Source organism: Asanoa ishikariensis (genome assembly GCF_900107455.1).
Lineage (GTDB): Bacteria > Actinomycetota > Actinomycetes > Mycobacteriales > Micromonosporaceae > Asanoa > Asanoa ishikariensis.
On the sequence record NZ_FNQB01000002.1, the window covers coordinates 1299295 to 1353946 of the forward strand.

Annotated in this window: 57 protein-coding genes (2 of these 57 running past the window's edge); 36 read left to right on the top strand and 21 right to left on the bottom strand. The window is 71.5% G+C overall.

The features are described from left to right. The 3 genes from BLV39_RS43065 to BLV39_RS43070 all read left to right on the top strand — a co-directional run. Positions 1-31: the 3' portion of a VOC family protein gene (locus BLV39_RS43065; protein ID WP_090794872.1), read on the top strand. Its footprint begins 350 nt before the window's first position; the window shows 31 of its 381 coding nt (coding positions 351-381); its start codon lies off the left edge, out of view; it ends in the stop codon at positions 29-31. Positions 32-143: 112 nt separating this feature from the next. Further along, complete coding sequence (locus BLV39_RS20405) at positions 144-701, top strand: hypothetical protein (protein WP_143049821.1); 558 nt, start codon at positions 144-146, stop codon at positions 699-701. A gap of 113 nt (positions 702-814) precedes the next feature. Then, positions 815-1870 carry a hypothetical protein gene (locus BLV39_RS43070; RefSeq protein ID WP_176984994.1) on the top strand — a complete coding sequence of 352 codons (1056 nt, stop codon included), beginning with the start codon at positions 815-817 and terminating at the stop codon, positions 1868-1870. A gap of 53 nt (positions 1871-1923) precedes the next feature. On the opposite strand, the gene BLV39_RS20415 is transcribed toward BLV39_RS43070, so the two are convergent. Both BLV39_RS20415 and BLV39_RS20420 read right to left on the bottom strand, forming a co-directional pair. Then, positions 1924-3918, bottom strand: coding sequence for a 3-hydroxyacyl-CoA dehydrogenase NAD-binding domain-containing protein (locus tag BLV39_RS20415; protein WP_090794879.1), 1995 nt, complete (start codon positions 3916-3918; stop codon positions 1924-1926). A gap of 73 nt (positions 3919-3991) precedes the next feature. After that, positions 3992-5185, bottom strand: coding sequence for a thiolase family protein (locus BLV39_RS20420; protein WP_090794883.1), 1194 nt, complete (start codon positions 5183-5185; stop codon positions 3992-3994). Positions 5186-5289: 104 nt separating this feature from the next. On the opposite strand from BLV39_RS20420, the gene galE reads away from it, so the two are divergent. Beyond that, the gene (gene galE, locus BLV39_RS20425) at positions 5290-6291 is read left to right on the top strand and encodes a UDP-glucose 4-epimerase GalE (protein ID WP_090794886.1); all 1002 of its coding nucleotides are present in this window, start codon (positions 5290-5292) and stop codon (positions 6289-6291) included. A gap of 50 nt (positions 6292-6341) precedes the next feature. Here the strand turns inward: galE and BLV39_RS20430 are convergent, their stop codons facing one another. Further along, positions 6342-7733, bottom strand: a complete 1392-nt coding sequence (locus tag BLV39_RS20430; RefSeq protein ID WP_090794889.1) for a ribonuclease D — start codon at positions 7731-7733, stop codon at positions 6342-6344. Positions 7734-7845: 112 nt separating this feature from the next. On the opposite strand from BLV39_RS20430, the gene BLV39_RS20435 reads away from it, so the two are divergent. The 5 genes from BLV39_RS20435 (at position 7846) to hemQ (ending at position 13040) form a co-directional block, all read left to right on the top strand. Next, positions 7846-9009 carry a trypsin-like peptidase domain-containing protein gene (locus BLV39_RS20435; RefSeq protein WP_239083816.1) on the top strand — a complete coding sequence of 388 codons (1164 nt, stop codon included), beginning with the start codon at positions 7846-7848 and terminating at the stop codon, positions 9007-9009. A gap of 173 nt (positions 9010-9182) precedes the next feature. Continuing rightward, positions 9183-10232, top strand: a complete 1050-nt coding sequence (gene hemE / locus BLV39_RS20440; RefSeq protein WP_090794892.1) for a uroporphyrinogen decarboxylase — start codon at positions 9183-9185, stop codon at positions 10230-10232. A gap of 92 nt (positions 10233-10324) precedes the next feature. Beyond that, positions 10325-10888 carry a DUF3000 domain-containing protein gene (locus BLV39_RS20445; RefSeq protein ID WP_090794896.1) on the top strand — a complete coding sequence of 188 codons (564 nt, stop codon included), beginning with the start codon at positions 10325-10327 and terminating at the stop codon, positions 10886-10888. Positions 10889-10913: 25 nt separating this feature from the next. Next, positions 10914-12323, top strand: coding sequence for a protoporphyrinogen oxidase (hemG, locus tag BLV39_RS20450; RefSeq protein ID WP_090794900.1), 1410 nt, complete (start codon positions 10914-10916; stop codon positions 12321-12323). 15 nt (positions 12324-12338) lie between these two features. Beyond that, a complete protein-coding gene (gene hemQ, locus BLV39_RS20455; protein ID WP_090794903.1) occupies positions 12339-13040 on the top strand; it encodes a hydrogen peroxide-dependent heme synthase in 702 nt (233 codons plus the stop codon). On the opposite strand, the gene BLV39_RS20460 is transcribed toward hemQ, so the two are convergent. From BLV39_RS20460 to BLV39_RS20470, 3 genes are read right to left on the bottom strand one after another with little or no spacing between them, the layout of a single operon-like run. Beyond that, positions 13037-13498 (bottom strand): group II truncated hemoglobin, encoded by a 462-nt coding sequence (locus BLV39_RS20460; protein WP_090794906.1) that lies wholly within the window; start codon positions 13496-13498, stop codon positions 13037-13039. The two genes, hemQ and BLV39_RS20460, sit on opposite strands and share 4 nt — an antisense overlap. 10 nt (positions 13499-13508) lie before the next feature. Continuing rightward, positions 13509-13952 carry a GNAT family N-acetyltransferase gene (locus tag BLV39_RS20465; protein ID WP_090797602.1) on the bottom strand — a complete coding sequence of 148 codons (444 nt, stop codon included), beginning with the start codon at positions 13950-13952 and terminating at the stop codon, positions 13509-13511. A gap of 15 nt (positions 13953-13967) precedes the next feature. Continuing rightward, the gene (locus BLV39_RS20470) at positions 13968-14228 is read right to left on the bottom strand and encodes a Prokaryotic metallothionein (protein WP_090794911.1); all 261 of its coding nucleotides are present in this window, start codon (positions 14226-14228) and stop codon (positions 13968-13970) included. A gap of 186 nt (positions 14229-14414) precedes the next feature. On the opposite strand from BLV39_RS20470, the gene BLV39_RS20475 reads away from it, so the two are divergent. Together BLV39_RS20475 and BLV39_RS20480 are read left to right on the top strand one after the other, a co-directional pair. Then, the gene (locus BLV39_RS20475; RefSeq protein ID WP_090794915.1) at positions 14415-14723 is read left to right on the top strand and encodes an isoamylase early set domain-containing protein; all 309 of its coding nucleotides are present in this window, start codon (positions 14415-14417) and stop codon (positions 14721-14723) included. Positions 14724-14744: 21 nt separating this feature from the next. Continuing rightward, positions 14745-15653, top strand: a complete 909-nt coding sequence (locus tag BLV39_RS20480; protein ID WP_090794918.1) for an aminoglycoside phosphotransferase family protein — start codon at positions 14745-14747, stop codon at positions 15651-15653. Here the strand turns inward: BLV39_RS20480 and msrB are convergent. Beyond that, positions 15640-16071 carry a peptide-methionine (R)-S-oxide reductase MsrB gene (gene msrB, locus BLV39_RS20485; protein WP_090794922.1) on the bottom strand — a complete coding sequence of 144 codons (432 nt, stop codon included), beginning with the start codon at positions 16069-16071 and terminating at the stop codon, positions 15640-15642. The two genes, BLV39_RS20480 and msrB, sit on opposite strands and share 14 nt — an antisense overlap. A 68-nt stretch (positions 16072-16139) precedes the next feature. On the opposite strand from msrB, the gene BLV39_RS20490 reads away from it, so the two are divergent. Next, positions 16140-16679 carry a hypothetical protein gene (locus BLV39_RS20490; RefSeq protein ID WP_143049822.1) on the top strand — a complete coding sequence of 180 codons (540 nt, stop codon included), beginning with the start codon at positions 16140-16142 and terminating at the stop codon, positions 16677-16679. Positions 16680-16789: 110 nt separating this feature from the next. Next, positions 16790-17500, top strand: coding sequence for a chaplin family protein (locus BLV39_RS20495; RefSeq protein WP_090794930.1), 711 nt, complete (start codon positions 16790-16792; stop codon positions 17498-17500). Between the two features lie 81 nt (positions 17501-17581). On the opposite strand, the gene BLV39_RS20500 is transcribed toward BLV39_RS20495, so the two are convergent. Continuing rightward, positions 17582-18385 (bottom strand): hypothetical protein, encoded by an 804-nt coding sequence (locus BLV39_RS20500; RefSeq protein WP_090794933.1) that lies wholly within the window; start codon positions 18383-18385, stop codon positions 17582-17584. A gap of 196 nt (positions 18386-18581) precedes the next feature. Here BLV39_RS20500 and BLV39_RS20505 point away from each other — a divergent pair, with 196 nt between their 5' ends. Genes BLV39_RS20505 through BLV39_RS20525 form a run of 5 tightly spaced genes read left to right on the top strand, consistent with a single transcriptional unit; the run spans position 18582 to position 23776 of the window. After that, positions 18582-19052, top strand: a complete 471-nt coding sequence (locus tag BLV39_RS20505) for a GNAT family N-acetyltransferase (protein ID WP_090794937.1) — start codon at positions 18582-18584, stop codon at positions 19050-19052. 9 nt (positions 19053-19061) lie between these two features. After that, complete coding sequence (locus BLV39_RS20510; protein ID WP_090794940.1) at positions 19062-20573, top strand: deoxyguanosinetriphosphate triphosphohydrolase family protein; 1512 nt, start codon at positions 19062-19064, stop codon at positions 20571-20573. Positions 20574-20589: 16 nt separating this feature from the next. Next, on the top strand, positions 20590-21090 hold the full coding sequence (locus BLV39_RS20515) for a DUF456 domain-containing protein (RefSeq protein WP_090794943.1): 501 nt from the start codon (positions 20590-20592) through the stop codon (positions 21088-21090). 20 nt (positions 21091-21110) lie between these two features. Then, the gene (locus BLV39_RS20520) at positions 21111-22229 is read left to right on the top strand and encodes an ATP-dependent DNA ligase (protein WP_090794946.1); all 1119 of its coding nucleotides are present in this window, start codon (positions 21111-21113) and stop codon (positions 22227-22229) included. Between the two features lie 2 nt (positions 22230-22231). Beyond that, complete coding sequence (locus BLV39_RS20525; protein ID WP_090794949.1) at positions 22232-23776, top strand: alpha/beta hydrolase; 1545 nt, start codon at positions 22232-22234, stop codon at positions 23774-23776. Here the strand turns inward: BLV39_RS20525 and BLV39_RS20530 are convergent. Continuing rightward, positions 23730-24179, bottom strand: a complete 450-nt coding sequence (locus BLV39_RS20530; protein WP_090794952.1) for a potassium channel family protein — start codon at positions 24177-24179, stop codon at positions 23730-23732. The two genes, BLV39_RS20525 and BLV39_RS20530, sit on opposite strands and share 47 nt — an antisense overlap. 46 nt (positions 24180-24225) lie before the next feature. Between BLV39_RS20530 and BLV39_RS20535 the strand changes: the two genes are divergently transcribed. Continuing rightward, positions 24226-24684 carry a GNAT family N-acetyltransferase gene (locus BLV39_RS20535; RefSeq protein WP_090794954.1) on the top strand — a complete coding sequence of 153 codons (459 nt, stop codon included), beginning with the start codon at positions 24226-24228 and terminating at the stop codon, positions 24682-24684. Here the strand turns inward: BLV39_RS20535 and ligD are convergent. Continuing rightward, positions 24681-25715, bottom strand: a complete 1035-nt coding sequence (gene ligD, locus BLV39_RS20540; RefSeq protein WP_090794957.1) for a non-homologous end-joining DNA ligase — start codon at positions 25713-25715, stop codon at positions 24681-24683. The genes BLV39_RS20535 and ligD overlap by 4 nt on opposite strands. Positions 25716-25858: 143 nt before the next feature. Between ligD and BLV39_RS20545 the strand changes: the two genes are divergently transcribed. After that, positions 25859-26491 (top strand): fasciclin domain-containing protein, encoded by a 633-nt coding sequence (locus BLV39_RS20545; protein WP_090794960.1) that lies wholly within the window; start codon positions 25859-25861, stop codon positions 26489-26491. Positions 26492-26494: 3 nt separating this feature from the next. Then, positions 26495-28003 carry a molybdopterin-dependent oxidoreductase gene (locus BLV39_RS20550; RefSeq protein WP_090794964.1) on the top strand — a complete coding sequence of 503 codons (1509 nt, stop codon included), beginning with the start codon at positions 26495-26497 and terminating at the stop codon, positions 28001-28003. On the opposite strand, the gene BLV39_RS20555 is transcribed toward BLV39_RS20550, so the two are convergent. Beyond that, positions 27893-29197 (bottom strand): AI-2E family transporter, encoded by a 1305-nt coding sequence (locus tag BLV39_RS20555; protein ID WP_239083814.1) that lies wholly within the window; start codon positions 29195-29197, stop codon positions 27893-27895. The genes BLV39_RS20550 and BLV39_RS20555 overlap by 111 nt on opposite strands. 272 nt (positions 29198-29469) lie before the next feature. Between BLV39_RS20555 and BLV39_RS20560 the strand changes: the two genes are divergently transcribed. Further along, on the top strand, positions 29470-30726 hold the full coding sequence (locus BLV39_RS20560; RefSeq protein ID WP_244895844.1) for a GAF domain-containing protein: 1257 nt from the start codon (positions 29470-29472) through the stop codon (positions 30724-30726). On the opposite strand, the gene BLV39_RS20565 is transcribed toward BLV39_RS20560, so the two are convergent. Continuing rightward, positions 30711-31151 (bottom strand): ATP-binding protein, encoded by a 441-nt coding sequence (locus BLV39_RS20565; protein ID WP_143049823.1) that lies wholly within the window; start codon positions 31149-31151, stop codon positions 30711-30713. The two genes, BLV39_RS20560 and BLV39_RS20565, sit on opposite strands and share 16 nt — an antisense overlap. 46 nt (positions 31152-31197) lie before the next feature. Next, the gene (locus BLV39_RS20570; RefSeq protein ID WP_090794975.1) at positions 31198-32493 is read right to left on the bottom strand and encodes a PP2C family protein-serine/threonine phosphatase; all 1296 of its coding nucleotides are present in this window, start codon (positions 32491-32493) and stop codon (positions 31198-31200) included. A gap of 77 nt (positions 32494-32570) precedes the next feature. Here BLV39_RS20570 and BLV39_RS43075 point away from each other — a divergent pair, with 77 nt between their 5' ends. Continuing rightward, positions 32571-32732: a hypothetical protein gene (locus BLV39_RS43075; protein ID WP_176984996.1), complete on the top strand. Its 162-nt coding sequence runs from the start codon at positions 32571-32573 to the stop codon at positions 32730-32732. Positions 32733-32828: 96 nt separating this feature from the next. On the opposite strand, the gene BLV39_RS20580 is transcribed toward BLV39_RS43075, so the two are convergent. Then, entirely contained in the window at positions 32829-33866 is a 1038-nt protein-coding gene (locus BLV39_RS20580) for an aldo/keto reductase (RefSeq protein WP_090794983.1), read from the bottom strand. Between the two features lie 147 nt (positions 33867-34013). Between BLV39_RS20580 and BLV39_RS20585 the strand changes: the two genes are divergently transcribed. Continuing rightward, on the top strand, positions 34014-34886 hold the full coding sequence (locus tag BLV39_RS20585) for a helix-turn-helix transcriptional regulator (protein ID WP_090797604.1): 873 nt from the start codon (positions 34014-34016) through the stop codon (positions 34884-34886). Here BLV39_RS20585 and BLV39_RS20590 read toward each other — a convergent pair. Continuing rightward, on the bottom strand, positions 34845-35318 hold the full coding sequence (locus tag BLV39_RS20590; RefSeq protein ID WP_090794988.1) for a MarR family winged helix-turn-helix transcriptional regulator: 474 nt from the start codon (positions 35316-35318) through the stop codon (positions 34845-34847). The two genes, BLV39_RS20585 and BLV39_RS20590, sit on opposite strands and share 42 nt — an antisense overlap. A gap of 83 nt (positions 35319-35401) precedes the next feature. Here BLV39_RS20590 and BLV39_RS20595 point away from each other — a divergent pair, with 83 nt between their 5' ends. Continuing rightward, positions 35402-36844, top strand: a complete 1443-nt coding sequence (locus tag BLV39_RS20595; RefSeq protein WP_090794990.1) for an MFS transporter — start codon at positions 35402-35404, stop codon at positions 36842-36844. A 9-nt stretch (positions 36845-36853) separates the two neighbouring features. Here the strand turns inward: BLV39_RS20595 and BLV39_RS20600 are convergent, their stop codons facing one another. Beyond that, positions 36854-37609: an MIP/aquaporin family protein gene (locus tag BLV39_RS20600; protein ID WP_204082842.1), complete on the bottom strand. Its 756-nt coding sequence runs from the start codon at positions 37607-37609 to the stop codon at positions 36854-36856. A gap of 139 nt (positions 37610-37748) precedes the next feature. On the opposite strand from BLV39_RS20600, the gene BLV39_RS20605 reads away from it, so the two are divergent. Both BLV39_RS20605 and BLV39_RS20610 read left to right on the top strand, forming a co-directional pair. Next, on the top strand, positions 37749-38540 hold the full coding sequence (locus BLV39_RS20605; protein WP_090794997.1) for a YndJ family transporter: 792 nt from the start codon (positions 37749-37751) through the stop codon (positions 38538-38540). Further along, positions 38537-39025, top strand: a complete 489-nt coding sequence (locus BLV39_RS20610; protein WP_090795000.1) for a DUF1990 domain-containing protein — start codon at positions 38537-38539, stop codon at positions 39023-39025. The genes BLV39_RS20605 and BLV39_RS20610 overlap by 4 nt, the downstream gene beginning before the upstream one ends. Here the strand turns inward: BLV39_RS20610 and BLV39_RS20615 are convergent. Continuing rightward, the gene (locus BLV39_RS20615; RefSeq protein ID WP_090797606.1) at positions 39022-39909 is read right to left on the bottom strand and encodes a DNA-3-methyladenine glycosylase family protein; all 888 of its coding nucleotides are present in this window, start codon (positions 39907-39909) and stop codon (positions 39022-39024) included. The genes BLV39_RS20610 and BLV39_RS20615 overlap by 4 nt on opposite strands. 25 nt (positions 39910-39934) lie before the next feature. After that, positions 39935-40807 carry a spermidine synthase gene (locus BLV39_RS20620; protein WP_090795004.1) on the bottom strand — a complete coding sequence of 291 codons (873 nt, stop codon included), beginning with the start codon at positions 40805-40807 and terminating at the stop codon, positions 39935-39937. Between the two features lie 61 nt (positions 40808-40868). Between BLV39_RS20620 and BLV39_RS20625 the strand changes: the two genes are divergently transcribed. Both BLV39_RS20625 and BLV39_RS20630 read left to right on the top strand, forming a co-directional pair. After that, a complete protein-coding gene (locus BLV39_RS20625; RefSeq protein WP_090795007.1) occupies positions 40869-41372 on the top strand; it encodes a SigE family RNA polymerase sigma factor in 504 nt (167 codons plus the stop codon). Next, a complete protein-coding gene (locus BLV39_RS20630) occupies positions 41369-42679 on the top strand; it encodes a TolB family protein (RefSeq protein ID WP_090795010.1) in 1311 nt (436 codons plus the stop codon). The genes BLV39_RS20625 and BLV39_RS20630 overlap by 4 nt, the downstream gene beginning before the upstream one ends. Here BLV39_RS20630 and BLV39_RS20635 read toward each other — a convergent pair. After that, on the bottom strand, positions 42664-43422 hold the full coding sequence (locus tag BLV39_RS20635) for a pyrimidine reductase family protein (RefSeq protein ID WP_090795013.1): 759 nt from the start codon (positions 43420-43422) through the stop codon (positions 42664-42666). The two genes, BLV39_RS20630 and BLV39_RS20635, sit on opposite strands and share 16 nt — an antisense overlap. 92 nt (positions 43423-43514) lie before the next feature. Between BLV39_RS20635 and BLV39_RS20640 the strand changes: the two genes are divergently transcribed. The 6 genes from BLV39_RS20640 to BLV39_RS20665 all read left to right on the top strand — a co-directional run bounded on the left by BLV39_RS20640 (position 43515) and on the right by BLV39_RS20665 (position 51089). Then, positions 43515-44060, top strand: a complete 546-nt coding sequence (locus tag BLV39_RS20640) for a plasmid pRiA4b ORF-3 family protein (protein WP_090795016.1) — start codon at positions 43515-43517, stop codon at positions 44058-44060. A gap of 95 nt (positions 44061-44155) precedes the next feature. Continuing rightward, positions 44156-45910, top strand: coding sequence for an ATP-binding protein (locus tag BLV39_RS20645; RefSeq protein WP_373315382.1), 1755 nt, complete (start codon positions 44156-44158; stop codon positions 45908-45910). 13 nt (positions 45911-45923) lie between these two features. After that, entirely contained in the window at positions 45924-47069 is a 1146-nt protein-coding gene (locus BLV39_RS20650) for an exonuclease SbcCD subunit D (RefSeq protein WP_090795021.1), read from the top strand. Next, a complete protein-coding gene (locus tag BLV39_RS20655; protein ID WP_090795025.1) occupies positions 47066-49543 on the top strand; it encodes an AAA family ATPase in 2478 nt (825 codons plus the stop codon). The genes BLV39_RS20650 and BLV39_RS20655 overlap by 4 nt, the downstream gene beginning before the upstream one ends. Next, positions 49540-50505 (top strand): hypothetical protein, encoded by a 966-nt coding sequence (locus BLV39_RS20660; RefSeq protein WP_090795030.1) that lies wholly within the window; start codon positions 49540-49542, stop codon positions 50503-50505. The genes BLV39_RS20655 and BLV39_RS20660 overlap by 4 nt, the downstream gene beginning before the upstream one ends. Before the next feature lie 29 nt (positions 50506-50534). After that, positions 50535-51089, top strand: a complete 555-nt coding sequence (locus BLV39_RS20665) for a Uma2 family endonuclease (protein ID WP_090795034.1) — start codon at positions 50535-50537, stop codon at positions 51087-51089. On the opposite strand, the gene BLV39_RS20670 is transcribed toward BLV39_RS20665, so the two are convergent. After that, complete coding sequence (locus BLV39_RS20670; RefSeq protein ID WP_090795038.1) at positions 51055-52563, bottom strand: flavin-containing monooxygenase; 1509 nt, start codon at positions 52561-52563, stop codon at positions 51055-51057. The genes BLV39_RS20665 and BLV39_RS20670 overlap by 35 nt on opposite strands. A 96-nt stretch (positions 52564-52659) precedes the next feature. On the opposite strand from BLV39_RS20670, the gene BLV39_RS20675 reads away from it, so the two are divergent. Further along, positions 52660-53856, top strand: a complete 1197-nt coding sequence (locus BLV39_RS20675; RefSeq protein ID WP_090795041.1) for a PucR family transcriptional regulator — start codon at positions 52660-52662, stop codon at positions 53854-53856. Here the strand turns inward: BLV39_RS20675 and BLV39_RS20680 are convergent. After that, positions 53853-54652: the 3' portion of a DUF6745 domain-containing protein gene (locus BLV39_RS20680; RefSeq protein WP_090795045.1), read on the bottom strand. 25 nt of this gene lie beyond the right edge of the window; 800 of the gene's 825 nt are visible here — the last part of the coding sequence; its start codon lies off the right edge, out of view; it ends in the stop codon at positions 53853-53855. The genes BLV39_RS20675 and BLV39_RS20680 overlap by 4 nt on opposite strands.

Here is a 54652-nt window from a genome sequence, read left to right on the forward strand (position 1 = left end):
TGTCGAGCGCAGCGCCGCCGAGCGCGCGTAACCGGCGCTGTCCCCCCGACCTCGACCGGCGTAGCGTTCCGTAGCGAATCCGTGACCGTAGGCACGGATCATTGGCATTCTCTCCGCGTGCCAGCGCGGGAGGGAGCGGCGCGATGCTGCTGCGTAGTCGCTGTTGTCCCACCTACCTCGCCGTCGCGGCGGTGGTCGTCCTCGCGGTGACGGCCTGCGACAACCCCGAGGCCACCACAGGCGGAGCCGCGCCGACCACCCCGCCGGCGACCACCGCGGGAGCGCCGGCCGCGGCCGGCCCGATGACCGGCGCCGAGCTCGTCTGGCTCGAAGGAGTCGCCGCGCTCCACCGGTCGATGGACGACGTGCTCTCCAAGTCGCCGACGGCGCTCAGTCCGGCGGCCATGCGCACGCTGGCGAAACAGCTCGGTGGCTGCACGTCCGCGCTGGACAAGCTCGGTCCGCCGACCGACCGGCTGCGGCCGGTCCACGAGTTGGCCGGCCAAGGCTGCGCTGAGTACAAGAAGGGCGGCGACTGCTTCACCACCGCGGCCGGCCTGGGCGTCGTGGTCGCCGGGTCCAAGGAGGAGAAGCAGCAGACCGACGCGATCACCTGCGGCTTCTCCGCGCCCGGCGAGGGCAGCCGCCTGCTCGCCGAGGCCGAGGGCAAGGGCATGGAAGTCAAGGCCGGGGTGGGCTGACCGTCGTCACGATCGGGATACACCTTGTGTCCCTTGCCCGACGCAGGGGACACGGCGCGTGCGCGTGCTCGCTACGATCCGGCAGTCAACGTGGAGTATCTCCGGGAGCCGTGATGTCCGATCCATACGCCCAGCCACCGTCGTACGGCTCCCAGCCGCCGCATGGTCAGCAGCCGCCGCACGGCCAGCAGCCCCCGCAACAGCCGCAGTACGGGCAGCCCTACGGTGAGCAGCCCCCGCAGCAGCCGAACTACGGGCAGACCTACGGATCGCCGCAGCCCGGGACCTACGGCCAGCCGCCGCAGCAGCCCGACTACGGCCAGCAGCCCGGCTACGGGCAGCAGCCTGGCTACGGTCAGCAGCCCGACTACGGCCAGCAGCCCGGCTACGGGCAGCAGCCCGGCTACGGCGGCGACTACGGTCAGCAGCCGCCGGCCTATGGCCAGCCCTCGTCACCGGCGCCCTACGGCCAGCAGCCGGCCTACCCGCAGCAGGGCTACGGGCAGCCGCCGCAGCAGGCCGGCTACGGCGACGGGCAGTTCGGTGGGCCGCCGATGCCGCCGACCGCGCCGCCGAAGAAGAGCCGCGCCGGCAAGATCGTGCTGATCGTCCTCGCGTCCGTGCTGGTGCTCTGCCTCGGCGGTGCCGCAGCGCTCTACTTCGGGCTCAAGGACACGGTGACCGACGTCGTCGAGGCCACCAACACGCGGGTCGCGGCGCCCGAGAAGCTCGGTGGCCAGCCCCGGATCCAGGACGCGGGGCTGCAGACCGCGGTCGACGAGATGAAGACCCAGCTCAACTCGGATCTGCCGGACGCGACCAGCACCGCTGCCGCGTTCTACGGCAACATCGAGAAGAAAGAGCTCATCATGCTGGTGGCGGCCTCCGGCCTGATCGCCGCCCCCGGCGCGGAGCTCGAGAAGACGTTCGCCGACCTCAACAAGGCGCCGTTCACGATGAAGAACATCAAGACCGTGGACGCGGGCCCGCAGGGCGGCGAGGCGCGGTGCGCCGACGGCTCGATCGCCGAGGGCGGCGCCTCGATCCCGCTGGGCCTGTGCGCCTGGGCCGACCGGGGCAGTGTGGGCATGATCGGCGTCTACAACGTGGACGGCACCGCCGCCTACAAGAACTTCGTGGCCATGCGCGCCGAGGTCGAGACGCAGTAGCCGACAACGCGACGGGCCCCCGGGGACAACCCCGGGGGCCCGTTTCGCTTCCGTCAGCGGCGGCCGGTCGCCGCCAGGTACGGCGTGATGCCGCCCAGGTGGAACGGCCAGCCGGCGCCGAGGATCAGGCACAGGTCGATGTCCTTGGCGTCGGCGACCACGCCGTCGGCGAGCATCGTCCGCACCTCGTCGGCGATCGCGTCCAGCGCCCGGTCGCGCACCTGCTCGGCGGTCAGCGGCGCGTCGCCGACCTTGAGCAGCGCGACCACGGACTCGTCCACGTTGCCGTCGCGGTCGGTCAGCGGCTTGCCGCTCTCGACGATCCGGCCGAGGTTCTCGCTGACCCCGAACCGGTCCGGGAAGGCCGCGTGCATGGTCTTCGAGACGTGCAGCGCGACCGCCGGCCCAACCATCGTGAGCAGGGCGAGCGGCCGCATCGGCAGGCCCAGCGGGTCGAGCGCGGTGTTGGCCACCTCGACCGGCGTGCCGGCGTCGATCGCCGCGTAGATCTCGCCGAGGAATCGGGTCAGCAGCCGGTTGACCACGAACGACGGCGCGTCCTTGACCAGCACGCACGACTTACGAAGCTGCTTGCCGACGGCGAACGCGGTGGCCAGCGCCGGGTCGTCGGTCTTGCCGGCCCGAATGATCTCGACCAGCGGCATCACCGACACCGGGTTGAAGAAGTGGAAACCGACGACCCGCTCCGGGTGCTCGAGGTCGGCGGCCATCTCGGTGACCGACAGCGAGGAGGTGTTGGTGGCCAGCACCGCCTCCGGCGAGACGATCTTCTCCAGCTCGGCGAAGACCTGCTTCTTCACGCCCAGGTCTTCGAACACCGCCTCGATGACGAAGTCCGCGTCGGCGAACGCCGCCTTGTCGACGGAGCCGCTGACCAGACCGCGCAACTTGGCGGCCGTACCCTCGTCGATCCGGCCCTTGCCGTGCAGCTTGTCGATCTCGCCGTGCACGTAGGCGACGCCCTTGTCGACCCGGTCCTGGTCGAGGTCCGTCAGCACGACCGGGACCTCGAGCCGGCGGGCGAACAGCAGCGCCATCTGCCCGGCCATCAGGCCGGCGCCGACCACGCCGACCTTGCTGACGTCGCGAGCCAGCGCTTTGTCCGGGGCTCCGGCCGGCCGCTTGGCGCGGCGCTGCACCAGGTCGAACGCGTACAGGCTGTTGCGTAGCTGCGGGCCGGTGACCAGGTCGCCGAGCGCCTCGTCCTCGGCGGCGGTGCCGGCGGCGAAGTCGGCGTCCTTGGCCAGCGCGAGCAGCTCCAGCGCCTTCTCCGCGGACGCGACCGCGCCGTGCAGCCGCTCGTCGAGCTGCATCTTCGCGAAGTAGAGGACGCCGTCCCACATGTCGCGGTCGATCTCCGGCCGCTCGACCGTGACCTCGCCCGCGACCACGCCGGCGGCCCACTCCAGCGACCGCTCCAGGAAGTCGGCCGGTTCCAGCAGCACGTCGGCGATGCCCAGCTCGCGGGCCTGCGGCGGGCGCAGCGTCTTCTGCGTCAGCGGGTTCTGGATGATCACCTGTGCGGCCGGCGCGATGCCGATCAGGTTGGGCAGCAACTGCGTGCCGCCCCAGGCCGGCACGAGGCCGAGCGAGACCTCGGGCAGGGCCAACGCACCCGCGCCGCCGGACAGGGTCCGGTAGTGGCAGTGCAGCGCCACCTCCAGGCCGCCGCCCATGGCCACGCCGTTGACGAACGCGAACGTCGGGATCGTCGACTCGCGCAGCCGGTTGAACACGCGGTGCCCGTACCGGCCGAGCTCGACCGCCTGCTCGCGGGACGCGATCGTCGGCATGCCCGTGATGTCGGCACCGACCGAGAAGATGTACGGCTTGCCGGTGATCGCGATGAACGCGGGCTCCAGCGCCTGCGCCGCGGTGATCGCCTCGTCCAGGCTGGCCAGCCCGCCCGGGCCGAACGTGTTGGGCTTCGTGTGGTCGAGCCCGTTGTCGAGGGTGATCAGGGCGGCGGTGCGGCCCTGGACCTTGACCGTGCGCACCAGCGCCTTCGTGACGACCTCAGTGCTCATGCGCCCTCCTCGCTTCGCGATGAGACGCCTTCGCGCAGGCTGCTGAGCCAACTGGTTCGTTCGCTTCGCTCTCTCACTTGGTGCCCTCCCAGTTCGGGTTCTCCCAGATGACCGAGCCGCCCATGCCGATGCCGATGCACATGGCGGTGACGCCGTACCGCACCTCGGGGTGCTCCGCGAACTGGCGCGCGAGCTGGGTCATCAGCCGCACGCCGGAGGAGGCCAGCGGGTGGCCGACCGCGATCGCGCCGCCCCACGGGTTGACCCGCGGGTCGTCGTCGGCGACGCCGAAGTGGTCGAGGAACGCCAGCACCTGCACGGCGAACGCCTCGTTGAGCTCGAACAGGCCGATGTCGGCGATGTCCAGGCCGGCGATCCGCAGCGCCTTCTCGGTCGCCGGGATCGGGCCGACACCCATCACCTCCGGCTCGACGCCGACGAAGCCGTACGAGACCAGCCGCATGGCCACCGGCAGGCCGAGCTCGCGGGCGGTGTCCTCGGCGGCGATGATGCTCGCGGTCGCGCCGTCGTTGAGACCGGCCGAGTTGCCTGCGGTGACCCGGCCGTGTGGGCGGAACGGGGTCTTCAGTGTGGCCAGCTTCGCCATGCTGGTCTCGCGCGGCGCCTCGTCGGCGGTGGCCAGACCCCAGCCGTTCTCCGGGTCGCGCAGCGCGACGCTCACCAGGTCGTCCTGGAGCTTGCCGTTCGCGTACGCCTTGGCCGTCTTGACCTGGCTCGCGAGGCCGAACGCGTCAGCGCGTTCCTTCGTCACGGCCGGGAGCCGGTCGTGCAGGTTCTCCGCGGTCTTGCCCATCACCAGCGCGGACGGGTCGACCAGCTTCTCGGCCAGGATCCGCGGGTTGGGGTCGACGCCCTCGCCCATCGGGTGCCGGCCCATGTGCTCGACACCGCCTGCGATCGCGAAGTCGTAGGCGCCCATCGCGATCCCGCCGGCGACGTTGGTGACCGCGGTCATCGCGCCCGCGCACATCCGGTCGATCGCGAAGCCCGGCACGGTCTTGGGCAGACCGGCCAGCAGAGCGGCGGTGCGGCCGATGGTCAGGCCCTGGTCGCCGATCTGGGTGGTCGCGGCGATGGCGACCTCCTCGACCCGCTCCGGGGGAAGCTGCGGGTTGCGCCGGAGCAGCTCGCGGATGCACCGGATGACCAGATCGTCGGCGCGGGTGTGCGCGTACATGCCACCCGCCTTTCCGAAGGGAGTGCGGACGCCGTCGACGAACGCGACGTCGCGGACTGAACGGGGCACGGAAGGGCCTCCTCGGTACGGGGTATGAGCCGATGCTACTCGTCAGTAACCTCGCATGGTGCGTGGAGTGGGACACAAGCACGCGGTTGGTAGGGTCCAACCCCATGAAGGTCTTGATCGCGGGCGGGGCAGGGTTCATCGGCAGCACGATGGCCTCGGCCTGTATCGACTCCGGCATCACCCCGGTGATCGTCGACAACCTGGTCACCGGCCGCGCCGAGTACGTACGCGATCGCCTCTTCTACGAGGGCGACATCGCCGACGGCGCCCTGATCGACCGGATCTTCGCCGACCACCCGGACATCACGGCCGTGGTGCACGCCGCGGCGCTCATCGTGGTGCCCGAGTCGGTGGCCGAGCCGGTGCGCTACTACCGCGAGAACGTGGCGAAGTCGCTCGACCTGATCGCGCACGTGACCCGCAACGGCTGCGACCGCTACCTGTTCTCGTCGTCCGCCTCCATCTACGCCCCCGGCGCCGACTTCACCGTCGACGAGACGTCGGCGCTGCGCCCGGAGTCGCCGTACGCCCGGACCAAGGCCGTCATGGAGTGGGTGCTGGAGGACTGCACCAACGCCTATGACCTGCGGGTCATCTCGCTGCGCTACTTCAACCCGATCGGCGCGGACCCGAAGATGCGCACGGGCCTGCAGCACGCGCAGCCGACGCACCTGCTCGGCCGCCTGATCACGGCGCTGGAGGCCGGCGACGAGTTCCGGATCACCGGCACCGACTGGCCGACCCGCGACGGCAGCGGCATCCGCGACTTCATCCACGTCTGGGATCTGGCCCGCGCCCACGTCGAGGCCCTGCGTCGGTTCGACGAGGTGCTGCCGGCCGACGGCGACCGGAAGTACGACGTGCTCAACCTGGGCACCGGCACGGGCACGACGGTCCGCGAGTTCGTGACGGCCTTCCAGCGGGTGGCGGACCGCCCACTGCGGGTGTCCGACGCCCCGTCCCGCCCGGGCGACGTCGTGGGTTCCTACACCCGCACGGACAAGGCCCACGCGGCCCTCGACTGGACCCCCGACTACACGGTCGAAGACGGCATCCGCCACTCCCTGGAATGGGCCGCCCTCCGCCCCTCGATCCTGGGCGAGTAACAGCCCAGAATCGGCGAGGGGCGAAGCTGGCGGCCCGTCCTAGGAGCGGGTCAGCCAGCGCTCCCGTCCGGCTCCGGCTCGGGCTCTGGGTCCGGCTTTGACTTTGGCTTTGGGTCGTCCAGGGCGTTGGCCAGGTCTGTGGCGATCAGGCCTACCTGCCAGGGGCGGGCGCCGTAGCCGCGTAGCGTGGCCGAGACTGTTTCCGGGGTGACGTCTTCCGGTGGGGTCCAGGCCAGGCGGCGGATCGAGTCCGGGGCGATCAGGTTCTCCGGCGGCAGCTTGTGCGCTCCCGCCGTCGTGGTGACCACCTCGCGGCAGCGGGACAGCCGGCCCGCTGCCACCGGGTCGCGTTCGGCCCAGCGGTGCGGTGGCGGCGGCCCGTCGATCGGCGGGTTGGTCGGCAGGGCGTCGTCGGGCAGGCCGCGGGCCGTGTCCAGGGCGTCGAGCCAGATCCGGGCCAGCCGGCGCACGGACCTGCCGCCGAAGCCCGGCAGCGTGAGCAGGGTGCGCTCGTCCTTCGGGTCGATCTCGGCGGCCGCCACGATCGCCGAGTCGGGCAGCACCCGGCCCGGCGCGGAGTCGCGGCGGGCGGCGACGTCGTCGCGGGCGTACCAGAGGGCGCGGACCCGGGCCTGAGCCCGCGCGCCGCGGATGCGGTGTATCCCCGAGGTGCGGCGCCACGGGTCGGGGCGGTTGCGTGGCGGCTGGGCGCCCCAGGCGACCAGTGCGGCGAACTCCTCGGCCGCCCAGTCCTGCTTGCCCTGGGTGATCAGCTCGGCCGCGAGCGCGTCGCGGAGGTCGACCAGCAGCTCGACGTCGAGGGCGGCGTAGCTCAGCCACGAGTCCGGCAGCGGGCGGCTGGACCAGTCGGCGGCGGAATGGTGCTTCTCCAGCGCGAAGCCCAGCAACTGCTCGGTCAACGCCGCCAGGCCGACGCGTTCGAAGCCGGCCAGCCGGCCGGCCAGCTCGGTGTCGAACAGCCGCCGCGGGCGCAGTCCGAGGTCGGACAGGCACGGCAGGTCCTGGCTCGCGGCGTGCAGCACCCACTCGGCGTCGGCGATGGCGGCGTCGAGCGTACGCAGGTCGCCCAGCGGCAGCGGGTCGATCAGCACGGTGCCGGAGCCGCTGCGGCGTAGCTGGACCAGGTAGGCCCGCTGGCTGTAGCGGTAGCCGGAGGCACGTTCGGCGTCGATCGCCACCGGACCGGTGCCGCCGGCGAAGCGGGCCACCGCGTCGGCGAGGTCGTCGGGCGACTCGACGGGCGCGGGCGTGCCTTCCCGGGGCGCGGTGAGCAGCAGCGGCGTGGGGCCGGCCGCAAGGGGTTCGGGGGCCGCCGGGCCGTCGGGGGAGCCGGTGGAGGGGCCGTCCGCTTCGGGGGAGGTGGGCGACTCGTCCCCCGCTCGGCGTGCGGCCCGACGGCGCAGGGGTGGTTCGTCGGTCACCTGCCAACCCTAGTAGGCACGCCGTCACGCATCGGACAGCCGGGTCGGCGCGTCGGGTGGTGCGGTACGGTCCTGCGGGGGTCCAGTCCGGTGCGACGGAGGGGAGCGGAGAATGTCCGCCGGGGACGAACGCACAACCTGGCCCGAAACTTCACCCGGGTACGGCGCACCACCGCCGCCCGAGGGCCCGATCTACATGCCGGTCGACCGTGACTTTCCGCCGGCCGACCTCGGACCGCCACCGCGGGCCGCGCACTACGCCCCACCAGGCCCGCGAGGCCCGGTCGAGCCGCCCGTCTCGTGGGCGCCGCCGCCCGATTTCGCCCCGCCGGCGCCGCGTGGCCCGATCGACTCGGCACCCTTCAATCCGGTGCCGTACAGCCCCGTTCCGCCGCGACCCGGTCCGCCGTTCACGCCACCGGCACCGCGCCAGCCGGGCCACGCGATTTTCGAAACCGGGTCCGGCGCGCCGCCCGCGGCGGACACCCGTAAAGGTGAAAAGCGCCGTTGGGTCGTCGGTGCCACGCTCGGCCTCGTCGTGGTGCTGGCCGGTGTGGTGGCCTACCAGGCGGTGCGCATCGAGCAGCTTGGTGACCGGCTCGCCAGCAACGAGCGGGTGCAGGCCGACGAACAGGCTCAGGCCGCCGGTCGCTTCGACGGACTCGACGGCCGGGCCACGGACCTGGAGAAACGGCTCGGTGCGGCGTTCAACCCGGAGGCGATCTCCAGCGCCGCGCTGCCCAGCGTGTTCCGCGTGGCGGCCGGCGACGTGACCGGCACAGCGTTCGCGGTGGGCAAGCCGGCCAGCGGCGGCAAGACCAACATGATCACCAACTTCCATGTCGTCGAGGACGTGTACGAGGCCGGCGGGCGCCAGGTCTTCCTGGAGCGCGACAGCAAGCGCTACGCGGCCACGATCGTCGCCGTGAACAAGGCCGCTGACGTGGCCCACCTGCGTACCAGCACGAAGATCAATGGTCTGGTCACCGCCAAGGGCACGGTCAAGTCCGGCCAGCAGATCGTGGTGGTCGGCGCCCCGCTGGGCCTGAGCGACTCGGTGACGACGGGCGTCGTGAGCGCGGTCCGCGAACTGCCGGAGAGCAACGGCCCGATGATCCAGTTCGACGCGCCGATCAACCCCGGCAACTCCGGCGGCCCGGTGATCAACTCGGCCAAGCAGGTGGTCGGCATCGCCACCGCCAAGGCGCAGGACGCCGAGGGCATCGGGCTGGCCGTGCCCATCAAGGTCGCCTGCGACGCCTTCAAGATCTGCTGACCGGCGTGCGGCCGCCGCGATCCCTTCCGCGGCGGCCGCACACGGGTGCGCCGGGCCAGCGTCCCGCCGGCGGCGCGGATGTTAATAAGGGTCCCTTGCGCTGCGGAAAGCGTTAACAAGGGACCCTTGCTTCGCCGAAGGCGGAGGTTGGCTCCCGATCGCAACGTGAAACGATGGGCTCGATGACGACGACGACCCACACCGACTCCGCCCTGGTCCGCGCCGCGCGGGGCATCGACACCCCGCACACGCCCGTCTGGTTCATGCGCCAGGCCGGGCGCTCCCTCCCGGAGTACCGGGAGCTGCGCGCGGGCATCGGCATGCTCGACACCATCCGTCGGCCCGACCTGGTCGCGGAGATCACCCTGCAGCCGGTACGCCGGCACGGGGTCGACGCCGCGATCCTGTTCAGCGACATCGTGGTGCCCGTCGCGGCGGCCGGGGTCGACGTCGACATCGTCGCGGGCACCGGCCCGGTGGTCGCCGAGCCGATCCGGTCCGCGCAGGACGTGGCGGCGTTGCGCCGCCTGGACCCGAGCGACGTCTCCTACGTCGACGAGGCGGTCCGGCTGACCACCGCAGAGCTCGGCGACACCCCGCTGATCGGCTTCGCCGGAGCGCCCTTCACGCTGGCCAGCTACCTGATCGAGGGCGGCCCGTCGCGGACCCACGCGAAGACCAAGGCGCTGATGTACGGCGACCCGGACACCTGGCACGCCCTCTGCGCACGGCTGGCCGAGAACGCGCTGACCTTCCTGCGGGTCCAGATCGGCGCCGGCGTCGCCGCGGTGCAGCTCTTCGACTCGTGGGCCGGCGCGCTGTCCGAGGCGGACTACCGCCGCTACGTGCTGCCGCACTCGACCGCCGTGCTGACCGGGCTGGCCGAGGCGGGCGTGCCGCGGATCCACTTCGGTGTCGGGACCGCCGAGCTGCTCGGTGCGATGGGTGAGGCCGGTGCCGACGTGGTCGGGGTCGACTGGCGTACGCCGCTGGATGTCGCCACCCGCCGGATCGGCCCGGACAAGGCCGTGCAGGGCAACCTCGACCCGACCACGCTGCTGGCGCCCTGGGAGGTCATCGAGGCGGAGGTACGCCGGATTCTCGACCAGGGCCGCGCCGCTCCGGGCCACATCTTCAACCTCGGCCACGGGGTGCTGCCGGAGATCGACCCCACGGTGCTGACCCGGGTCACGGAGCTGGTGCACACGCTTTCGGCCCGATAGGTCGGGTTTGTCGGTTCCGCCTAGCCGATCATGCTAAGGCGCCCGGCGTGCCCTACCCCCATGGCGCCCCGAGGAATGCATAGGCTGCGGTCATGGCTCCGACAGCGGTTCCCGACGTCTTCGCGAACGCCGTCGCCAGCCTTCGCTCCGCGACACCGCGCGCCGAGATCCTCCTCGAGGAGGTCGGCGCACCACAGCGACTCGCGCCCTTCACGTTCGCCCTCAGCGCCTCGGTCACCAAGCCCGACGACGACGAGATGGCGACCGGCCGGCTGATCCTGCTCTACGACCCGGCCGGCCACGAGGCGTGGGAGGGCACGATGCGGCTGGTCACCTACGTGACCGCCGAGGTCGACGTCGACATGGCCGCCGACCCGCTGCTGCCCACCGTGGGCTGGACCTGGCTGACCGACGCGCTCGACGCGCAGGACGCGCACTACCGGGCCATCGGCGGCACGGTCACCCAGACCATGTCGACCCGCTTCGGCGAGCTGGCCGGCCCTCCGACGGCGGCCGACATCGAGATCCGCGCGAGCTGGACGCCGACCGACGACGACCTCGGCGCCCACCTGCTCGCCTGGTCGACGCTGCTGGCCTCGACCGCCGGCCTGCCGCCGCCCGGCGTCACAGCGCTGCCCGGTCGCCGCAGCGCCTGATCCGGCCCGCCATATGGTGGGTGCCATGCAGAACCGGGTCGCCGTGATCGGCGGAGGGATCGCGGGGCTGGCCGCCGCGGTGCGGATCAACGACGCGGCGCCGGGCACCGCTGTCACGATCTTCGAGCAGGGCGCCACGCTCGGCGGCAAGCTGCGCACCGGCGAGGTGGCCGGCTCGCCGGTCGAGCTAGGTGCCGAGGCGTTCCTGGTGCGGGACACGGCCACCGGCGAGGACTCGCCCGCCATCAAGCTGGCCCGGCGGCTCGGCCTCGGCGACGACCTGGTCAACCCGGCTGTCGGCGCCGCCGCGCTGGCCGTCGGCGGCAAGCTGGTGCCGATGCCGCGGGGGACGCTGACCGGCGTGCCGGGCGACGTCGGCACGCTGGCCGGGGTGGCGGCCGTGGAGGACCACGACCTCGACGCCGGCGAGCCGCTGCTGGCCGAGGGCGAGGACGTCTCCGTGGGCGCGCTGGTCCGGCGCCGGCTCGGCGACCAGGTCGTGGACCGGTTGGTCGACCCCATGCTGGGCGGCGTGTACGCGGGTCGCGCCGACCGCCTCTCGCTGGCCGCCACGATGCCGGCGCTGGCCCGGCAGGCCAGGCGCGCGGGCACGCTCACCGGCGCCGTGAAGGCGGCGCAGGCCGCGTTCCCCCGGGTGCCGGGCGGCGCCGTGTTCGCCACCGTCCGGGGCGGCGTGAGCCGGCTGGTCGAGGCCGCCGCCGAGGCCAGCGGTGCGGAGCTCCGACTCGGCGCGACGGTCCGCGAGCTGACCCGTCTGCCCGACGGCACGTGGCGGCTCACCGTCGGCCCAACCCGCGACCCCGAGTACGTCACCGTCGACGCCGTCGTGCTCGCCGTGCCGGCCCGGCCCGCCGCCCGGCTGCTCCAGGCGATCGAGCCGGACGCGGCCCGCGAGGTCGGCGCGCTCGACTACGCCAGCGTGGCGCTGGTCACCCTGGCGCTGCCCCGGCTCGAGCTGCCGGAGCTGTCCGGCTTCCTGGTGCCGGCCGAGAACGGCACCGCGGTCAAGGCGGCCACCTTCTTCTCGACCAAGTGGACCCACCAGCGCCGGTCGGACGGGGTCGCCCTGGTCCGCGCGTCCGTGGGCCGCTACGGCGACGAGCACGTGCTCCAGCGCGACGACGCCGAGCTCGTCGGCATCGTCCACAGGGAACTGTCCACCCTGGTCGCCCACAGCCTGCCCAAGTCGCTGGACACCAAGGTGCAGCGCTGGGGCGGTGCGCTGCCGCAGTACGCGCCCGGGCACCTCGACCGGGTCGCCGCGGCCCGGGCGGCGCTGCGCCGCGAGGCACCGACGCTGGCCCTGGCCGGCGCGGGCTACGACGGCGTCGGGATCCCGATCTGCGTACGTTCCGGCGAGTCCGCGGCCGACGCCGTGCTCGCCGCCCTGCGGGACCGGCAGCAGGCCGGCTGAGAGAGGATGGTTCGCATGACGGAGCAGACCAACGCCGCCCGGATCCGGGAGCTCAACGACACCATCCGCTACACGATGTGGTCGGTGTTCCGGGCCGCCGAGCCGTTGCCGGAGTCGCGCAGCGGGCTGGCCGCCGAGGTCGACACCCTCTTCGCCGACCTGGCGAGCAAGGACGTCACGGTCCGCGGCAGCTACGACGTCTCCGGGCTGCGCGCCGACGCCGACCTGATGATCTGGTGGCACGCGGCGTCCAGCGACGCGCTCCAGGAGGCGTACGCCCAGTTCCGCCGGACCGCGCTCGGCCGGCACCTGGCCCCCGTCTGGTCGCAGATGGCGCTGCACCGGCCGGCCGAGTTCAACAAGAGCCACCTGCCGGCGTTCCTGTCCGGTGAAGAGGCCCGGGCGTACATCTGCGTCTACCCGTTCGTCCGCTCCTACGAGTGGTACCTGCTGCCCGACGAGGACCGTCGGGACATGCTGGCCGAGCACGGCCGGCAGGCGCGCGGCTTCCCGGACGTGCGGGCCAACACGGTGGCCTCGTTCGCGCTCGGCGACTACGAGTGGATGCTGGCGTTCGAGGCCGACGAGCTGCACCGGATCGTCGACCTGATGCGCGAGCTGCGCGCGTCGAGGGCCCGGCGGCACGTGCGCGAGGAGGTCCCGTTCTACACGGGGCGCCGGCGCTCGGTGGCCGAGCTCGTCGAAGCCCTGCCCTAAGACTGGTAGGGCGGCGCCACGCCCCAGCCCCAGTGCGGCACCGGCGCGTGCTCGACCGGGGTCGCGCCCGGCTGGGAGTTCTCCATCGCGATCCGGGTGCCCCACTCCAGGTAGCCGACCAGCGCCGCCCGGAACTCAGGATCGGGCGGCAGTTCGGCGTCGTCGGCGGCGAGGCTCATCAGCGACGCGAACCGGAAGCGGTGCTCGGGCGTGATCCCGAGGTTCTTGTGGTGGGCGAGCATGTTCTCGTAGCCACCGAGCTCGCCGGTGTAGTCCGACGGCCCGCCGAACACCTCGGACCACCAGGTCGTCACGTGCTCGCGATGCGGCACGGTGACACCGCCGGGGAAGAACGGGCTGAGCAGCTCGTCCTGCTCCACCCGGTCGTAGAACGCGTTGATCATTCGAGCGATCGCCGGCCGGCCGCCGGCCCACTCGTACAGCGTCGGGGTCGTCATGATCCCTAAGCTAACCCCGCGCCATGGGCACGTGCGGGATGCCGTCCTCCAGGAAGCCGGGTCCGCTGACCGTGTAGCCGTAGCGGCCGTAGAAGCCGGCCAGGTGGGACTGCGCGTCGAGGACCGACGGCCGGGCGCCGACGAGCTCCAGCGCCGTGTCCATGAGCCGGCCGGCCACGCCGGAGCCGCGGGCCTCCTTGGCGACCACCACGCGGCCGACCCGCATGCCGCCGTCCGGCTCGCCGAGCACCCGCAGGTAGGCGACCGGGACGCCGTACCGAGCGACCCAGACGTGCCGGGTCGCCGGTTCGAGGTCCCGGCCGTCGATGTCGAGGTATGCCGCCTCCTGCTCGACCACGAACACCGTGCAGCGCAGCTCGAGCAGGCGGTACAGGGTGGTCGTGTCGAGGTCGGCGAAGGACGCCACGCGTAGCTCATCGGTGTTCGGCCGCATGGTCACCGAGCATAATCAGCCCGGGTGGGCGCCCACGGTGTCGGTGATCGCCGCACCCTCGGCGCCGGTGGTCGCCCGCGCGCAGTGCGCACAGCAGAAGAACCGGCCGGCCACCTCGACGCCGTGGCCGACGACCTTCACGCCGCAGTGCTCGCAGATCGGGGCGAGCCGCTGGATCGCGCATTCGAACGAGTCGAAGACGTGCCGGTCGCCGCTGATCGTCTTCACTTCGAAGGCCAGCCAGTAATCGTTGCCACAGGTCTCACACACCGCCATGGTGCCCGCCCCCAATCGGTTACCCGCAGCGTGACCCGGAAGTACGCCTGCCGGCAACCGAAACGCCCGATAAGAGCTAGATTCGCGACTGATGAATGTCATGTAACGCGCGGTGTGTCGGTCCGCCCATGTCCGGGTCCGGCAGGGAAGCTCCATGAGGTTGTGTCCTTACCGGGAGGAGCCGACATGATCAAGAAAAGTAAGCTCTTCGGCAGCAAGACCCGCGTGACGTTCTGCCTGCCCAAGGACAACCCGGTCGGGCAGGTCAGCGTCGTGGGCTGCTTCAACGACTGGGAGCCCGGCCGGCACGAGCTCCAGCCGAGGCGCGACGGGACCCGCACGGTGACGCTCACCCTCGGCCCGGGCGAATACACCTTCCGCTATCTCGCCACCGGTGGCGTCTGGCTCGACGACGAGCAGGCCGACGGGGTCGACGGACGCGGCGGGCTGCTGGTTGTCGGCCAGCACGCCCTCGTCGGGCAGCACAGCAAGTAATCAGCGGTCTAGCCTCACCGGGTGACCGCTGAGGACATCGTCGTACCCCCGGCTCTCGTAGCCGCCCAGGTCCGGTTCCGCGGCGACGCGGGCCGGGCCTGGGTGGACGGGGTGGCCCGCACCGCGGCCGAGTTCCTCGATCGCTGGCGGTTGCGGCGCGACGGCGCGCCGCGCAGCGGGGTGGCCGGTCTCGTGCTCCCGGTCGTCACCGAAGACGGCACGCCGGCGATGCTCAAGCTCCAGGACACCGACTGGGACCACCCCGGCGAGGGTCTCGCGCTGCGCACCTGGGCCGGTGACGGCGCGGCCCGCCTGCTCCGCGAGGACCCGCAGACCTGGACGCTGCTGATCGAGCGCCTGGATCCTTCTCGCGACTTGCGGTCCATCGAGGACGACACGGCGGCGGTACGGGTGATCGCCGAGCTGCTCAACCGGCTCAACGCGTACCCGGCGCCGCCGTCGATTCCGCTGCTGGCCGACAAGGCCGCCAAGATGATCGAAGACACCCCGGCGGCGGCAGCGCTGTTGGCGGACCCTTTTGAGGGAAAGCTGATCCAGCGCTGGGCCGACCAGCTCGCCGAGGTGGTCGGCGAGGCCGGTGACCGGCTGCTGCACTGGGATCTGCACTACGAGAACGTGCTGGCCGGCGGCCGGGAGCCGTGGCTGGCGATCGACCCGAAGCCGCTGGCCGGTGACCCGGGCTTCGAGCTCTGCCCGGCACTGTGGAACCGGTGGGACAAGTCAGCGCCGGACCGCACGATCCGGCGCCGGTTCGACGTCATGGTCGAGGCGATGGGCCTGGACCGGCAGCGTGCGGTCGTGTGGACGCTCGGCCGTACGCTGCAGAACTCGATCTGGTCGGTCGAGGACGGCGACCGCGCCCTCGAACCCGAAATGGTGGCGGTGGCCGCCGCTCTTACGCGGGGATGAGCCGCATGCTCACCGAGTTGATGCAGTAGCGGGCGTCCTTGGCCGTGTAGCCCTCGCCGTCGAAGCGGTGGCCGAGGTGCGAGTCGCAGTGCGCGCAGCGCACCTCGACGCGGAGCATGCCCAGCGACCGGTCCTCGATGTACCGGATCGAGCCGGGGATCGCCTCGTCGAACGACGGCCAGCCGCAGTGCGAGTCGAACTTGGTGCCGCTGGTGAACAGCGCCGCGTTGCAGGCCCGACAGACGTAGGTGCCCGGTGTCTTGGTGTCGACGTACTCGCCGGTGAACGGCCGCTCGGTGCCGGCCTGACGCAGCACCCGGAACTCTTCGGGGTTGAGCCGGACCTGCCACTCGGCGTCGGTCTTAGGCAGCTCGTTGGTGGGGATTTCGGCCACGGGGGAGGGCTTCTCGGGTGCCATGCATCAACCGTACGACCCCCTTAGCGGAAGAGCCGATTACCTGGGTGTGACCTCGTCGTTAGCAGTGCATGCGAACACCGGTCAGGGTGGTCAGCGCGGCGCAGGAGCCTTTACCGGGAGACCCGCTGCGCTTCCGGCCGACCTGGCGACAGGCGCTGGGGCGGGGCATGTGGGTGGGCGTCCTGGTGTCCGGCGCGCTGGCGCTGACGGGCCTGGCGGCGGTGCTGGCGCCGGAAGTGGCGCACTGGCTGACCGACGCCGAGTTGTACCGCACCGTGCCGCCACAGCTCTGGTGGCTGCTGGTGCTGCCGGTGCCGGTGAGCGCCGTGCTCGGCCTGCTGCTGCGCGGCCGGGTGGGTGCTGATCTGGACGCGGCGGGCGCCTGGGCGGTGCCGGGCGCGCTCGGTGACTCGGCGCCCTGGCACCGGGTGGTCGAGGTCCGGATGGAGCGGCGGGGCCGGCGAACGGTCGTCGCGCTGCCACTGCTGGACGGTTCGATCGTCCGGCTCCGGGCGCCCTACGACGGGCACCTGCTGGGCCGCGACCCCGACTTCGAGCGCAAGCAGTTCCGTATCCGATTGCTCTGGGAGACCCACCGGTACGGCTGACCCTGGCTGGGTGATCCATACCGGTCGCTTGGGCGTTTTCGGACATAGCGCTCTACGCTCCCACAAATGCTCCTTTCGGCACGAATTCTCCGGACGACAGGAACAGAACGATGACGAACAAACGACGGCGGCGACTGGTCAGTGCCGCGGCCTTGCCGGCCGCCGGCCTCGCTGTGGTGGCCGGAGCGCTCGCCCTGAGTGGCCAGGCAGCCAGCGCGGCGGCGCTCGGCGACGGACCTGTTGGTGACGGCACCGACGCGGCCGCGGCGGCGGCGGACCGGGCGCAGGAGATCACCGACGGGGCGATGGCGGACGTGGTCACCGACGGAGCGCCGGTCGACCTGCCGGACACGACCTCGGCCCCCGACGACGAGGCGGACGAGGCGTCGAAGGGCCCGGCCGACCTGCCCGCGGCGGCGAAGTTCGGCAGCGGCGTCTCGCACATCGCCAGCGGCCACAACGCGGGCATCCTGAACGGCACGCAGGTGGTCGTACCGATCACGATCGACGTGGACGTCTGCGGCAACAGCATCGCCGCTGCCGGGGGTGTCGCGTCTTCCTCGTGCGGTGACGACGACGAGGAAGAGCCGCCGCCTCCGCCGCCGGTGGACGAGGAGCCGCCGACCGCGCAGGAGCCGCCGCCGGCGCCTGTCGAAGAGCCGCCGGTGGCCGAGCCCGAACTGCCGAAGACCGGGCTGCCGGTGGGCTCGATCGCGGGCTTCGGCGGCGTACTCACCGCGGGCGGCGCAGCCATGTCACTCGCGGGCGTCCGCACGAACCGCTACATCGGCCGCCACCGCCGAGGCCCCCGGCCTTCCTGACGGGCGGCTTTGCTCTGCACCCAAATACGCACCACCCCCGTCACGGAGGTGGTGCGTATTTGGGTGCAGAGCAAAGCCGGGCTATGACCCTCGGGCCCATTGGGCCCGCCTGCGAGGCAACAACAGAAGAACCAAAGCAGTTGCCAGGACCGCCACTCCCAGCATGGACAGCGGGCGAATCAAGATATAGGTGTACGCGCTCCAGGTCGCCGGCGGTGAGACCATCGCGGAGTTGATCAGTTGGAGGTAAATGACGTCGCCGCTGCTGAGCACGGTGGCGGGCAGGAGCAGGAGACTTCCGACGCCGGCCAGTGCCGCAGCCGCCGGGCCGGACGCACCCCGTCCCGACAGCCGGCCAGCGCCCGCGAGGACTACCAGTCCGCCGAGAAGAAGCCCGACCAGCCAACCGACCACAGTCAACGGCAGAACGGCCGCCGGCTCGGGGCGGACGAACTCCATGCCCAACTGCGCTTCCGGCGTCAGTTCGGGAAGGACCGCTCCGTCGCTCACCGGCAAGACGAAAAGAGCCAGGTCGGCTCGCGTCGCGGTCAGTTCGCGGCCAGGGGACGTGGGCGTAACTTTCCAGCCCTGCTGCCGCAGATTGGCCTCGACCCCGGTCAGCACCGAGCCGTAGGAACCGTCGGGCGTGTCCATGGTGCACAGAACGTAGCCGCCGTTGTAATTGTCTGAGCCGAGGATCCGAGTGGCCGGCCCCGTGGAGAACTGGTAGCTGAAGACCGGCTCCAGACGGTCGACCTCGGCGACCGACAGGCCTGGCGCAGCAGACATCGCCAGGCTGCGGGCCTCGACGTCAGCCGGCAGTCCGGCCGCCCACCTCCAGCCCAGCCACGCGCCGGCGGCCGCGAACAGAGCCGCGACCGTCAACGCGACCAGACAGCCAGGGCGCGAACCCCAATCCGGCGCCCCACCCGTGCCTCCCGTTGCCGCAGTCGAAGTGCCGCCAACTGTGAGTCAAAGTGGATCACTGCGTCAACACCCCTTTGATGATCGAGTCTCATCTGCCGGGACATGTGGGCGGGCGGCGGCGGGTCGTGTGGCATCGCCCGGTGCACTGCTCTGCATGGTCGAAATCGAGCTCGCTCAACCCGAGGACGCCGGCGAGGTGCTCACGCTCCAGCGGGCCGCGTTCCTCACCGAGGCCCAGCGTTACGACAACCCGCACCTGCCGATGCTCACCGAGACGCTGGACGAGATCACGGCGGTGATCAGCGGGCCGGGCACCCTGCTGGTCGGCCGCACCGCGCGCGGGCGGCTGGTCGCCGTCGGGCGGGGTCGGCTCGACGAGCACGGCACTTGCCACCTCGCCCGCCTCGCGGTGGCACCTGACCTACGCGGACGCGGGCTCGGCTGGCGGATCTTGGTCGCGATCGAGGCCGCGCACCCCAAGGCATTGCGCTTCGAGTTGTTCACGGGCGCCGAGAGCCATGACAACATCCGGTTGTACGAGCGGAACGGCTACAAGATCTTCGACCGGCGGCTGCTGGACCGCGGTCCGGGCCTGGTTTACCTGGCCAAACCGGCCGTGCGCTAGCGTCGGATCATGACAGAGCCGGTCGATCCCCGCGCGCGGCGGCTGTTCGATACCGGGCGCACCGGGCCGGGTGACCTGGCCGCCAGCCCGTTTCGGGCCGACCGCGACCGGATCGTCACCTCGCCCTTCTTCGCCCGGCTGGGCGGCGTCACCCAGGTGATCAGCCCGGGCGGCAGCGGCCTGCTGGTGCACAACCGGCTGACCCACAGCCTCAAGGTCGCCCAGGTCGCGCGGGCCATCGCCGAGCGGCTCACCGCCGACCCCGGCAACCTGGCCCTGCTCGACAAGCTCGGCGGCTGCGACCCGGACGTGGTCGAGGCGGCCGCGCTGGCCCACGACCTCGGCCACCCGCCGTTCGGGCACCTCGGGGAGGCCGTGCTGGACCGGCTGGCCCGCGAGCGGCTCGGGCTGCCCGACGGCTTCGAGGGCAACGCGCAGTCGTACCGCATCGTCACCAGCACCGAGATCCGCGGCGCCGCCACGATCGGGCTCAACCTGACCGCCGCGGTGCGCGCGGCGATCGTCAAGTACCCGTGGACCCGGCTGGGCTATCCGGAGCCGCATCCGCGCCGGATGAGCCCGCCGCCGCGCGGTGCGTCCGCGCCCGACTGGGACTTGGCCAGCGGTTCGGCCAAGTTCGGCGCCTACACGACCGAGGTCGACGACCTGCGCGAGGCGCGCGCCCCGTTCGCCGGCAAGATCCCGGACTGGCAGCAGACCGTCGAGGCGTCCATCATGGACATCGCCGACGACATCGCGTACGCGATCCACGACGTCGAGGACTTCCACCGGGTCGGCGTGCTCCAGCAGGGGACAGTCGCGGCCGAGCTGATCGGCTGGCAGCGCGAGACCAAGCGGCTCGGCGGGCTCACCGACGCCGCGCTGGACGCGGGCAGCCGCCAGGCCGGCGTCGCGATCGAGCGGCTGCGCCGCCGGCTGCACCGCCGGGACCGCTGGATCAGCGACGACGAGGCGTTCGCGGACGCCGTCGAGCAGGTCCGGCACGACCTGGTCGACGGGCTGCTGGCCGACCCGTTCGACGGGTCCGTCGCGGCCGAGCAGTACGTGGCCCGGTTCTCCGCACGCTGGACCCGCCGGCTGGTCGACGCCGTCCGGCTGACCGACAGCCCGGCGGTCCGCTCCGGCCACGTGCTGTTGGACCGGCCGCAGTGGCACGAGGTCCAGGTGCTCAAGCTGATCCACCACCGGTTCGTGCTCGACCGCCCCGACCTGGCGCTGCACCAGCGCGGCCAGGCCCGCCTGCTCGCCACCCTGGTCGAGGCGCTGCTGGCCTGGATCGTCGACCCGGCCGAGGAGGCCCGGCTGCCGCAGCGCCTGCACGACCTGGTCGAGCTCGCCGAGGCGGAGTTGCCGGCGGGAACCCCCGACCGGGCCGCGCGCGCCCGCGGCCGGGCGATCGTCGACTTCGTCGCCGCGCTGACCGACCAGCAGGCGGTGGCGCTCCTCGATGCCTTGTCGGGCCGGTCGGGTCAGCTCTGGACGGACGCGTTCGTTCTCTGACCAGTACAGTGCGCCAATGGATCTGACGCAGACGGACACCAACATCACGATCCTGTGCGGGGTCGCCATGGTGATCGGTGTCTTCGGCGTGGTGATCCCGTTCCTGCCCGGGCTGCTGCTGACCTGGGCCTCCGCCACCGCCTGGGCGATCTTCGTGGGCGAGGGCAACGGCCGCTGGGGCGTACTCGCGCTGGTCACCGTGATCGCGATCCTCGGCATCGTCGTCAAGTACGCCTGGCCGGGGCGCAACCTCAAGCGCAGCGGCATACCCAACAAGACGCTGCTGCTCGGCGGTGTGCTGGCCATCGTCGGCTTCTTCGTGATCCCGGTGATCGGTCTGATCATCGGCTTCGTGGCCGGCATCTGGCTGGCCGAGCTCGCCCGGCTCGGCGACACGAAACAGGCCTGGCCATCGACCAAACACGCGATCAAGGCCGCCGGCCTGGCCATGCTCGTGGAGCTCGGCGCGGCGCTGGCCATCGCGATCATCTGGGTCGCGGCCGTCGTGGTGAGCTGACGTCTGGAAGACTCTGAGGGATGGACCTGCCGATCAACCCGCCGGTCGAGCCGATGCTTGCCAAGAGCGTGCCGCAGATCCCCGAGGCCGACGGCATGAGCTACGAGCCGAAATGGGATGGCTTCCGGTGCATCGTGTTCCGCGACGGTGACGAGGTCGAGCTGGCCAGCCGGGGTGGCAAGACCCTCACCCGCTACTTCCCCGAGGTGGTCGAGCAGGCCAAGGCCCAGCTCCCGGAGCGGTGTGCGGTCGACGGCGAGATCGTGGTCATCCACCGTGAGGAGGGTCAGCAGCCCAAGCTCGAGTGGGACTGGTTGACCCAGCGGATCCACCCGGCCGCGTCCCGGGTCAAGCTGCTGGCCGAGAGCACCCCGGCCGACTTCGTGGCGTTCGACCTGCTCGCGCTCGGCGACGAGTCGCTCGTCGACCAGCCGTACGCGACCCGCCGGGCCAAGCTGGAGAAGGCCCTGGCCAAGGTCAAGTCGCCGGTGCACATCACGCCCACGACGCACGACATCGAGACCGCGCGGCGCTGGTTCGAGATCTTCGAGGGTGCCGGGCTCGACGGGCTGATCGCCAAGCCGGCCGACATCGCCTACGAGCCCAACAAGCGGCTGATGTTCAAGATCAAGCACGCGCGTACGGCCGATGCCGTGGTCGCCGGGTTCCGCTGGCACAAGTCCGGCCCGGTGGTCGGCTCGCTGCTCCTCGGCCTCTACGACGAAGCGGGCACCCTGCACCACATCGGCGTCTCCTCGTCGTTCAGCATGGCCCGCCGGTCGGAGCTGCTCGACGAGCTCGCCGACTACCGCGAGCCCGCCGAGCACCCCTGGATCGACGCGGACAACGACGAGCAGCAGGTGGGCCCGACCTCGGCGACCGGCCAGCGCCGCCCCGGCGGGGTGAGTCGGTGGACCGGCGGCAAGAACCTGGCCTGGGAGCCGCTTCGGCCCGACCTGGTGGTCGAGGTCGGCTACGACGCGATGGAGGGCGACCGGTTCCGGCACACGGCCCAGTTCGTCCGCTGGCGTCCGGACCGCGACCCCCGATCCTGCGGCTACGACCAGCTCGACCGGCCGGTCCGGTTCGATGTCGACGAGGTGCTCGGCGGCGACCCGTCAGCCGGGACGGGAGTCTGAACGTGCGTAAGCGGCTTTTCCTGGTCGGCCTGCTCGCCGGCCTGCTCGTGCTGACCGGCTGCACCGTGCCGGTCATCTCACCGAACGCCGGCAACAACAACGCGGCGCCCTCCCCGGCCGCGCCCGGCCAGGCCGCCTGGCGCCCCTGCCCCGACGTGCCGAACCAGCTCGTCGGCCGGGGTGCGTCGGGGATGACGTACGACTGCGCGACCATCAAGGTTCCGCAGGACTGGTCCGACGCCGGCAACGGACAGACCTTCGACGTCGCGCTGATCCGGGTACGCAACAAGAAGCAGCACGACCGCATCGGCTCGCTGCTGGTCAACCCCGGCGGCCCCGGTGCCTCCGGCGTCAACCTGGCCGTCTACCTCTCGTTCGGCGCGGCCTTCCAGGGCATCCCCGACGAGGTGACCCAGCGCTTCGACATCGTCGGCTTCGACCCGCGCGGGGTCGACCGGTCCAGCCCGGTCGAGTGCATCACCGACGCCCAGCTCGACGAGAGCTTCGGCTACGTGCCTGACCCGGAGACGCAGGCCCAGTTCGACGGGCTGGTCGACCTCAACAAGACCATCGGCCAGGAGTGCGAAGCCAAGTACGGCGACAAGCTCAAGCTCTTCTCCACGGTCCAGACCGCCAAGGACATGGACGCGATCCGCAAGGCCGTCGGCGACGAGAAGACGACCTACCTCGGCTACTCGTACGGCACCCTGCTCGGCGCCACGTACGCCCAGCTCTTCCCGAAGAACGTGCGGGCGCTGGTGCTCGACGGCGCGGTCGACCCGCGGCAGAGCTTCGTGGCCGGCTCGCAGAGCCAGGCCAAGGGCTTCGCGCTGGCGTTCGACAACTTCGCCAAGTGGTGCGACTCGACACCCGACCAGTGCCCGATCGCACCCGACGCCAAGGCGGCGGTCAACACCCAGATCGACAAGGCCGAGGTGTCACCGGTGACCGGCGCCGACGGACGCAAGGCGACGTCCGGCTGGGTCTTCTACGCGGTGATCTCGTCGCTCTACACCCAGTCGGGCTGGCAGGCCCTGGGCAGCGCGATCAAGGCGCTGGAGGACGGCAAGCCGGCGCAGGTGTTCCAGCTCGCCGACGCGTACGCGGAGCGGGCGCCCGACGGCACCTACTCCAACCTGTTCGACGCCAACATCGCCGTCAACTGCGCCGACGCGAAGGCGGTGCCCGACGTCAAGCAGGTCCGCACCCTCCAGGGCCAGTGGCGCTCGCAGATCCCGATGTTCGGTGCGCCGCTCGCCGTGGGCATGCTGACCTGCGCGGTCTGGCCGGGCGGGCACGACCCGTACCCGACCGGTCCGGCCACCGGTTCCGCGCCGATCGTGGTGGTCGGCACGACCGGCGACCCGGCCACGCCGTACGCGCAGGCGCCCGCCCTGGCCAACATGCTCGGCGTCGGCCACCTGCTGACCTGGGAGGGCGAAGGCCACACGGCCTACCCCCAGACGAGCTGCATCACCGACGCGGTCGACCAGTACCTGCTCAATCTGACCGTTCCGCCAGAGGGGAAGCGCTGCCCGGCGAAGTAGCCTGCCGGGCGCTCAGCTCCTCCAGCAGTTGGCGTACGACGCGCAGGTTGTTCTTCAGCTCTTCCTGCTCCTCGTGCCGGAACGCGTCGTTGTCGACGATCAGCCGGCTGGCGAAGTGCGCCGTGATCAGCGGGATCACCAGCAGCACCATGGTCGAGATCAGCACGACGGCGATCGCGCGCGCCTGCCAGGTGTCGGGCGAGATGTCGCCGTAGCCGACGGTGGACGCGGTGACCACCGCCCACCAGAGCGAGTCGCCGACGTTGACCTTCTCGAACACGCTGTATAGCGCCGCGGCAATGACGATCATCAGCGCGTACGACATCATCAGCGTCCGCGGCGAGTTGGCGAAGTAGACCAGCCCGCGGTGGATCACCTTGAACGGCAGCAGCAAGGCCCTCATGGCGCATCATCATGCACCCGCCTGTCGATGTGCGAGGCTGCTCCGCGTGACTGATCTGATCTTCCGGTCCGCTTTGCGGTCCGATGTACCGGCGATTGTCGGCCTTCTGGCAGACGACCCGATCGGCGCGGGCCGCGAAACGGTCACGGAGGAGATCGACGCGGCCTACTGGCAGGCGTTCGACGCCCTGGACGGCGACCCACGCAACACGGTGGTCGTGGCCGTCGTTGGCGGCTCGGTTGTGGGGACGATGCAGCTCATCCTGATCCCGTCGCTCACCCGCCGGGGGGCGTTGCGCATGGAGATCGAGGGTGTACGCGTCGCCGCCGCACACCGGGGTGCCGGCCTGGGCCGACGGATGATCTCGTGGGCAGTCTCGGAGGCGCGCGCGTCGGGTTGTGCGCTGGTGCAGCTCACCACCGACAAGCGCCGGTCGGAGGCGCGCCGCTTCTACGAGTCGCTGGGCTTCTCGGCGACCCACGAGGGCATGAAGCTGGCGCTCTAGCCTTCTGTCCAGTTGGCCGGGTTCTTCTTGCTCGGCTGCACGCGGGGCGGCTCGCCCGGCATCTTGGGGTGATCGGGCGGGTAGGGCATGTCGCCGTGGCCTTCGCGCTCGTCGGCCGCGGACCACTCGAGCAGCGGTGTGATGTCGAACGCGGCGTCGTCGATCCCGGCGTGCGGGTCACCGACCTTGGCGAACCGCTGCGGCAGCGTACGCAGATCGAAGTCGTTGGGCTCGACGTCGGGAAGCTCGTCCCAGGTCAACGGCGTCGAGGCGGTGGCCCGGGCGTTGGCCCGCAGCGAGTAGGCGGCCGCGATGGTGCGGTCGCGGGCCATCTGGTTGAAGTCGACGAACACCCGCTCCCCGCGCTCCTCCTTCCACCAGCTAGTGGTGACGAGATCGGGCCGGCGCCGTTCCAGTGCCCTCGCCAGGGCGATCGTGGCGCGCCGCACCTCGACGAAGGTCCACCTCGGCTGGATCCGGAGGTAGACGTGCACCCCGCGGCCACCGGAGGTCTTGGGCCAGCCGATAGCGCCAATCTCATCGAGCACGGCACGAAGCTCCCCGGCGGCCTCGGCCGCGTTCCCGAAGTCAGTGCCCGGCTGGGGGTCGAGGTCGATCCGCAGCTCGTCGGGGTGGTCGGGATCCTTGGCCCGCACGGGCCAGGCGTGAAAGACGACGGTGTTCATCTGCGCGGCCCAGGCGACGTGGGCCAGGTCGACGGGACAGAGCTCGGTGGCCTTGCGCCCACTCGGGAAGGTGATCTCGGCGCCGTTGAGCCAGTCCGGGGTGCCGCGAGCGGGCAGCCGCTTCTGGTAGAACGCCTCCCCGTCGATCCCGTCGGGGAACCGCTGGAGGGTGGTCGGGCGATGGTCGAGCGCGCGGCTGATCCCGTCGCCGACGGCCAGGTAGTAGTCGAACACGTCCTGCTTGGTATAGCCGGCCTGGGGAAACATCACCCGGTCCGGACTACTGAGCCGCACGGCGTGCCCGGCGACCTCGACCTCGACAGCAGGAGCCTTCTTCGACGGCATGTGGTCGACCCTATGCCCCCGGGGATCTCCTTCCGACAGGTCACGTTCGAGTGATGGGAAGAAAGTTGCCCAACCCGACCAATCCGGGCGGCGGATAGATCCGAATCCCTTCTGCACACACGTTCTCCCCGAAGGGATCCACCATGCGTCTCCCGAAGTTCGTCGCCGTTGCCGCCGTGGCAGCGTTCGCCTTGACCGTCGCCGCCTGCGGTAGTGATGCTGGCGACGCGCAGAACGCGAATCCACCGGCCAGCGCGCCTTCGTCAGCCATGACGTCAAGCCCCGCGATGGTCGCGGGTGAGTTCGGCTCAGGTTGCTCCGCCGTGCCCACCGATCCGATGAACGCCGGCAGTTTCCAGGCGATGGCGCAGGTGCCGGTCGCGACCGCCGCGTCGGGCAACCCGCTGCTGTCCACGCTGGTCACCGCGGTCAAGCAGGCGGGTCTGGTCGACTCGCTCAACAGCGCGGAAGACGTCACGCTCTTCGCACCGACCAACGACGCGTTCGCGAAGATTCCCAAGGCGCAGCTCGACCAGGTGCTGGCCGACAAGGAGAAGCTGACGAAGATTCTGACCTACCACGTCGTGACGGGTGGGCAGCTCACTCCCGAGACGCTGGCCGGCACGCAGATGACCCTCGAAGGGCAGAACCTGATGGTCGCCGGCAGCGGCGCCAACTTCACCGCCAACGGCGACGCGAAGGTCGTCTGCGGCAACGTCAAGACCGCCAACGCCACGGTGTACATCGTGGACACCGTCCTCATGCCCCCGGCCTGACGCGTGCGGCGGCTCCTCTGGCCCGGTTTCGCCGGCCTGGTCTCGGCGGCGCTCGGGGTCTCGACCGGGCAACTGGTCGCCACGGTCATCAACCAACAGTCCGGGCCGTTGTACGCGGTCGGCGCCATGGTTGTCGACGCCACGCCGGCCCGGGTCAAGGAGTTCGCCGTCCGCACGGCCGGCACGTACGACAAACCGTTGCTGCTTTTGGGAATCGGAGGCGCGGTCGCCCTCGTGGCGGCCGTCCTCGGAATCGTCGCCGCCCGCAGGCGATGGGTTGGCCCGACCGGGTTCGCCGCCCTAGGGGGTCTCGGCGTCGTTGCGGCGCTGACTCGCCCCGGCGCATCGGGTCTGGACGTCATCCCGGCGCTGGTCAGCACGATCGTCGCGGGCGCGGTGCTGGTTGGGATGCTGAGGGCAGCGCCCCCAACAGGCAGCGTCGGCCGGACGGGTGTGTTGAACAGGCGGGCCTTCCTCGGTGGGGTCGCCATCGTCGTCACGACCGCTGGTGCTGCCGCCGGCTCGCAGATCCTCGGCGGGGCCGCCGCCCGCACCCGCGACCGCGTGCGCCTGCCCCGCCCAGCGCGACCTGCCCCGGCGCTGCCGGCCGGTCTGGCACCGGGATTCGTCACGCCGAACGCTGATTTCTATCGGGTGGACACCGCGTTGTCGGTGCCGCGGGTCGACGCGGACCGGTGGACGCTGAGCGTGGGGGGCATGGTCGACAAGCCCTTCGCGCTCAGCTTCGACGACCTGCTCCGGCAGCCGATGGTCGAGGAGTACGTCACCCTCAACTGTGTGTCGAACGAGGTCGGCGGGCCCTACGTCGGCACGGCCAAGTGGCTCGGCGTGCCCCTCGCGGCATTGCTGCGCCGAGCGGGCGTCCACGCCGGCGCCGACCAGATCGTCGCCCGATCCGTGGACGGCATGACCATCGGCACGCCGACGGCCACCGTGCTCGACACCGGCACGACGCCCGGCACCCAGCAGGCTCTGCTCTGCGTCGGGATGAACGGCGAACCGCTCCCGCTCGAACACGGCTTCCCGGTCCGGATGCTCACTCCGGGCGTCTACGGCTATGCCGGCTCCGGCAAATGGATCACGCACATCGAGCTGTCAACCTTTGACGCCTTCGACGCCTACTGGGTGCGCCGTGGATACGCCGCACGGGCACCGGTCAAGACCGCGTCCCGCATCGACCGACCCGGCCCGTTCGCCCGCCTCGCCGCCGGGCCGGTGACGGTCGCCGGGGTCGCCTGGGCCCAGGGTCGAGGAATCGCCGCCGTCGAGGTGCAGGTCGACGACGGCGCGTGGGAGCCGGCGACGCTGCTCCCCGAACCGAACCTCGATACGTGGATCCAATGGACCCACCGTTGGCAGGCCCGACCCGGCCAGCACTCGCTACGCGTCCGAGCGGTCGACGGCAGCGGCACCGGGCAGCCCGGCGAACGTGCCAACCCGTTCCCCGACGGAGCCACCGGCTGGCACACCGTCGCCGTCACCGTCGCCTGACCCGTCGTCGGGTGTCGGGTCTCCGGCGGGGTGGTCGAGAAGGTATCGGATGGCCGTGTTGGCCACAGCGAGGATGGGAATGGCGACGAGACCGCCGACGACGCCGGCCACGACGATCCCGGTGGCGATCGCGAGCAGCACGGCGAGCGGGTGCAGGGACACGGCCCGGCCCATGATCATTGGTTGGAGCACGTTGCCTTCGAGCTGCTGCACGGCGATGACGATCGCCAGGACGATCAGGGCCGCCACCGGCCCGTTGGCAACGAGAGCGACGAGCACCGCGACGACACCGGAGACGGTGGCGCCGACCACGGGGATGAACGCGGTGAGGAAGACGAGAGCGGCCAGGGGCAACGCGAGCGGGACGCGCAACACCAGCAGGCCGATCCCGATCCCGACCGCGTCGACGAACGCGACGAAGACCGTTGCCCGGACGTACGACACAAGGCTGTGCCAGGCGTAGTGGCCGGCGCGCGCGGTCCTCCACCGAGCCGAGCGGGGCACCAGGCGGCACACGAAGTGCCAGATCTGGGCGCCGTCGCGCAGAAAGAAGAACAGCGTGAACAGGACCAGGAAGAACCCCGTCAGCAGCTCGCCGACCGTCGTCGCGGTGGTGAGAGCGCCGGAGGCGACCGCGCCCTGGTTCTCCGTAACCTTCTGCTGTAGCGCGGCCACCGCATCGCTGAGCTGGCCTTCCGAGATCGCGAGGGGGCCTCGCGCCAGCCAGTCCTCGATCGTGACGATGCCTTCACGGACCTGGGTGGCCAACTCGTCCAACTGGGAGATGAAGGTCCACACGATGAGCCCCAGCCCGCCGAACACGGCGAGCAGTGCGCTGACGAGCACCAGCGCGGCGGCAACGGACCGGTTCATCCCCCGGGCGCGCAGCGCCGCGGCAGCCGGCTCGAACAACGCGGCCAGCAGCACGGCGATCGCGACGGGGATGACGACGATGCTGAGCATGCCGATGATCTTCAGCAGCAGGTACGCGGCGACGACGACCGCGATCGCTCGCCACGCCCAGGCGGCCGCCGTGCGCACACCGCGCGGAAGACCATCGTCCAGGGTGGGCCGCCGCTGCACGAGGATCGGCTGACTGCCAGCACCGTCGGGCGTGAACGGCGGCGGTGCTGCCAGGCGGGCGGCGATCAGCCGGTTCCGCGCGCGGGCACGTGCCTCGGACGCCCAGCTCACCGGGTCAGCCGCTCGGGAGACGTGCGCTTGGCGGTGGTCAAGGGGAGCTCCTCGCGGGCCGGCGCGGCTCTCGAAGACTCGACGCGCGGGTGCTTCCGATACGTCACGCGACGCATCGCGGTTGCGGATACCCAGGCCTGCGCCGAGGCAAACGGCAGGCATCGGACGGCTGCCCGCGTAGTCTGGCCCCCGTCACTGACGGTTGAGCCATGATCGATCACGAATCCGCAGGTGAGAGGCGGCCCAACATGACGGCGGAATCAGGTCAGCGGTTGACTGACGCGGATCCGGCGGCAGCGGGCCAACCAGCCGAGACGGATCTGCGGGGATTGTTCGGGCAGTCCAGCGCAGCCTTCGCGGCTCTTGCTGGTCCGACGCATGTGGTCGAGACGGCGAACCTGGCGTTCCGCGGCATGCTCGGCGAGCAACGGGACCCCACCGGGGTCGCGTTGGCGGACCTGGTGCCCGAACTGGCGGGTCAGAGCCTGGACCGGGTCTACCGCACGGGCGAGGCCTCCACGGACCGCGACGTCCGGGTCGTGCTGGGCACCGGCCCGTCGGCCCGCGAGGCGTTCTTCGACTTCACCTTCGAGCCGCGCCGAGACGCCGGCGGTGACGTGACCGGCACGCATGTGATCGGCGTGGAGACCACTCAGGTCAAGCACGCCCAACAGCTCATGGCCGAACACCGTGGCCTGCTGGAGCAGATCGCCCGCCAGGCGCCCCTGGCCGAGGTGCTCGACGGGATGGCCCGCTGCATCGAGAGCCTCGCACCGCAGGAGGTGCTCGTCTCCGTCCTGCTCGCCGATCCCGACGGTCGGCACCTGCGCCACGGCGCCGCACCCAGCCTGCCCGACTTCTACAACCAGGCCATCGACGGAATCGCCACCGGCGAAGGCGTCGGCTCCTGTGGCACCGCCGCCCACCGACGGCAACCGGTCATCGTCACCGACATCGCCACCGACCCGTTCTGGGCCGACTTCCGCGACCTGGCCGGCCAGGCCGGACTAGCTGCCTGCTGGTCCACCCCGATCCTCGCGCGCGACGGCGGCCTGCTGGGCACCTTCGCCATGTACCACCGGACGCCACGCGTCGCCCAGGACGTCGACCTCGCCCTCGCCCGGGTCTTCGCCGGCACCGCGGCACTGGCGATCGAACGCCACCACATCGAACAGGCGAAGGCGGCCGCGGAAGCACGCGCCACGGCAGCCCATGACGAGCTCGCCGCCGCGGTGCGGGCGGAGCGGGAACTGCGCGCCGAGGCCGAGCAGCGTGCCGCCGTCGCCGCGGAGCTGACCGCCCAGATGCGCGCCGCGGCGGCCACCCAGGCCGCGAAGCCGCACCCCGAGCGCTGCCAGCTCGGCGGCGCCCGCGGCTGCACCGCACCGGCCGAGCTCAAGGTCGCCGATTCGTGGGGCGACCCGGCATGGGGCTGCTCCGCCCACGTGGAGGAAGCCATCCTCAACGTGCGGTCGGTGTTCATCGCCAGCGAAGAGCTCGGTGGTCTGGCCGCCTACCTCAACCGCTGACCCGCACCGAGGTACGCGTGGACACCGATCGTCGTACCCGCCGGCCCGCTCGTGATGGTCAGTTTGTCGCTCATCCGGCGAGCCATCCACAGGCCCAGACCCCCTGACGAGGATGGCCGTGGCTTGCGGCGGCGCAGCACCGGGGCGACCTCGAAGCCCGGCCCGCGGTCGCTGACCTGGCACACCAGTTCGCTGTTCCGCCACAAGCGCAGGTGTCCGTTTCCACCGCCGTGTCGTACGACATTGGTCATGACCTCGTTGACGGCGACAACGAAGTCGTCGAGTCGGTCGCCGCTCATCCGACACCTGCCGGCGACGTCGAGCACCTTATGACGCACTGCCGCCAGTGAGGTGCCGTCGAACCTGGCGTGCAGCAACAGCGAGTAGCCGTCCATCGACGACTCCCACCCGTTGGCTTGGCTCACGGTGCTCCTCCGGCTAAGTAACCAGTGATAACCGTGCGCCGGCCGTTCAAACCGATCGAGACCGCGATGCGCTGAAATCGGGCGGCACGCGGATGGCGACCATGGCGATGTCGTCGCGGATGGATCCGTCGCTGTACGCGAGGGCCTGGTCACGGACAGACTCGACGAGCTCGGCGGCCGTCGCCGTGGTGGCCCGCCCCAGGATGGCCCGCAGTCCCACGTCGTCGAGCATGGCGCGGCTGCGGTCGCGGGCCTCGGTGATCCCATCGGTGTAGAGCAGCATCGTGTCGCCTGGCCGCAGGACCGTCTCGTCGATCCTGAGCGTGACCCTGGCGAAGCCACCGAGCAACGTGCCGGGCAGCCCGAACTGCTCGACGTCACCGTTGGCCCTGACCAACAGGGCCGGCGGGTGACCGGCGGTGCACAGCCGCACCGCGACGTCATCGCCGCGCGGGCGCACGAGTGCATAGGCGACGGTCGCGAACCCCGTCGTGGACGTCTCCGCGAACCACTGGCGCAGCGCGGCGTTGAGCTCGGTCAACACCACGCCCGGCGAGGTGTGCCGCAACGCGCTGGCGCGCAGGGTGTAGCGGGCCAACGCGGTCGTCCGGGCGGCCCGGGCGCCCTTGCCGCTGACGTCGCCCACGAAGACCGCCCAGCCGCCGGGCGTGTAGACCACGTCGTAGAAGTCGCCGAGGACCTCACCGCCCTCGCCACCGGCCACGTACACCGCTGCGGTGTCCAGACCCGGGATGCCCGGCAGTTCCCGAGGCAGCAGGCTCTCCTGCAACGTCTCGGCGAGCACCCTGGTTTCCAGAGCGAGGCGGGACGCCTCATCGGCCTTGATCCGCAACGCCACCTCACCGCTGGCCGCGTGCGCGAGGACCTCCAACGTCCGAACCTGCTGCGCGGTCCATTCCCGCGGTCGCCCGTCGACGACGCAGAAGGTGCCCAGCACCTCACCGTCGGGCGACCGGACCGGGAAACCGGCCCAGGCGATCACGCCCATCGACGCGATGGACGGATTGTCGCGAGTCATCGGATTCAGCCGCGCGTCGCCGATGATGACGGCGTCGTCCGCTTCGATCACGTACTGGCAGAACGACTCGCCCACCGTGTTCTGCCTGTCGGCGAGCTCCGACGCCGTCGTCCCCACACAGCTCTTCCAGAACGACCGACGGTCGTCGACGACGGTCACAAACCCGAACGGCGCGTCGAGCAGATCACAAGCCAGCCGGGTCAAGCGGTCGAACGGTTCTTCAGCACCGGTGTCGAGCAGTCCGGAGCGCCTGACAGCTTCCAGCCGACGAGGCTGCAGCAAGCGGACCGGAGAAGCATTCACCCACGAATCCTAGGCCTGCCGCCGGGGTGGTCCGGGGACGAGCCGTTTGGAAGGCCTACCACTGGTTCGATCCGGAGTTGGCGCACCCGGAGATGGCCCGGCTGCTGCGGCCCGGCGGCGTGCTGACCGCGATCTGGAACGACCGGGACAAGGCCACGGCGTGGGCTGCGGAGCTGTCCCGGCTCATCGCGACCCACCAGCACGCGTCCGGCCGGTGTGCCGAGCTGGACAAGACGTGAGGCTTCGGTCCGCTCTTCGGCGATGTGACCAAGCAACAGTTCCCGCACGTCGTGCCGCAGAGCCCGTGGGGCATCGCCGACCTTGTCGCCTTCCGGTCAGCTCGGCTGTCCCGGACTCCCGGCGCGGCGGCGGCTGCGCTTGTCACCGAGAGTGGAGGGGAGGAAGAGGATGTCCTTCTGGTTGAGGTTGACGCCCGGCGGAACGATCTCGTCGATCCGGTCCAGCACATCGTCGTCGAGCTCAACGCCGGCGCCGGACAGCAGATTGGCGAGCTGTGCGGGGGTGCGTGGACCGATGAGTACCGAGGTGACCGCCGGGTGGGTGAGCACGAACGCGATCGCCAGATGGGACATCTTCAGCCCCGCCGCCGCCGCGAGGTCGGTGAGCTCCGCGACCGCATCCGCCTTCGCCTGGTTTCCCGGTTCTGCCTGGTCGAACAACCGTGTGGCAGGTCCGGCGTTACGGTGACCCGCCGCCGGGTCGGCCCGGCCGGAGAGCCAGCCGGAGCCGAGTGGGCCGAAGGTCAGCACACCCATGCCGTATCGCTGGGCGGTCGGGAGTGTCGTGGCCTCGATGCCGCGCAGCAGGATGTTGTACGGCGGCTGCTCGGATCGGAACCGGTGGTGGTTACGCCGCTCGGCGACCCATTGCGCTTCGACCATCTGCTCCGGGTGGAACAGCGACGAGCCGATCGCGCGAAGCTTGCCTGCCCGGATCAGATCGGACAGCGCTGAGAGCGTCTCGTCGGGGTCCGTGGCCGGATCCCACCGGTGCATCTGGTAGAGGTCGATGTAGTCGGTGCCGAGACGGCGCAGGCTCGCCTCCACGGCTTGAATGATCCATCTGCGGGATCCGCCGCGTTGGTTGTCGTCCGATCCCATCGGCAGCGCGAACTTGGTGGCCAGGACGACGTCGTCGCGCCGCCCCTTCAGCGCCTTGCCGACGATCTCCTCGCTCTCGCCGCCGGAGTACACGTCCGCGGTGTCGATGAAGTTGATGCCCGCGTCCAGCGCGGTGTGGATCATGCCCACCGACTCGTCGTGATCTGTGTTACCCATCGCGCCGAGCATCATCGTGCCGAGCGCGAGCTCGCTCACCGAAATGCCCGTACCACCGAGGATTCTGTGTTTCATGGTGTGTTCTCCGCTGTTGTGCTGGCCTCGGGCCCAGTCAAACACCGCAGTGAACCGATTCCACGGGATGAGGGAGGCACCACTGGACCCCCTCACGACGGGTTCCGGCAGGTGGACCACCTGCTCGAGCGCAATAGCCTGGAGGCCATGAGCGAGGGCAACACCGAACTTCGGGCCTTCCTGCGTACGCGCCGGGCGCGGTTGGCGCCGGAGGACGCGGGCCTGAACACGCAGCCGGGGAGCCGCCGAGTGCCGGGGTTGCGCCGCGAGGAGGTCGCCCGGCTCGCCGGAGTGAGCACCGACTACTACATCCGGCTGGAGCGTGGCCGAAACCTGAACGTCTCCGAGTCGGTGTTGACGGCATTGGCCCGCGCGCTGCGCCTCGACGAGACCGAGCGCATCCACCTCCTCACGCTGGCAAAGCCGCAGCGGTCCCCGTCGAGCCATCGGTTCATGCCGGGCCAGCGTGTGCGACCGGGTCTATCGCGCACCCTGAACGCGCTCACCGAGGTGCCGGCGCTCGTGATCGGCCGTCGCTGCGACGTGCTGGCCGCCAACGCGCTCGCCCGCGCCCTCTACACCGACTTCGACGCGCTGCCCCGCAGGGAGCGCAACCTCGTCCGGTTCCTGTTCCTGGACACCGCGGCCCGCCAGCTCTACGTCGACTGGCCGGAAGCGGCCCGCAGCGCCGTCGCCGGTTTGCGTCTCTACGCCGGGCGCAATCCGGACGATGCGCAGCTTGCCGAACTGGTCGACGAGTTGTCGGCCCGCGACGGCGACTTCCGCCGCTGGTGGGCCGACCACGACGTGCACCGGCACAGCTACGGCGCCTACCGGCTGCGCCACCCGCTCGTCGGCGAGCTGACGCTCAACTACGAGGCGCTGGCACACACGGCCGATCCCGAGCAGATCCTGGCACTGCATACCGCCGAACCTGGTTCCTCCGCTGAGCAGGCCCTGCGCCGGCTGGCGAGCTGGTCACCGGCCCCGGCTGCGAACGGGCTCAGCACCCACCGTTGACAGCTGGTGGTCGAAGACACGGCCCAGCAGGTTGACCAGTTGGTGGTGCTCGGCGGGCGTCAGCGGAGCGAACAGCTCGCGTTGGGCCTGCTCGAGCACGGCGTCCAGGCGCTCGAATCGGCGCCGACCCGCAGGGGTCAGGGTGATCACGTTGCGCCGTCGGTCGCCTGGGTCGGTGGCTCGCACGACCAGGCCCTGATCGACGAGTTCCGTCACCATCTCGGCCATGTCGCTGCGGTCGATCAGGCAACGCTGGCCGATGGTGATCTGGCTGGCGGGACCGAACTCCACCAGCGCCGCCAGGATCGAGAAGTGGTGGCCGTGCGCGCCCTCGCCGGCAAGCGCGTCGGCGATCCGCCGATGGGCGTACAGCGTGATTCTGCCGATCAGCCAACTGGCCTTTCCGCGCAACCGGGCAGGTGCGGTCTCCATGCGGCGAATACTAGCCAACCCGTTGGCGGCGCCAACGGTTTCGCTGCTATCGTTGGCGCCGCCAACGAATTCGAGGATGTGCCATGTCTACGACCGCCGCCCCTCCGATCGTCTCGGCGACCACGCCCGACAGCCGGCGATGGTGGGTGCTGGCCGCCGTCACGACCGCTCAGTTGATGATCGGCCTCGACCTCACGATCATGAACATCGCGCTGCCATCCGTGCAGAGATCGCTGGATCTCTCGGACCCGAGCCGCCAATGGGTGATCACGATCTTCGCTCTCGGTTATGGAGGCCTGCTACTCCTGGGGGGCCGGTTGTCCGACCTCATGGGCCGCCGCCGCAGCTTGATCATCGGGCTGACCGGGTTCGCCGTCGCCTCCGCCATCGGCGGCGCGGCGGCCGGCCCGACGATGCTGCTCACCGCGAGGGGCCTGCAGGGAGTCTTTGGTGCGTTGCTGACGCCGTCCATCCTCGCGGCCCTGGCGGACGCATTTCCCCTTCCTGCCGAGCGCGGCAAGGCGTTCGGGATCTACGCCGCGGCCATCGGCAGTTCCTCCGGCCTGGGCGTCGTGCTCGGTGGCGTGCTGACCAGCTTTCTCGACTGGCGCTGGTGCATGTACGTGAACCTGCCGATCGCCGTCGCCGCCACGGCGGGCGTGCTCTATGCGGTACGTCCGACGCCTCGTACGAGCGGGATACGCGTCGACATCACCGGGGCGCTGCTCGCCACCGCCGGCCTGATGGCCCTCGTCTACGGCTTCGCCCACGCCGAGTCCAACGGCTGGGGCAGTCGATCCACCGTCGGGGCGCTGACTGCCGGCGCGCTGGGGTTGGCCGCGTTCGCGCTGGTGCAAAGCCGCGTCAAGGGCCCGCTGTTGCCACCGCGAGTGGTACTCGACCGGCGCCGCGCCGGGTCCTACCTCGCGGTGCTCTGCCTGGCGGTGGGCATGTTCGCCGCCCTGTTCTTTCTCACCTTCTACCTGCAGAACGTGCTCGGCTACTCGCCGATTCGTGCGGGCCTGGCCTTCCTGCCCGTCACTGCCGGGCTGCTGGCCGGCATCCGCGTGGTCAGCCCGCTGCTGATGCGCGCACCGGTGCGGGCACTGCTCTGTCCGGGACTGCTGGCGATGGCGGCCGGCCTTCTGCTGCTCGGTTTCGTCCGGGTCGAAACCGGCTACTGGCTCCACGTGTTCCCCGTGCTGCTGTTGGTCGGCCTTGGCACGGGCTGGATGCTGGTCTCCGCCAACAGCACCGCGACCTTCGGCGCCGGGGCCGACACCTCGGTGGCCGGCGCCACCGTCATGACTTCGCAGCAGATCGGCGCATCGCTCGGCACCGCCCTGCTGAGCACGATCGCCGGGACGGCGGCCGCGAGCTATCTCCGCACGCATCCAGCCGCGGCCGACGCGGCGACCGTTCACGGCCTGAACGTGGCAAGCCTCGGAGCAGCCGGGTTCCTCTGCGCGGCCGCCGCGTTGGTCTTCCTCCTCGTCGGCCCGCAGAACGCCCGGGCGGATCGCTAGATCCCCCGTTCACTCGCGCATTTTGTACGTCAGGGGCGGACGCATGTGGAACTGCCGGACGAGCACGTAATGGAGTGCTGCGCCGAGAACCGCACCCACCATCGGCGCGACCAGGTAGATCCACAGATCGTCGACCTGCCCGGCGAGCGACGCCGGGCCCAACTGCCGCGCGGGATTGAGCGAGCCACCGGTGCGCGGGCCGAGCAGGGCGATCACCAAGGCAACGTAGAGGCCGATGAGGAAGGGCAGCAGGCGAGCGAGGCGGGCATAACCGAGGAAGAACCCGACGACGAGAATCAGGACGGTCATGCCCCCGGCCTCGGCGAGAAAGACCGAGGCGGGTCCCCAAGTCAGCGCGTGCTTGATCGTTGCGTAGTCGACCAACGGGACCGAGACCGCTCGTCCCCACACCACCCGCGCGAGAGCCGTGCCCGCCACGGAGCCCGCGAGTTGGGCGAGCACGTACGGCAGGACGCTGCGACGGGGAAAGACGCCGACCAGCCATACCGTGACCGTCACGGCGGGATTCATGTGGCCCCCGCTGCGTCTGCCGGGCGGGGTGAAGATCAGCCCGCACAGGATGGCTCCGCTGAGGACGCCGATGACGGCGAGCGCGACGGTCAGGTCGGCGATGTAGAGCGGGGAGTCGGGGCCGCGCAACCATCGGACAACCGTCACCGCGAGAAAGAGCAGGACGGTGGTGAGCACGAACTCGTCGGCGGCGCGCGCCAAGGGCAGCCGCGGAGTCGCATCTGTTGCACCCACCGGAATCTCCGAGTCAGTGCGCGGGAGCTCGACGACAGTGTTCTCGTCCGACTTCCGCGGTCGGGCATGGCCTTGATCCTATGGGCGGTGCCCGTCCGCGCGCCTCGACAGACTCACTTGAACGTGTTCAAATGAGTCCGTGATCGTGCTCCTCAACCTCGTCGACGCGTTGGCCATGGTGGTGCTCGTGCCGATCGCGCTGGGACTGGTCGGCGCGCCGGTGGCGATTCGGCGGGTCTGGCCGTGGGTCGGGCTGCTGGCGGCGGTCGCGCTCTGGCTGCCGAGGGGAGCCGGTGCCGCCCTGCTCGCCGTCCCGTACCTGCTGCTGGCCGTGGCGCTCGCTCTGGTCGCGGTGCGGCGGCTGCGCAGGTTCGCGGCGGCCGACGTCGCGGTGGCCACCGGGCTGGCCGCGCCGCTGGTCGCCGCCGCCGCGCTGGTGGCCGAGCGCGCCGGCCACCGGCTCCTCGGCTTCCCGCTCGAGACACTCGCGCTCACCGTGCCGCACCTGCACTACGCCGGGCTCGTCGCGGCCGTCATCGCCGCGCTGGTCTGTCGGGCGACCGGGGATGGCCCGCTCGGTCGCGCCGCCGCCTGGTGTGTGCCCGTCGGCACCGGCACCGTGCTGGTCGGCTACTTCCTCGGTGACCCGGTCGAACTGGCGGGCGCGGTGCTGCTCACCGCGGGGATGTGGTTGGTCGGCGGGCTCACCGTGGCCCGCCTACCGGCCACGCGTGGGGCCCGCACGCTGTTCGTGATCTCCTCGGGCATGCTGGTCGTCACCATGTTGCTCGCGCTCGATTGGGCGGCCGGGCACGTGTTCCCGGTGCCGCACCTGTCGATCCCGTGGATGGTGGCGACGCACGGACTGCTCAACGCGGTCGGCTTCGCGTTGTGCGCACTGCTGGCCTGGCGACGGATGGAGACCACGTGACGCCCCTGACCTACGCGGAGGTCGGCGCTACCGAGACCGGCGCGCTGCCGCCCGGCTACCGGCACCTGCGCTACCGCACGGCGATCGGGCACGACGTGTTCGCGACCGCCGCGGAGGCGGTGCTGACCTGGCGGATGCACCGGGCGGCGGGCATCAAGGTGAACACGGCCGCGGAGCGGGCGGCGCCGGGCGTCGACGTGACCATGCACATCGGACCGCTGCCGGCGCCGTGCCGGGTCGTGTGGGTGGTCGACGAGCCGGGGCGCGCCGGTTGGGGCTACGGCACGCTGGAAGGGCATCCGGCGCGTGGCGAGGAGGCGTTCGTCGTCAGCCAGGGTGCCGACGGCGTGACCTGGTTCGAGGTGACGGCGTTCAGCGTGCCGGCCGGATGGCTGATGAAAGCGGCCGGCCCAGGAGCACGGTTGTTCCAGCGGGCGTACGCGGTCTGGTGCGGCCGGGCCCTGCGCCGCCTGATGAAGCCCTAGAAACGGGCGAAAGACCTGATCGGCATCCGCGGGCCGAACTTCGGCGCCATGATGCCGCTGGCCTCCAGCAGCATGCAGACCCGGCCGCGGTGGCCGCGGAACGGCTCCAGGAGCTCCAGCATGCGGGCGTCGTCGCCGCGGGGCTCGCCGGCCAGGCTCCAGGCCACCGTGTTCGGGATGTGGAAGTCGCCGACGCTGACCGCGTCCGCGTCGCCATACGCGATGCGCACCACCTCGGCGGCCGTCCAGACGCCGATGCCGCGGATCGACCGCATCCGGGTCGTCGCCTCGGCCGCCGTCTCGCAGCGCTCGATCCGGTCGGCCTCGGCCGCGGCCCGGCGCAGCGTGTCGGCGCGCTTCTGCTCGACGCCGAACGGGTGGAACACCCAGTAGGGCTGGGCGGCGATCACTTCGGGCAGCGGCGGCAACGTCAGCCCCTCGAACGGGCCGGGTGCCGGGGTCCCGAAAGCACGTACCGTGCCGGCATAGCCCTTGTAGGCCTCTTTGCCGGTCACCTTCTGCTCGAAGATGGCCCGCATCAGGCGGGGGAAGACGACCCCGGTCGCCGGGATGCGCCGGCCCCGGTGCACCCGGGCCAGTTCACGGACCACCGGGTGGGCCGCCGCGAGCTCCGCGAAACCGGTGAGGTCGTCGCGCAGTCCGGCCACCGCGTCCGCTTGCGAGACCACCCAATCCTGGCCCGGTCCGTACCCGGTGGCGGTCAGTTCCTCGCCCGCCCGGCGTAGCGAAAGCGTGGCGGGGCCATCCGGGGTGTGGGTCGCCCACCAGAAGGTGTCGCCGTCGAACCGGGCGCACGGGTCCCAGCGGCTCATCGGGATCGCACCGACCGAGCCACCGAGGTGGTAGCCCTCCGGAACCCGCATCACCCGCTGCACGGAACCCACTCTCTCACTCGACGACCTCAGGACGAGGGCCGAACATCCCGACCGGGGGCGGCGCGGACGGTGTGGCGGCCGCGTCCGTGACCACCGTCTCACCTCCGGCGAAGCGCGTCAGGTCGTCGCCCGTGACCAGCCGGCCCGGGAACCAGTCGCCGGCCACCCGTCGCGCGAGGGCGGCGGTCGGGAGCGGGCTGTTGGCCGCGGTCAGCACCAGGTTGCCGAACCGCCGGCCGCGCAGCACCGACGAGTCGGCCACCAGGGCGACCTGCGGGAAGACGGCGGACACCGTGGCCACCTGGGCGCGCGCCAGGCCCAGCGGCGGCCCGTCGGTCATGTTGACCAGGTAGCGCCCGTCCGGGTGCAGCACCCGGGCCGCCTCGTGAACGAACTCGACCGAGCGGACGCTGGCCGGGGTGCGGGCGCCCGCGAACACGTCGACGATCACCACGTCGAACTCGTCGTCGCGGGCCTTGGTCAGCTCCGTGCGGGCGTCGCCGACGCGGAGCTTCAGCTTGGGGTCGGCGGGCCAGGGCAGGTGCTCCCGGACGAAGTCGACCAGTTTGGCGTCGGCCTCGACCACCCGTTGCCGGCTGCCCGGCCGGCTGGCGGTCAGGTAGCGGGCCAGGGTCAGCCCGCCGCCACCGAGGTGCAGCACCCGCAGCGGCATCGACGGCGGCGCGGTCAGGTCGAGCGAGGCGGCGATCCGGCGGACGTACTCGAACTCCAGGTACGTGGGATCGTCCAGGTCGACGTGCGACTGCGGTGCGCCGTCGACCAGCAACGTGTACGCGTGCGGCCGGTCATGGTCGGGCAACAGCTCGGCGACCCCCGCCCCGATCTGGGCGACCACCCGCCGCCCCTGCCCCCGCTGCCGACCCACCCCGCAAACTTAGCCTCCCGAGCACCCCTCCGAACCGGCCCCGGGAAGCGTGTAACCAGATATGGCGGCTGAGGACTCGTTCCGCGACTACGTCGCGGCGCGGCTGGTGAGTCTGTCCCGCGCCGCCTACCTGCTGACGGGGGACCGGCATCTCGCGGAAGATCTGGTGCAGCAGGCGTTGATCCAGGTCGCCAGCCGGTGGGAGCGGATCTCCGCCGGCGGCGACCCGGACCCGTACGTCCGGCGGGTTCTCTACCACCAGCACGTCTCCTGGTGGCGGCGGCGCCGGCTGGTCGATCGGCCGCACGCCGACCTGCCCGAGAAGGCCGTCGCTGACCGGGCCGCCGACAAGGACGTCGAGATCACGGTGCGGCAGGCATTGCGCCGGCTGACCCCGAAGCAGCGGGCGGTGCTGGTGCTGCGCTACTTCGAGGACCTCACCGAGGTGCAGACGGCCGAGGTGCTGGGGTGCTCGGTCGGCACCGTGAAGAGCAACACCCGGGACGCGCTGGCTCGGCTGCGGTCGACCGCCCCGGAGCTCGCCGACCTGCGGGAGGCGCGATGAAAGAGCTCAAGGAGCTCGCCGACGAGATGACGCCCGCCCGGCTGCCGGACGACCTGTGGGGCGCGGGTCGGCGGCTGCGCCGCCGGCGCCGGGTCGGCTATGCCCTGGCGGCGGTGCTCGTGCTGGTGCTCGCGGTGACGTTGCCGGAGTGGGCCGCGCACCGGAGGGCCGCGATCGTGCCGGCGGACCGGCCCGGCGCGGTGCCGTCGCGGGTCGAGACGCCCCACCTCTGGCAGGCCAAGGTCGGTCAGTGGCCGGCAGGACCGGGCGGCCCGGCGTCCCTGGTGTTCTTCACCGGCCAGACCCGCTACCTCGAGGGCACCGGGGTGGTGGTCGGGACGAACGGCAGCTACCGGCTGATCTACCAGAAGGTCGGCGAGGGCGACGGCATGCTCACCCCGGACGGCCGGCACTACGTCGGTCCGGGGCTCCGGCTGCTCGACCTGACCACCGGCGACGAGAGACAGCTCTCCGGTGAGCCGATCTGGGGTGAGCCCCTCGCGTTCTCGCCCGACGGCACGGAGCTGCTGATCGGGGTCAACAACGACGACGGCGTCATCACGTACGGCGACGACACGGTCCCCGACAACGACCCCGAGAAGCCCGACGACCTGGTGGCCGTCGACCTCCGCACCGGCGAGCGGCGGTTCGTGGCGGTCGGCCGGATGAACAGCTACACGACGGCGGCCTGGTCGCCGGACGGCACCCGGATCGCGGTCGAGGGACCGGTGGGTCGTGCTGACGTCGGGCGCCGGCTGTCGGTCATGGACGCCCGCACCGGTGCCCCGCTCTGGACCGTGGACAACTTCGCGCCGGACCGCAGGCTGGCCGGGCGGGCCGCCTGGACGCCGGACGGAGGCCTGCTGGCGGTGCTCGGGTTCGAAGGCTGCGTAAACGCGTGCGACCAGGCGGGGGAGAGCGCTCGGCGGTGGCGCCTGGACCTGGTCGACGCGGGCACGGGCAACGTCGTCGCGCAGCCGGTGCCGATCGAGGGTCTCCCGGGCGAGGTCGTCGGCTGGCGCGACGGACGCGACGCGGTGCTCACCTACACCCCCGTCCGGGCCGAGCCGGACCACCGGACGCTCGTGGCGCTCCGGCCGAGCGGGGAGGTCGACACCCTGGTGGACACCCCGCCGGGCGTCTACAACCTGGAGGTCCCGGACGACCTGCTCCGGTCCGGCTCCTTCGGGGGAACGCCGCCGACGCCGTCACCGTGGGCCGCGCCGGCCTGGGCGTACCTCCTCGTGGCTTCGCCGTTCCTGCTGGTGCTCTGGATCTTCCGGCGGCGCCGTCAGCGCCGGGTGTAGCGCAGCAGCAGGAGGTCGTCGGCGAGCAGCGAATGCCGCAGCCGCAGCGGCAGCGGGCCGCCCTCCCGGTGCGGGCCGGCGGTGATCCGCCCTCCCCTGGGGCCGGCCAGCAGCGGCGAGACGGTCAGGCACAGCTCGTCGACCAGGTCCGCGGCGGTCAGGGTGCCGAGCAGGTGGGGGCCACCCTCGCAGAGGATCTGGTTGAGCCCGCGCTCGCGCAGCACGGCCAGGCCGGCGGTGATGTCGATCTCGCGCTCGCCGACGCGTATCACGTCGGCGACCTGGTCCAGGCCTTCTGGCGCGGTGGCCGCGGCGGTGGTCAGCACGATCGGCCGGACCGGCGCCTCGGTGAACACCGGGGACGTGGGGTCGAGGGAGAGGCTGCCGGTGACCACCACCAGGGTCGGCACGGCGGGCAGGCCCTGGGCCACCCGCCAGGCCCGGCGGGGCTCGTCGAGCTTGATCGCCCGGTAGCCCTCGTGGCGCATGGTGCCGGCGCCGACCAGCAGGCCGTCGCAGACCTTGCGGAGGATGCCGAAGACCCGCTTGTCGGCCGGCCCGGACAGGCCCGCGGAGTAGCCGTCGACCTCCACCGCGCCATCGACGCTGGTCACGAAATTGACACGAACGCACGGCTCTTCCGCGCGGCCGTAGCACCCGGTTAGCGCCTCGTCGTCCAGCTCCGCACCCGGGGTCTGAGCTGCGTCGATGCTCCACAACGCCCGGATCGGCGGCCCGCTCATGCGGCCACCGCGGCACGGATTACAGGGGCGTTGACGGGGGTACGGTGCTGACAGTCGCAGCTCATCCGGCAACCCTATTCGAGGGACCTTCCATGACCCGGCAGATCTTCCAGCTCAAGGTGACGCTGGCCGACGTGCTGCCTGAGGTGTGGCGTCGGGTGGAGGTGCCGGGCGCGTACACGCTCGACCGGGTGCACCGGGTGATCCAGCTCGCGATGGGCTGGCAGAACTACCACCTGCATTCGTTCGAGATCGCCGGCGCGCAGTACGGCGATCCCGACCCCGACGGCGAGCTGGCCGTGAGTGACGAGCTCGAGGTGCGCCTCGACGCCGTCGCGCGCAAGGGCAGCCGGCTGCTCTACGTCTACGACTTCGGCGACTGGTGGGAGCACGAGTTGCTGGTGGAGGACGTCTTCGCCGCCGAGCCGGACGAGCGCTACCCCCGCTGCGTCGCGGGCGAGCGGGCCTGCCCGCCGGAGGACGTCGGCGGGGTGTTCGGTTACGCGGAGCTGTTGGTGGCCCTGCACGAGGCGGACCATCCCCAGCACGCCGAGCTGCGGAGCTGGGTCGGGCCCGGTTTCACGCCCGACGCGTTCGACCCGGCACGGGCGACGACGCTGCTGCGTCGCCTGACATAAGCCTCCCAAAAGGGTGAAACAGTCTTTCGTCCCATCTGGCACCGCCCCGCGCGTCGACTGTGAGCTGGTCGTACGGATGTTGCAAGATGCCAGTCGTGGGAGTGGAAGCTTTGGGTGAACAGACCGCGGTCGGCCGGGTGCTCGGCACCTCCGACGCCACTCCGTTGCAGTTCTGGACGGCTGTCGCGCCGGGCAGCTACCTGCAACTCGACGACGTCGTGGTGACCACCCGTGAGCTGCCCGACCGGCCACCGGTGCGGATCGCCGGCGTGGTGACGCAGGTCCGGGCTCGGCACGAGGGTGCGGTCTTCGACAGCGACGTCTTCTCGATCGCCGACGGCACGCTGCCCGCCCAGGTGCAGGAGGCCGCCGAGATCACCGTCACCCGGGTCGACCCGGAGCTCTACGTGCCGCCGGCGCCGGGCGCGATGGTCCACCGGGCCACCGGCGACCTGCGCGCTGCCGCGTTGCACTTCGACCGGATGGAACGGCAGATCCCGATGGGCACGGGGCGCGACGGCAACCCGGTCTACCTCAACGCCGACTTCCTCGACGGCACCCGGGGCGCGCACGTGTCGATCTCCGGCATCTCCGGCGTCGCCACCAAGACCAGCTTCGCGACGTTCCTGCTCTACGCGGTCTTCAACTCGGGCGCGCTGGGCGGCGACGCGGTCAACGCCAAGGCGCTGATCTTCAACGTCAAGGGCGAGGACCTGCTCTTTCTCGACCACCCCAACGTCAAGCTCGACGAGAAGACCGTCGCGGCGTACGCGGGCCTCGGGCTGCCGGCCAAGCCGTTCGGCGACGTCCGGGTCTACGCGCCGCCGAGGATGGGTGACGCGTCCGGCACCCCCGACGTCAACAGCCGGCTGACCGGCGTCGACAGCTTCTACTGGACGCTCGAGGAGTTCTGCGGCGGCTCGCTGCTGCCCTACGTCTTCGCCGACGCCGACGACGAGCGCCAGCAATACACGATGGTCGTGCACGCCGTCACCGCCCACCTGGCCCGGCACGCGGTGCCCGCCGACGGCGGGGTCGCGATCGACGGCACCCGACTCAGCTCCTACGCCGACCTCGTCGACTTCGTGGTCGCGCAGCTCTCCGACGACGAGACCCGGTTCACCTGGACGGGCAGCGCGGTCGGGCTCGGCACCGTCAACGCGTTCGCCCGTCGGCTGATCGCGAGCAAGCGCGACCTCGGCCGGCTGATCCGCGGCGACCTGGCCACCCGCCGGCCGCACCAGATCAACACCGACGAGAGCGCCCAGGTCACCGTCGTCGACCTGCACAACCTGCCGGACCGCGCCCAGCGGTTCGTGGTCGGCGTGACGCTCAAGAAGGAGTTCGAGCGCAAGGAGAAGAAGGGCACGGCCAAGCCGCTGCTCTTCGTGGTGCTCGACGAACTGAACAAGTACGCGCCCCGGGAGGGCTCCTCGCCGATCAAGGAGGTGCTGCTCGACATCGCCGAGCGGGGCCGCTCGCTCGGCGTGATCCTGATCGGCGCGCAGCAGACCGCCAGCGAGGTCGAGCGCCGCATCGTCACCAACTCGGCGGTGCGCGTGGTCGGCCGGCTCGACCCGGCCGAGGCGTCGCGTCCGGAATACGGCTTCCTCCCGCCCGCTCAGCGGCAGCGGGTGCTGCTGGCCAAGCCCGGCACCATGTTCGTCAACCAGCCCGACATCCCGGTGCCGCTGTGCCTGGACTTCCCGTTCCCGTCGTGGGCCACCCGGCACTCCGAGGCGGGCGCGGCACCGAGCGGTTCGCTGCGCTCGGTCACCCAGTCCGCCGATCCGTTCGCGGTGATCGGCTCGCGGTCGGGCACGCTGTCCGACGACGACATCCCGTTCTAGAGAAAGGCTCGCCGTGCGCATCCTGCACACCTCGGACTGGCACGTCGGCAAGGTCCTCAAGGGACAGTCGCGGGTCGAGGAGCACGTGGCCGTGCTCGCCCAGGTGGTCGAGATCGCCCGTGCCGAGCAGCCCGACCTGGTGATCGTGGCCGGCGACCTCTACGACACCGCGGCACCGTCGCCCGAGTCCACCCGGCTGGTCACCCGCGCCCTGTCGGCGTTGCGCCGCACGGGCGCCGACGTCGTCGCGATCGGCGGCAACCACGACAACGGCGCCGCGCTCGACGCCCTGCGGCCCTGGGCCGACGCGGCCGGCATCACGCTGCGCGGCAGCGTCCGCGACCAGCCGGCCGAGCACGTGATCGAGGGCACCACGTCGGCCGGTGAGCGGTGGCGCCTGGTCGCCCTGCCGTTCCTGTCGCAGCGCTACGCGGTCCGCGCGGTGGAGATGTACGACCTGACCGCGGCCGAGGCGACCCAGACCTACGCGGACCACCTGGCCCGGCTGCTCGGCAAGCTGACCGAGGGCTTCAGCGAGGCGGGCGTGGTCAACCTGGTCACCGCGCACGTCACCGTGGTCGGCGCCAGCCAGGGCGGCGGCGAGCGTGAGTCGCAGACGGTCCTGGGCTATGCCGTGCCGGCCACCGTGTTCCCGAACAACACGCACTATGTGGCGCTCGGCCACCTGCACCGCGCCCAGACGGTGCTCGGGCCCTGCCAGATCCGCTACAGCGGCAGCCCGCTCGCGATCGACTTCGGCGAGGGCGAGAACGTGCCTGCGGTCTCGGTGGTCGACGTCACCGCGCAGACCGCGGCCAAGGTACGCGAGGTGCCGGTCACCTCGGCGTCCGCGCTGCGCACCGTGCGGGGCTCCCTCGAACAGTTGGCTTCCTTGAAGACGGGCGATGCCTGGCTGCGGGTGTACGTGCGCGAACTGCCCCGGGCCGGCCTGCGCGAAGAGGTCCAGGAGATGCTGCCCCGTGCCCTGGAGGTGCGGATCGACCCGGACATGATCGCGTCCACCCCGGGCCCACGGGCGGAAGAACGGGCCGGGCGCTCGCCCCGCGACCTGTTCGCCGATTACCTGGCCAGCCGCGGCGTCTCCGACGAAGGCGTGCAGGAACTGTTCGACGAGTTGTACGAGGAGACTTCCGCATGAGGCCGTTGAGGCTCGACATGGCGGGGTTCACGGTCTTCAGGGACGAGACCACCGTCGACTTCATGGATGCCGACTTCTTCGCGCTCGTCGGGCCGACGGGCTCCGGGAAGTCGACCGTGCTCGACGCGATCTGCTTCGCCCTGTACGGCCAGGTGCCGCGGTGGGGGAGCAGCCGGGGCATCGCCAACGCGCTGTCGCCCTCGGCGACCGAGGCCCGGGTGCGGCTGGTGTTCGAGTCGGCCGGCGCGCGCTACGTGGCCACCCGGGTGGTCCGCCGGGACAGCCGGGGCAACGTGAAGACCGGCGGCGCCGGCCTCCAACAGATGCCCGACAACTTCGACGTGTCCAAACTCGACACCGGGATGACGCCGGAGGACCTCGGCGACGTGCTGGCCGGCACCCCCGCCGAGATGGACGAGGCGGTGCTGCACGCCGTCGGGCTGCCGTACGAGCAGTTCACGAGCTGCGTCATCCTGCCGCAGGGGCAGTTCGCCGACTTCCTGCACGCCAAGCCCGCCACCCGCCAGCAGATCCTGGTCAACCTGCTCGGCCTGCACGTCTACGAAGACGTCCAGAAGCGGGCCTCCGCCCGCGCTCAGCAGGCCGACGCCGACCTGCGCGCGGTCGACCAACTGCTGGCCGGGCTCGACGACACCTCCGACGAGGCACTGGCCGACGCGGCCGAGCGGGTCGAGGCCATGCTCGCGCTGGCGACCAGGGTCACCGACGACATGCCGGGGCTCGACGAGGCGCGGCAGACGGCCCTCTCGGCGGCGGCCGGGCTGTCGGCCATCGACGACGAGATCGCGCTGCTCGACCGGGTCCGTCCGCCCCGCGGCGTGGCCGCCCTGGCCGAGGCGGCGACGGCCGCCCGCGAGACGGCCGAGGCAGCCGCCGACGGGGTGACCGCGGCCGAGGAGCACGAGGAGAAGCTGCGCGGCGAGCTCACCGCGGCCGGCGACGCCTCCGCGCTGCGGCTGTTGCTGCGCGCGCACGAGGAGCACGACGCGGTCGTCGCCGAGTCGACCTCCCTCCAGGATGGACTCGGCGCGGCCACCAAGGAGCACCGCACCGCGGCGGCGGCCCTGGAGACGGCACGCGCGGCGGCGCTGCGCACGGCGACCGAGTTGGACGCGGCCCGGCGGGCGTACCAGGACGCACAGGCGGCCGACCGGGCCGGGGCGCTGCGCGTACACCTGCATGCCGGTGCGCCCTGCCCGGTCTGCGAGCAGCCGGTGACGGCGGTGCCGGCGGTCCCGGCGACCTCGGCGGTGCCCGCGGCGGAGCAGGCCGGGCACGCGGCCAAGGCGGCCGACGAGAAGGCGCAGGCCCAGGTGACCGAGCGGGAACAGGCTGCCCGGGCGTTGGAGCGCACCCTCGACCGGGCCCGCGCCCAGCACGAGCAGCTCGCGTCCCGGCTGGCCACCCTTGACACCCAGCTCGCCACGTCGCCCGGCGTCACCGCCCTGCGCCGGGAGCTGACCACCCTGGCGGGGCTGCAGAAGTCGTTGGACGCGGCGGTCGCGGCCCTGAAGTCGGCCCGTGAGCAGGCCCGCACCGCGGTGGCCGGGCGCGCGGCGGCGGAGCAGCGGTTGACCCGGGCGTGGCAGGAGTTCGACGCCGCCCGCGACGCGGTGGCCCGGTTCGCGCCACCGGCGGCGGCCCGCGAAGACCTGGCCGCTTCCTGGTCGGCCCTGGCCGGCTGGTCGGTGTCCGAAGTGGAGACCCGCCGGACCGCACGCGCCGCGCTGGCGGCGAGCGCGGCCGACGCCGACGCGGCGGTCGCGGTGGTGCGCGCGCGGCTCGACGCCGCATTCGTGGACGCCGGGCTGCCGGCACCCGACGACCATGTCCGGGCGGCGACGGTGGCCGTCGAACGGGCCACCGCCGCACACGAGCGGGTCGAGGAGCGCCGGGCACAGGTGCGCGGGCTGCTCGACAAGCGGGTGGCGCACGAGCGCGACGGCCACGTGGCCAAGGCGCTCGCCGGCCACCTGCGGGCCAACAACTTCGAGCGCTGGCTGCTGGAGGAGGCGCTCGACCTGCTGGTCGAGGGCGCTTCGCGGATCCTGCGCGAGCTGTCCAGCGGACAATATGACCTCGTACACGAGAAGGGCGAGTTCTCGGTCGTCGACCACCACGACGCCGGGCTGCGCCGGGGCGTCCGGACCCTGTCGGGCGGTGAGACGTTCCAGGCGTCGCTGGCCCTCGCGCTGGCGCTGGCCGAGCAGCTCGCCGGCATGTCGACGTCGGCGGCCAGCCTGGAGTCGATCCTGCTCGACGAGGGTTTCGGGACGTTGGACGCCGCGACGCTGGACACCGTGGCCGCGACGCTGGAAGGCCTGGCCGCCCGCGGCGACCGGATGGTCGGCGTGGTCACCCACGTGCCGGCGCTGGCCGAACGCGTGCCGGTGCGGTTCGACGTCAGCAAGGACGCCCGGTCCGTCGCCCACATCACCCGGAGCGGGATATGACGGAATACTTCATCGACAACTGGGACCCGGCCTACGGAGCCTCCTTCGAAGCGGCGCCGGTCTCACAGAGCACGGCCCAGATCAACACCGACGTGGAGCTACCGGCGGCCGCCTGGCGCCCGCTCACCGCCCCACCGACGGTGCGGGCGCCCGACGTGGTCCTGCTGGTCGACGGCGTGCGCCGGATCGACGCGACACTGTGGACGCGCGAGGAGGACGGCACGTCGCATCCGGGCCTGGCGGCGTCCTACGCGGCCGGGGTGGTCCGCTGTGACCTGCGCGCGGGCGCGGCGACGTTGGCCGGCACGCTGGTCGAACGCGGCCTGTTCACCACGTCCCCGACGGCGACGGACATCGAGGCCGGCTCGGTCCGCTACGGCGTGCGCCAGATGGCCGGCGCGCCGGACCCGGCCCGGCTGGTGCCGGCCGTGCAGGGCCCGCTGACCGCGCTGGAGGTGGCGATCTCCACCTCGGTCCGTGGCGAGTCCGAGGACCTGCTGGTCCTGGACGGCCCACTGCGCAACCGCCGCCAGCTCAGCCGCACGATCGGCTACGTCAAGACGCAGCAGAGCCAGTACCTGGACGCGACCCTGACCAAGGTGGTCACCGCCCTGCGCCCCGGCGAACGCTCGCCGGTCTTCCTGATGGGCACCGCGTGGGGCGGCTACTCCTGGTACCTGCGTCTCCCCGGCCCGGCCGGCGCACCGTGGGCGGGCATCGTCCGCGTCGAGTGCACGACCGAGATCCCGGCGCAGGAGGCGATCGAGCTGGCCGACCTGTCGCTGGTCACGCTGCCGCGGTTCGCCTCGAACCCGTACAAGGACCCGCGGGCCCCCCAGAACCTGATCCCGATCGCGGGCCTCGAACGCCGCCTACGCGCCCTACTCGGCGACTCCCGCCTCCTGCACCGCGCCCTGACCCTCGCGGCCGCCCGCAGCACCGCGGTACCCGCAGCTTTGTAATCATGCGAAACTGGACGCGGAGGTGAGTGATGACGTTGGCAACGCTCGACTGGGCTTCCCTAGGGCCGTGGAGTGAGGACGACTTCTTCCAGCTAGGCGAAACCCCCAACCGCATCGAACTCATCGACGGGAGCCTTCTGGTGAGCCCCGCGCCCTCCAAGCGCCACCAGCACCTGAGCCTCCAGCTCGCAGTGGCTTTCAACGCCGCAGCCCGGGCGGGCGGTCTGGTGGTGTACGAAGCGGTTAACGTCCGCCTCAAGACCAACCGGATCGTGATTCCGGATCTTGTCGTGGCTGACACTGATCATGAGGGATCCGTGGTCGAAGCTGGTGAGGTCAAGCTGGTTTGCGAGATCGTCTCCCCGAGCAACGCGGTAACGGACCGAGTGACCAAGATGAACCTGTATGCCGATGCCGGCATACAGGGCTACCTGCTTGTGGAGCGGGACGATTCGGGTCTTCTGCTACGGATGTTCCGGCTTGAGGGCGAACACTATGTGCTCTCGGCTGAGGCGCGCAGCGGCCAGGTGCTACGGCTGGAGGATCCGGTCAGCCTCGACCTAGAAGTCGATCGGCTCGCGTAGCTGAGGTCAGCGAGCTTCTCGACCCCGCCTTTCCGAAGTGGAGCTCTGGGTCGACCACGTGGTCGGCTCGGAGGATTTTTACGTCTGTGTGGTAGTTCATCGAGGTCAGCCACGGTAGGCGGTCGCCCTGGCGGGGGAGTTGGTCGATCACGCGGCGGATGTAGCCGGCTCCGAAGTCCAGGAACGGGCGGGTGGGCATGTCCGGGTCGGCGGGCTCCGGTCGGCAGAGCTCGTAGCCGTGCTTGTCCATGTGGGCCAGCAGCAGGCAGAAGTGCTCGCAGAGCAGCCCTACCTTGAGCGTCCAGGACGAGTTCGTGTAGCCCACGATGAACGCGAAGTTCGGCACCCCCGAGAGCATCATGCCCTTGTACGCGATCGTGTCCGCCACGTTGACCGGTGCGCCGTCGACGGTCAGCGGCACGCCTCCCAGGGCCTGGACGTGCAGGCCCGTGGCGGTGACGATGATGTCGGCCGGCAGCTCTTCGCCGCTGCCCAGCCGGATGCCGTCCTCGGTGAACGTCTCGATCCGGTCCGTGACGACCGAGGCCGTGCCCGCCCGGATCGCCTTGAACAGGTCACCGTCCGGGACCAGGCACAACCGCTGGTCCCACGGGTTGTACGGCGGCCGGAAGTGCTCGTCGACCGGGTATCCCTCCGGCAGGTGGCGGGCGTTGAGCCAGCGGATCACCCGGCGCGCCCGCTCGGGGTGCCGTTGGCAGAACCGCCAGATCGAGCGCTGCATCGCGATGTTCTTCCGCCGGGTCAGGGCGTGTCCACGGGCCGGACCCAGGTACTTCTTGAGCGCGTTGCCGATGGCGTCCCTGGTGGGCATCGACAGGATGTAGGTCGGGGTGCGTTGCAGCATCGTCACGTGTGCGGCGGTGTCGGCCATCGCCGGCACGATGGTGACCGCGGTCGCGCCGCTGCCGACCACGACGACCCGCTTGCCCGCGTGGTCCAGGTCTTCCGGCCAGTGCTGCGGGTGGACGATCGTGCCCCGGAACCGCGAGCGGCCCGGGAACTCCGGCGTGAAGCCCTGTTCGTAGCGGTAGTAGCCGCCCGCGCAGAACACCCAGTTGGCGGTCAGTGTCACGGGATCGCCGGCGCGGTCCACGGACACCGTCCACAATGCTGTCTGCGAGTCGAACGCCGCCGCGCGTACCCGGTGGTGGTAGCGGATGTGTGGCTCCAGGCCGTTCTCCGTCACGGTTTCCCGCAGGTAGGCGAGGATCCGGGGCGCGGAGGCGATGGCCTCCTTGTCGCGCCAGGGCTTGAACGCGTACCCGAAGGTGTGCAGGTCGGAGTCCGACCGGGTGCCGGGATAGCGGAACAGGTCCCAGGTGCCGCCGGACGCGCCGCGGGCCTCGAGGATCGCGAACGTCTTGCCCGGAAGCTCCGTCTTGAGATAGCGCCCGGCCCCGATGCCGGAGATCCCGGCACCGATGATCAGCACATCGAAATGCTCCACCGCCATCTGTTCATGGTCGACCCAGGTCTGCCGTTGTCGCGCGGACGATCTGCACCGTTGTGAAGCCTGGCGAGGTGCGAACTGCACCACTACCGTGACGGCATGTCGTGGGACCCGCCGTCGCCCCGGGTGCGGGAGTTGATCCGTCAGGGCGCCGAGATCGCCCTCAATCCGCGCCCGGAGTGGCTTGCCGAGATCGACGCCGCGACGCTGGCCGGTGAGGCGCGCCGGGCGATCGCCGCCGACCCCGTGCTCGCCGCCGCCACCCGCCGGACCAACCGGTCCAACCTGCTGTTCTGGGCCGCCGCCAACGTACGCGCACCCGGGCAGCCCGTGCCCGCCAACGACGACGCGGCGCCGCTGGCGATCGCCCGCGACCTCGTCCGCCGCGGGTTGGACGAGTCGGCGCTGGACTCCTACCGGGTCGGCGAGGCGGTCGCGGCCCGGCTGTGGACGCAGATCGCCTGCTCGCTGACGAGCGACACCGACGAACTGCGGGAGGTGCTCGACGTCTCGCTGCGGTCGATCGCCGCGTTCGTCGACGCCACAGTCGCCGCCATCTCGTTGCGGATGCGCGCCGAACGCGCGGCGCTGACCCAGGGCAGCCACGCCGAACGCCGCGAGACGGTCATCCTGCTGCTCGACGGCGCACCGATCACGGGTGCCGAGACCAGGCTCGGGTACGCACTGGACCGCACCCACACCGCCGCGGTGGTCTGGAGCGACGACCCCGACGCCGACCTGCGCCAGCTCGACCGGGCCGCCGACGCGCTGGCCGGGGCGGCGCGGCCGCTGAGCGTCGTCGCCAGCGCCGCGACCCGCTGGGTGTGGGTGCACGGCCGACCCGACCCGGGCGACCTGCGCGCGGCGCTGGACCGGCTGCCCGCGGTGCGGGTCGCGCTCGGCTCACCGGCGGCCGGTGTCGACGGTTTCCGCCGCAGCCACCACGACGCGCTGACCACGCAGCGCCTGCTGGCCCGGCTGACCCCGGCGCACCGGCTGGCGGCGTTCGACGAGGTGGAGCTGGTCGCCCTGGTGACACAGGATTCCGAGAGCGCCGACCGGTTCGTCACCCGCACGTTGGGCGCGCTGGAGACGGCGCCGGTGGAGCTCCGGGCCGCCGTGCGGGCCTTCATCGCCGAGCAGTGCAACGCCTCCCGGGCGGCGGCCCGGCTGTTCACCCACCGCAACACCTTGCTGCGGCGGCTGGCCCGCGCCGACCGGTTGCTGCCCCGCCCCCTCGCGGGCCGCGCCGTGGAAGTCGGCGCGGCCCTCGAGATCCTGCACTGGCGGGGTTAGAAAGGTTGCCAGCCGTCGCGGTAGGCGACGGAGGTCAGCGCGACCTCCTCGTGCCGGCCGTGTGGCACCGGCTCGACCCGCACCCGGGCCGGCCGGTCGACCAGCACGCACACCTGCTCACCCGGCCACCACCAACCGGTCGACCGGGCCAGGTCGGCCCACACTCCGAAGTGGTCGATGGTGCCGGGAGACCAGTCGGCCAGGTCGAGCCGGCGCAGTGTGTCGTAGTAGCCGATCCAGCAGGCGTCCTGCTGGCCGTACCAGCAGACCGGCGCGTCCGGACCCAGGGCCGCCCGCACCGGCTGCCGGAATCCCTTGCCCAGACTGCGATGCAGCGCACCACGGATGGACTGGTGGAGCACCACGGGCAGCGGTACGCCACGGGCCAGCGCGTCCAGGGGCGCCAGCTCCGGCCAGGGTTCCTTTGCCTTACCGGGTTTTCGGGCCGGTGACAGCTCAGGGTCGGCATACGCGACACCGGCGCTGAGTGCGGCCCGCAACCGGGACGCCACCGTGGCCAGGTCGCTGGCCAGCGACGGTCGTCCCCGCGGATCGCGGATCCACCGGTAGAGGTCGTCCAGTGTGGGCCAGCCGTCGACCGGGGCGAGGGCCTTGGCGGGGGAGTCGACCCACTCGAACCGGGGACGCGGTCGGGACATCCGGGCGTAGATGGCGGTCACGGACCGCTGCGCGGTTTCCCGGTCGGCGGGCACGGTCGACAGGCCGTGTTCGAGCCATTCCCGGCGGATCAGAGAGGCTTCCCGCCAGACGTCGGCGGCGGGAGCGTGGGCGGCGT

Coding starts and splice junctions, on each gene's coding strand:
- BLV39_RS20405 (WP_143049821.1), top strand. CDS start 144: ATGCTGCTGCGTAGTCGCTGTTGTCCCACCTACCTCGCCGTCGCGGCG.
- BLV39_RS20585 (WP_090797604.1), top strand. CDS start 34,014: ATGAGCGAGGGCAACACCGAACTTCGGGCCTTCCTGCGTACGCGCCGG.
- BLV39_RS43070 (WP_176984994.1), top strand. CDS start 815: ATGTCCGATCCATACGCCCAGCCACCGTCGTACGGCTCCCAGCCGCCG.
- BLV39_RS20595 (WP_090794990.1), top strand. CDS start 35,402: ATGTCTACGACCGCCGCCCCTCCGATCGTCTCGGCGACCACGCCCGAC.
- BLV39_RS20590 (WP_090794988.1), bottom strand. CDS start 35,318: ATGGAGACCGCACCTGCCCGGTTGCGCGGAAAGGCCAGTTGGCTGATC.
- BLV39_RS20490 (WP_143049822.1), top strand. CDS start 16,140: ATGCGAACACCGGTCAGGGTGGTCAGCGCGGCGCAGGAGCCTTTACCG.
- BLV39_RS20675 (WP_090795041.1), top strand. CDS start 52,660: ATGTCGTGGGACCCGCCGTCGCCCCGGGTGCGGGAGTTGATCCGTCAG.
- BLV39_RS20470 (WP_090794911.1), bottom strand. CDS start 14,228: ATGGCGGTGTGTGAGACCTGTGGCAACGATTACTGGCTGGCCTTCGAA.
- BLV39_RS20625 (WP_090795007.1), top strand. CDS start 40,869: ATGGCGGCTGAGGACTCGTTCCGCGACTACGTCGCGGCGCGGCTGGTG.
- hemE (WP_090794892.1), top strand. CDS start 9,183: ATGGGCTCGATGACGACGACGACCCACACCGACTCCGCCCTGGTCCGC.
- BLV39_RS20515 (WP_090794943.1), top strand. CDS start 20,590: ATGGATCTGACGCAGACGGACACCAACATCACGATCCTGTGCGGGGTC.
- msrB (WP_090794922.1), bottom strand. CDS start 16,071: ATGGCACCCGAGAAGCCCTCCCCCGTGGCCGAAATCCCCACCAACGAG.
- BLV39_RS20435 (WP_239083816.1), top strand. CDS start 7,846: ATGTCCGCCGGGGACGAACGCACAACCTGGCCCGAAACTTCACCCGGG.
- hemG (WP_090794900.1), top strand. CDS start 10,914: ATGCAGAACCGGGTCGCCGTGATCGGCGGAGGGATCGCGGGGCTGGCC.
- BLV39_RS20655 (WP_090795025.1), top strand. CDS start 47,066: ATGAGGCCGTTGAGGCTCGACATGGCGGGGTTCACGGTCTTCAGGGAC.
- ligD (WP_090794957.1), bottom strand. CDS start 25,715: ATGCCGTCGAAGAAGGCTCCTGCTGTCGAGGTCGAGGTCGCCGGGCAC.
- hemQ (WP_090794903.1), top strand. CDS start 12,339: ATGACGGAGCAGACCAACGCCGCCCGGATCCGGGAGCTCAACGACACC.
- BLV39_RS20505 (WP_090794937.1), top strand. CDS start 18,582: ATGGTCGAAATCGAGCTCGCTCAACCCGAGGACGCCGGCGAGGTGCTC.
- BLV39_RS20415 (WP_090794879.1), bottom strand. CDS start 3,918: ATGAGCACTGAGGTCGTCACGAAGGCGCTGGTGCGCACGGTCAAGGTC.
- BLV39_RS20460 (WP_090794906.1), bottom strand. CDS start 13,498: ATGACGACCCCGACGCTGTACGAGTGGGCCGGCGGCCGGCCGGCGATC.
- BLV39_RS20670 (WP_090795038.1), bottom strand. CDS start 52,563: ATGGCGGTGGAGCATTTCGATGTGCTGATCATCGGTGCCGGGATCTCC.
- BLV39_RS20495 (WP_090794930.1), top strand. CDS start 16,790: ATGACGAACAAACGACGGCGGCGACTGGTCAGTGCCGCGGCCTTGCCG.
- BLV39_RS20660 (WP_090795030.1), top strand. CDS start 49,540: ATGACGGAATACTTCATCGACAACTGGGACCCGGCCTACGGAGCCTCC.
- BLV39_RS20520 (WP_090794946.1), top strand. CDS start 21,111: ATGGACCTGCCGATCAACCCGCCGGTCGAGCCGATGCTTGCCAAGAGC.
- BLV39_RS20630 (WP_090795010.1), top strand. CDS start 41,369: ATGAAAGAGCTCAAGGAGCTCGCCGACGAGATGACGCCCGCCCGGCTG.
- BLV39_RS20635 (WP_090795013.1), bottom strand. CDS start 43,422: ATGAGCGGGCCGCCGATCCGGGCGTTGTGGAGCATCGACGCAGCTCAG.
- BLV39_RS20465 (WP_090797602.1), bottom strand. CDS start 13,952: ATGCGGCCGAACACCGATGAGCTACGCGTGGCGTCCTTCGCCGACCTC.
- galE (WP_090794886.1), top strand. CDS start 5,290: ATGAAGGTCTTGATCGCGGGCGGGGCAGGGTTCATCGGCAGCACGATG.
- BLV39_RS20475 (WP_090794915.1), top strand. CDS start 14,415: ATGATCAAGAAAAGTAAGCTCTTCGGCAGCAAGACCCGCGTGACGTTC.
- BLV39_RS20580 (WP_090794983.1), bottom strand. CDS start 33,866: ATGAAACACAGAATCCTCGGTGGTACGGGCATTTCGGTGAGCGAGCTC.
- BLV39_RS20545 (WP_090794960.1), top strand. CDS start 25,859: ATGCGTCTCCCGAAGTTCGTCGCCGTTGCCGCCGTGGCAGCGTTCGCC.
- BLV39_RS20445 (WP_090794896.1), top strand. CDS start 10,325: ATGGCTCCGACAGCGGTTCCCGACGTCTTCGCGAACGCCGTCGCCAGC.
- BLV39_RS20665 (WP_090795034.1), top strand. CDS start 50,535: ATGACGTTGGCAACGCTCGACTGGGCTTCCCTAGGGCCGTGGAGTGAG.
- BLV39_RS20510 (WP_090794940.1), top strand. CDS start 19,062: ATGACAGAGCCGGTCGATCCCCGCGCGCGGCGGCTGTTCGATACCGGG.
- BLV39_RS20640 (WP_090795016.1), top strand. CDS start 43,515: ATGACCCGGCAGATCTTCCAGCTCAAGGTGACGCTGGCCGACGTGCTG.
- BLV39_RS20615 (WP_090797606.1), bottom strand. CDS start 39,909: ATGCGGGTTCCGGAGGGCTACCACCTCGGTGGCTCGGTCGGTGCGATC.
- BLV39_RS20530 (WP_090794952.1), bottom strand. CDS start 24,179: ATGAGGGCCTTGCTGCTGCCGTTCAAGGTGATCCACCGCGGGCTGGTC.